This is a genomic window from Methanohalophilus portucalensis, from assembly GCF_002761295.1.
Lineage (GTDB): Archaea > Halobacteriota > Methanosarcinia > Methanosarcinales > Methanosarcinaceae > Methanohalophilus > Methanohalophilus portucalensis.
The window spans coordinates 2019778-2077448 of record NZ_CP017881.1; the positions used below are offsets into that span (position 1 = coordinate 2019778).

Below are 57671 nucleotides of genomic sequence, written 5' to 3' on the forward strand. Positions count from 1 at the left end.
TCCCATTTAGGACCCTGACATTCAGGGCTATGCCACTTCTGTCAATATATTCATTGATCCTTTTCATCGAATGAGGGATCATACCCCCGCTTGTCAATATCATACACCTTTTGCCGCACAGAGCCATCAGGATAGTGCGATCGATAACCCCGGTTGATATATCGACACATAACGAGTTCTTCTCAGCCATAAGTTTGCTCTTTTTCCCCATGGCACCCACAATATCAATATTCTCTTTTTCCAGAAATTCGTCAAAACCAGCCGGATCGAACCTATCCATATCATAGATCAGGATTCCCCCGGCTTTTATACCATGCCTTGTAAGTTCCACAATCGCCCAGCCACCATCATGGATATGCAAAACACGGGCATTGACCGCTTCATAAGGACAGTGCAGCGCATATTCACCATGCAGTACACCCAGATTCAATATGTCGCCTTCCCGGGTTTCCGGAGGCACTTCCACCCACATCAATTCCGGTGGTTTGAGAGTATCCACGATTTCCGGCACGGTCCTGGGCTGCCTGTTGCCATGGGCAAGCCCTCGCCTTTCAATCTCCTTATATATATCAAAGGTCACCGGCCGTTTCAGGTGGGCCTGTCGCAGCAGTTCATCATCCTGGAATACTTCATCCGGGGTACCTTCCCCTATAACCTCCCCGTCCACCATGAAGAAAACATAATCCGCCCAGCTGTAGGCCAGATCAACATCATGGGTGGAAATGATCAGGCTGGTACCCATATGATTGAGTTCGTGCAGTACATCCAGAAGTTCATCCGCCCCTACAGGGTCCAGGCTTGCCAGTGGTTCATCCAGTATGATAGCCAGGGGATCCATTGCCACAATTCCCGCAATAGCAACCCTCTTTTTCTGGCCGCCACTCAAATGATGCGGAGGTTTATCCTTTAGTCCGCTCAGGCCGAAATATTCCAGGGTCCCGTTTACCTTCTTTTCAATCTCTGCCTTACTGTAGCCAAGATTGACCGGCCCAAAAGCCACGTCCTGATAGACTGTAGGTGCAAATACCTGATCATCGGAATTCTGGAAAACAATACCAATGTTTTTTCTTATTTCCCTTAAGGACGCCTGATCGTAAGCCAGTTCCTTACCATCATAAAATATCCTGCCTTCAGCAGGCTTGAGAGTACCGTTAAGTAACAAAAATAAAGTGGATTTACCCGATCCGTTTTTTCCTACAAAAGCAATTCTTTTGCCCTTTCTCAATTTGATGTCCACACCTTTGACAGCACTGGTCCCGTCAGGATAGGAATATTTCAGTCCGCGTGTTTCAAGTATTACCATAAACTAGCCTCCAGCATACCATTAGAAACGTACCATACCCCCACGATTGTAACCATGTAACCCAGACTCAATGCAACTTCTGAAAATTTCACCGGTCTTTTTTCCTCAAAGATCATCATTTTCCCGTCATAACAGCGGGCATTCATTGCCACAAAAGTTTTTTCTCCCTGCTCCCAGGACCTCAAAAAAAGTGTCGAACAGAGCATGGCCATGGAATTCAGGGATGTCCTCAGATCATGATAACCCAGCCTTACTGTCTGGGCATGCTTGATGCACCAGGCAACATCCAGAAACACAAAGATGTACCTGTACATCATCATTGACAGTTCAATGAAAGAATCAGGCAATCTCGTTTTTTTAAGTACCGAAAAAAGCTCCACCATGGGGGTTGTCAGCGCCAGGAAGAACAGACAGCACATTCCTCCCAGGGTCCTGGAAAATACCAAGAAAGCCATTGACAGCCCACCGGTATTCACACCCAGACGATAGTCCAGCACATTGAAACCAAAAAGTTCAGGTCCACCCCCAAAAAAGAAGGCAATAATGATTACACTAAACACAACGAAAACTGCAGGTCCCATCAGGAGCTTCAGGTAGAATTTCGGAGGTACTCTCCCAAAAATAAGCGTTGCCAGTGACATACAGATGGCTATAGAAAAAGGCACAAGCGGAGCTTGTGAAGATATACCCATAAGAATCCCAAAACCAACAACCCCAATTTTTAGCCAGTTATTGGTATAACGCAGGGGGCTGAGCAGTGCATAATCATCAAGCATCTTGGTCATAATGAAAATTTCCGTATGTGAATTGTAGTGCGCAAAATTGATTTTTAGGTATTAATATATGTCGTCAAAAAAAAGGAAAGGAGGTAAAAGGCAAATCAGTCAGAGCGACCTTTACCCTTATAGTAACCAAAGAAGTATCCTATCACAACTGCCCCAATGGCTGCCTGCAGTGCGAACAGGAGACTTTCTGTTTCCCCGCCCGGAGGCTCAAAACCCATGTTACCGACCCAGGGCTCATAACCACCTGTTACATCAGTGATCACTCCTTCGGCAGCACCGTCTGCACCCCCGAACTCGGAACCCGGGTTTGCAGCCATCCCGTAGAAGAAGGATGCCACAAAGAATATAGCGATCACCGCAAATATGATCTCACCTTTGCCGATCTTCATGCAGAAATCCCCCTGATCTTGTTAACAGTTTCCTGAGAGATTACTTTCAATTCCACAAGGGCATCGCTCTTGACCTGTATAATATACTTGAATATCAATGCAGTCAAAGCACCTTCCATGATCGCCAGTGGTACCTGAGTGGTGGCAAATATCGCCAAAAAGGCCTGAAGAGATCCCAAAAATCCGCCAGCCTGTGACGGGAACGCTAGGGCAAGCTGGGTGGACGTTACCACATAAGTAATCCAATCCGCAAAGGTGGCCGCAATGAAAACCACCACATAGAAATTGATATTGGCCTTCATACCTGCTTTATAGATCAAATATGCAAATAGCGGACCTATAATACCCATTGAAGCCACATTTGCACCCAGAGTTGTCAATCCGCCATGGGCCAGGAAAAGAGCCTGATACAACAGTACGATTACACCCATTACTGCTGTGACTGCCGGGCCAAACATTATGGCGGCCATTCCCGTTCCCGTGGGATGGGAGGAACTACCCGTTACAGATGGTAACTTCAGGGAGGACAGGACGAATATGAACGCCCCTGCTACTGCAAGTAAAGGCAGCAGATCACGTCTTTCAGAGACCAGTTTATTGAGGCGATACATACCAAACATTATAACCGGAATAGAGAATACAAACCATAATTGCCACCAGGGGGAGGGCAAAAATCCTTCGAATATGTGCATACTATATCACTCCTAATTGCAACATTTTACAAGTAAACTTAACTAAACAACATGATAGTTGATAGATTCCATAGAGAATTTATTGTATAAATATCTTGTCACTTAGTAAACCAAACTTGATTACAAGATAAAACAAATGCCTGCCAATTAGTTAATATTTTTGAACAATAAAAATAAAACAAAATTGCTGGATTCTTATCTGACAACCAGCAAACAGTGAAGAGCCGATTGAGCTAGCGGAGGATTGTCAACTGTGCCCTCAATTATACTTTCCTCAGGATAACCCAGTTTTTCACAGACGTATATCCTTGCCTGCACTTCCATTTCCTCTAGAATTTCGGCAACTTCCACTGACCCGAAAGTCTCGGCAGGAAGCAGGAGGACATTCTTCCCCAGTTTAATTTCGGTAACAAAAGCCTCTCTTGCAGGACGGGGATCCCTGCCATGAGCAGTAATCACCGCCAACCCGTTCATAGTCGTTTTCGTCCTGGCACAGGCAACATGCATCGAGGATATACCCGGAATTATACTGTCCCCTTCTCCGGCAAACTTGCCCAGGCCAGAAAACATGGGATCTCCGGTGGAAAGCACTACAGCATCTTCGCCCAGCAGGTGCAGGTTCTTATAATCCTTTATTTTCATTGACTCTCCCTTTATATAGGGACCGGCGAGCTCAAGAGATCGCGGAGAACCATACACCTCACCCGCATTTTCGATTGTCTCGATAGCCTGCTCTGTGAGCATTCCAGGCCCCACTCCTACACCCACAACTATCATTTCTTTTCCCCGCTATCCATAAGCACAGTACCGTCACGCTCAACGATCACAACACGGGCACCCTTTGCCTTTTCCACGGTTTTTTCAAAAGCCCTGCTCAGGTGCTGCCCTTCAGGTTCCATTTCCACCATTTCGGCAACCGTAGCAAAACCCGTACCCTCAAGTACATCCGGGTCACCCCATTTGATGATAAGCCCGGGCAGGCCACAGATTATGACATCGCCTGTGGCAGCCTCGAGTGCCTCTGAGATACGGCTGCCTGCAAGTACAACCGTGTAATCGGGAAACAGCATTGTAGAATAACGAATACCTATACGGCCGGTGGTAAGGACAACTTTATCGGAACAACGAATCAGGTCTCCTTTCATTTCCCCGAGATGGTCATTCCAGGGTTCTACAAACCCCGTGGTACCCAGAATAGAAATGCCTTCCTCCACACCGATAGTGGAATTAAGGGTCTGTCGTGCTATTTCTTCCCCTCTGGGGAGGGATATTTCCACTTCCGCACCCTTAAGACCCAGTTGTTCAACAGCTTCAAAAACGGCCATCTTAATCTGTTGCAGGGGTTTGGGATTGATTGCAGGATGACCTTTTTTAGCCTGCAGGCCTCCGCGTGTCACTGTGCCTATACCCTCACCGGCATTAATTATAATTGAATCTGCTTCACGGGCATCCCCTACAAACTCAAGCCCCCGGGTAATATCGGACTCGTGGTCATTATTGACCTTGGTCACCATCGCATAGCCAGTGTCCGTTTCCTTCACATCAATATAGGCACGCAGGCCCACAGGAGTTGGTATTGAAACAGTCCTAACCTTCTCTTGCAGGGAAAGCACAGCCGCTTTGGCAGCTGCAGCCGCGGTTGTCCCGGTGGTATAACCTCTCTTGAGAACTGAACCATCACTTAAAACTACGAGCCTTCCGTTCTTTATACCCTCCACGAGTTCCTCACGTGGCATGGCTGCCTTGTCAAGCCACTCTTCGGGAATTTTGGATTTATTCACAGGATCGATCATTGTCATTTACTCCATCTGAAAAGTTATAAAATTAGCGTCATACACCCGTGCGCTTGAACAGCTTATCCAGTTCTGCTTTGCCCAGGGTTATCATTGTGGGTCTGCCATGGGGACATGTATAGGGATTCTCGGTCTTTTCAAGCTGGTCCAGCAAATTTTGCATCTGTTCCATATTACAGGACGCCCCTGCCTTAATGGCACTCCTGCAGGCCATTGTCTTGCATAACATGTCTTCCATACCCTTCTTCTCCTTTACCCTGCCCTGGGCAAAGAGATCGGCCAGTAGGTCGTACACAACCGAAGGGTCCTCTATCTTTCCCATCACGGTGGGAACGGTGGTTATCACATAGGTCTGCGTACCAAATTCTGACAGGGAAAATCCTAAGTTTTCCAGATAGGGTATGTACTCTTCCAGTAACACTTTTTCCCTGGTGGTCAGATCAACTGTCACAGGAGAGATCAGTTCCTGCCAGTCGTGTTTTACTTTCCTGGATATCTGTTCATACATTATCCGTTCATGTGCAGCATGCTGGTCTATAAGCAAAATTCCCTCATCGGTCTCAGCCACTATATATAGGTCATTGACCTGCCCCAGGATACGTGCATCTGACACACCCGATCCCACCCTTTCAGGTTGAGCTTTTTCTTCTGCCATAGCCCTTTCTGAGCTTTTGAGCCGGCGCTGGGTATCTCTGGGAGGGGCAGTGTAATTCGAGGTATTTTCCCGGATAACAGGAGATTCAGAAGATACAGGTTCCTTTGAAGTTGGTTTCTCAGGAGATGCCAGGGATGACTGCATGGTCATTGTACGGGACGGTTTTACCTCGGGTACCAGTTTCTCCTGTTTGAGGGCCTGCTCAACAGCCGCCGTGATACCATCCATAATTTCATTTTCCCTGCTCAGCCTGACATAACGTTTTGCCGGATGGACATTGACATCCACCTCCTCCAGATTGATCTTCACATTAAGTACTGCGGCAGGATAGCGACCTTTGGCCAGCATGGTGTAATATCCCAGCCTCACGGCATTACTGATAGCAGGGGACGATATATTCCTTCCATTAATGAAAAAATAATTCATTTCCCGATTGCTGCGGTAATATCCCGGTTTTGAGATATAGCCCCAAAGGGATAACAGGCCATCCTCGTATTCCAGGGGTATCAACTGTCTTGCAACATCTGCTCCCAGCACCTGTACCATCCTGTCGAATAGTTCACCTTTGCCGCAACGCAGCACCACCTTTCCCTCATTTAACAAAGTAAAGGCAACCCCTGGGTTACCAAGTGCCTGACGGGTTACGGTATCAGTTATATGGGAAAGTTCGGTCCTTTTGCTCTTGAGATACTTACGCCTGGCAGGTGTATTATAGAATAGATCCCGTACCTCTACACGTGTACCCACCGAAGATCCGGTCTCTGTTGCCTCCCCAACCAGACCTCCTTCCACTCCGATTTTTACAGCCGAAAGGCAATCCGCGGTTCTGCTGATAAGTTCTACTCTGGAAACAGCCGCAATCGAGGAGAGTGCCTCCCCCCTGAAGCCCAGGGTAATTATCCTGTGGAGGTCATCCTTGCTTTCAATCTTGCTTGTGGAATGCTTGGTAAAGGCCAGCGGAACTTCATCCCGGCCTATTCCGCTGCCGTCATCTATCACAGTGATATTCTTTGATCCAGCCCCCTCTATTTCCACTCGAATATCCGATGCTCCTGAATCCAGAGAGTTATCTATCAACTCCTTGACAACAGAAGCAGGTCTTTCTATGACCTCTCCTGCAGCAATCTGGTTGATTGTGGCCTCATCAAGTAAATGGATATGCTCCGGCTTTTCCATAATCAACTCTCCTTCAGTTTTTTCTGTATATCATGCAGCCTGTTCAGGGCTTCCAGGGGGGTGAGGTTATTGATATCCAGGTCCCTTATTTCCTCTGCAACCGGATCAAAATCCTTCTCACCGTTATTTTCCGGATCTACCAGCAAAAGCTGGGTATATTTGGCACCACTCTTGCGTTTTCTGGAACCTTCACTTTCCCTGCTGATCACACTCTCACTTTCAATATCTTCCAGAATTGACTGCGCCCTTTTGGTTACCTTATGGGGAACACCGGCAAGCCTGGCTACATGAATACCATAACTTTTGTCAGTGGCACCGGGCACGATCTTGCGCAGGAAGACAAGATCGTCTCCGTCCTCCTTGACCGCTATATGATAATTCTTAACCCTCTTGAGCGATTCAGCGATCTCTGTCAGCTGGTGATAATGGGTCGCAAAAAGGGAGCGGACACCCTGGCGGCCCTTGTTATGGATATACTCCACAACCGCCTTGGCTATACTGTATCCGTCATAGGTACTGGTCCCCCTGCCGATCTCATCCAGCAGCACCAGGCTTTTCGGAGTGGAATTATTCAGGATATTGGCAAGTTCCACCATTTCCACCATGAAGGTACTCTGTCCGCTTGCCAGGTCATCAAAAGCCCCCACACGGGTGAATATCCTGTCCACGATACCCACCGATGCATGGGTAGCAGGTACAAAGGATCCCGCCTGGGCCATTATGACAATCAGGGCAACCTGTCTCATGTAGGTGGATTTACCCGCCATATTGGGGCCCGTTATAAGGAGGAACTGCTCATCAGAACAATCCATTTCCACATCATTGGGCACAAATCCTCCCTCAACTGAGTTTTCCACAACAGGATGCCTGCCTTCCCGTATCAGTATCCTGCAGTCATCGGTAATGGAAGGACGCACATAATTATTGTTCACCGCAACCTCTGCCAGAGAGGCCAAAACGTCCAGCTCTCCAAGCAAGACTGCCATCTCCTGCAACTGTTTCGAATGACTTGCTACCACCGAAATTACTTCATTGAATAGTTCATATTCCAATGCCACCCTTTTCTCATCAGCAGACAGGATTTTGCCTTCCCAGTCCTTAAGCTGGGGGGTGTAAAATCGCTCGGCATTGGTCATGGTCTGTTTGCGGATGTAATCATCAGGCACCTGGGAAATATTGGGCTTGGTAACCTCCAGATAATAACCTATCACCTTGTTGTAGCCTACTTTAAGGGATTTGATCCCGGTCCTGTCCCTCTCCTTCTGCTGGAATGAGGCAATCCAGGATTTGGCATTACTGGAAATTTCCTTCAGTTCATCCAGTTCCTCACTGTAGCCGGGTTTGATCAGCCCGCCTTCCCGTACAGAAAGAGGTGGCTCTTCCACGATAGCCCGCTCGATCAGATTAGTGAGAGTATCGATTTCCCTGAAATCTTCCATTCCCTGCACTATCCGGGCAAGCATTGCCTTATGTTCCCCTTCCAAGGTTTCCAGGAGAGAGGGCACCGACTGCAGGGATTTTTTGAGAGCAACAAGGTCTCTGGCATTGGAATTACCATAAACCACCCTGCCCACAAGTCTCTCCACATCCTTTACATAGGAGAGATGGGAGCGCACATCAAATCTCAACAGGGTGTTATCAGACAATTCTTCCACGGCATCCAGCCGTTTATTTATATGGAAGACATCAAGGAGGGGTTTGAGGATCCATTTTTGAAGCAGACGGCTGCCCATAGGTGTTTTGGTATCATCCAGTACCTGGAGAATCGTAGTATCCTTTCCCTCTCCCCGCACATTTCTCACAACTTCCAGATTACGCAGTGTAATGGAATCCAGTATCATGAATTCGGATGATGAATAGGTATGGAGGGATTGGACATGATTTAATTCACGCATCTGGGTTTCCAGGGCATATTCCAGGGCACAGCTGGCCGCCATTTTTGCAAAGGCAAGCCCGGCACAACCCATGCCTTCCAGGGTGGAGACACCCAGATGTTCACATAGATGCCTGTCCGCAGATTCCGGGTCTGTGGAAGCAGCATCAAATTCATTGGTGGAAAGCTTCAACTCTGCCAACCTGCTTTGTAATTCCTCATTTTCACTTAACTGGGGAAGGATAATACATTCGGCAGGTCGCATTCGTGCCACCTCTCCCGCAATTCCGTCAAAAGGAGGTTGATCGTTGATCTGGGTAGTCAGGAATTCTCCTGTGGATACATCCAAAAAGGCCACACCAAAATCCTGACCCCTGCCGGCAATTGCCATCAGGTAATTGTTCGAGGGATCAGAAAGCATGGAAGGATCGATAACAGTACCGGGGGTTACCACCCTTACCACTCCCCGTTTGACAACTCCTTTAGCCTTTTTGGGATCTTCCAGCTGCTCACATACTGCTACCTTGTAGCCTTTCCTGACCAGTCTGGGAAGATAATTATCCACCGCATGATAGGGAATTCCTGCCAGGGGCATTTTTTCCCCCTCTTTTCCCTTCCCGCGGGTGGTGAGAGTTATGTCAAGTTCCTGTGCGATGGTCTTTGCATCTTCCCCGAAGGATTCATAGAAATCCCCCATACGGAAAAATATCAGCGAATCGGGATGTTGCTCCTTGGCAGCATAATACTGTTGCATCGCAGGTGTAATCTTGCTCATTGGTAATCTATCCGGCAAACGTGTAATTCTTGGTCTATCACACTATAAGCCTCTTTTTCATAAGGTTTATTGACAGCAGGAAAACCAGCAGGGTTGCCCCAAGCATCCAGGCAATGTTCAGTAGCAGGGAAGCCTCTATAATTCCACCCATCAGTGACCTGACAACGATCACTATATGTGCCAGGGGCAGGATTGCCAGGGCTATGTACTGTACAGTTTCCGGTAGCAGGGATAGCGGGAAAAAGGTACCGCTGAACAGGAACATGGGGGTTATCAGCAGGATGGAAGGGTAGGTCAGGGAATTGATATTGGGAGTGATTGCCGTAAAACACATGGCAATACAGGAAAACATCAATCCTGCCAGAAAGGCAAAGGGGATTACCAGCAGGGAATGCGGATAGACAGCCAGGCCAAAAATTGACAGGATCGGCAGGATAATACTGGCATTGATCACACCCCGCGTCGCTCCCCATAGTAATTCTCCTGCTATGACTTCATCTATGTTCAGGGGAGTTGCAATAATGGCATCAAAGGTTTTCTGGTAATACATTCGCACATAGGAGCCGAAGGTACATTCATAAAAACCGGCAAACATCATTGAAACCGATATCAGAGCAGGGGCAATGAACTTTGTATAGGGTACACCTTCGATTTCATTGATGTAGTTACCCAATCCAAATCCCAGGGCAAACAGGTACAGGATAGGTTCCACCAGGGGTGGGAGGAAGTTCACCGTCAAAGTGGTCATGAACACATCCCGGTTGCGCATCCAGACTTTCAGGACACGCGGGGTAATATCCGGCAGGGCAAAATACGACATCATTCCCGCAACTTCCTCCCTGTAAGTTTAAGGAACACGTCCTCCAGTGTTGCAGCCCTTGCGGTAATCTTACCCAGCCTGCATTCACTAAAAAGATGTTCAGTAATGTCATGAGGGTCATTGGTATAAATCTGGACCATATCCCCTGCCTGTTCATACCTTGCCTTGCTGTTTTCAAGACAGGCTATTACTTCAGGGGTATTTTCAGCTTCTACTATATCCGTACCGATATACTCCTTTATTATCGATGACGGGCTACCTTCCACAAGAATATTGCCATAATCCATTATAACCAGCCTGTCACACAGCTGGGCGGCCTCTTCCAGGTAATGGGTGGTCATTACAATGGTAACTCCCTCTTTTTTGAGACTGCGCAGTTTATCCCACATTACATGCCTGGACTGTGGATCCAGGCCCACTGTGGGTTCATCCAGGATCAGTAACCGGGGTTCATTCACAAGCGCCCTGGCAAGAATAAGGCGCCGTTTCATACCACCGGAAAGAAGATCGGTCATTGTATCCTTCTTTTCATTGAGCTGCACAAAATCCAGTAATTCATTAATCCTTTTTTCGGCTTTTCTTTTGGGGATATCAAAGTAACGTGAATATACATAGAGATTCTTGTAAACGGAAAAATCGATATCGAGATTGTTTTCCTGAGGTACAACTCCCATTAAGTTTTTAATTTTGCGCTGGTCACGTGTTACATCCATATCGAAGACTTTGAGACTGCCTCCGCTGGGAGGAGATACACATTGTATAATCCGCATTGCAGTAGTCTTGCCGGCTCCGTTGGGTCCCAGAAAACCGAACAGCTCACCTTTATTTACCTCAAAACTGACATCATCAACAGCCACAAAAGTTCCAAAATTCTTGTGTAAATTTTTCGCAACGATTACAGGTTCAATAGGCCATCACCACATCATCCATTATCAACTGAAATAGGGTTTATTAATATTTCATTTTTTCCAGAAAGCAGAAGTAAGCATTACCATCACTGTAAATACTTCCAATCTGCCAATCCACATATTCAACACAAGCAATAATTTACCCATAAACGGCAACAGGTTATAATTTGCCATCGGTCCAAAAAGATTGAAAGCCGGTCCAATGTTACCCAGTGTTGCTATGGATGCACTCAATGAACTAAAAACATCCATTCCCATCATCGTAAGCAAACCAGAGCTTATGAAAAAAAGGATGAAATAAATTATAACAAACGATACAATGGAATGCATTACATCATCAGATACTGCTTTTCCATTGAAACGAATAATACGCACAGCTTTAGGGTGAACAGCTTTGAATAGCTCCCTGTTTGCATACCTTAAAAGAAGCAGGATACGCACAATCTTAATCCCACCGCCGGTTGAGCCGGCACATCCCCCAAAAAACATCACTATAAATAGAAGCATCCTGCCTGAATCTGCCCATTGATTAAAATCAACAGTTGCGTACCCGGTAGTTGTTAAAATAGATAATACCTGAAATACAGAATACCTGAAAGAAGTACCCAGATCATAGACATGATCTTTGAAAAGAAGAAGGGTAAGACTTAGAGTTGCAATTGCAATAATTAAAGTATAGAATTTGAATTCGTCATCTTTTAAAAGACTACCTTTATCCACATAGAACATTCTGTAATGCAATGCAAAATTTGCACCTGCAAGGAACATAAAGAAACATATTATACCTTCCACAACAGGACTGTTAAAAGCAGCTATGCTATCTGCATAAGGGGAAAAACCCCCACATGCCATGGTGGTAAAAGTGTGAGTGATAGCATCATACAGGTTTAGTCCGGCAAGATAGAGTGCTACACATTCTACAACGGAAATAGCCACATATACCATCCATAGGATCTTTGCGGTCTCTCTAATGCGAGGACGCAATTTGTCCTCCTGGGGACCAGGTACTTCAGCTCTGAACATCTGCCGACCGGCAATACCCAATTTGGGCAGAATGGCTATAAACAGCATAATTATACCCATTCCACCAAGCCACTGGGTCATGGATCTCCAGAATAAAAGGCCTCTGCTATGACTCTCAATATCCACCATCACCGTAGCTCCGGTCGTAGTAAACCCGGACATGGATTCAAAAAAAGCATTTATTGGAGTCATTCCTTCAAGAACAAAGGGTATTGCACCGAAAATTGCTGCTGCAAGCCATCCAAAAGCAACAATCATGAAACCTTCCTTAAGATCCCAATCTTCTTTTGCAGGCTCTATCCTGAAAGCAAATATCGTGCCTGCTACCATTGTTATCGTAAAAGCTATAGCGAATGTCTGGGGAGATTCACTATAATACATACTTACAAAAAGGGGTATGAGCATCAGTAATCCAAGAAGCCATAGTAAAGTACCCAGAACACCCATCACAACTTTGAATTTCATGCAAACACCTTATTTGAACAGTTTTTCTACATCTGGAAGTACAGAAGGTATAGAAAATACAAGAATATGATCACCTTCTTTTACCTTGTAATTTCCACGGGGAACAATAGTTGAGTCGTCATTGATAACCATACTTGCAATTGAACCCTCCGGGAAGTTCACATTTTTGAGAAACTTGCCATTTATTTTTGATTTTTTAGAAACTGTGTACTCCACAATTTCAGCCTTATCTCCTTCAATGGTTGTCAGGGCCTCTATTCCTGTACCCATCGTGAGTTTGAGCACTTCATTAATCGTTGCTTCCCTGGGACTTACAGCACGATCTACACCAACCATTTCAAATAAAGGTACATAATCAAAATGGTCCGCTCTTACTATCACCTTTTTTGCACCCATTTGTTTGGCCAAAAGAGAGCAGAGCAGATTTTTTTCATCACTGTTTGTAACAGATATTACCACATCCATTTCCCCTACACCCTCCTCCTTGAGGAGATTAAGATCAGAACCATCGCCCCACAATACAAGCGTTTTTTTGAGGTTATCAGCTACCATTTCAGATCGGTATCTGTCTTTTTCTATAATCTTTATTTTCATATCAGTCGTTTCAAGCAACTGTGCCAGATAAAGTCCAACGATTCCGCCACCAATAATCATAGCAGTATTTTTTTTGATCTTTCCAAAAAAGGAAGATATATCTTTCATTGCGGATTTTTCACCGATAATGACAATGTGGTCTTCTGCGCGGATAAGATCGTCACCATGGGGAATAATAATTTGTGAGCCCCTGAAAAGGGCGCTCACAATACAGCAGCCAAATAAGCCTATATCACGGATGTGTTTATCCACAAGATGGCTGTCTTCTTTGACAACAAATTCCATCATTTTTATTTTTCCATCGGCAAATGACTCCGAATCAATCGCAGAAGGTATAGAAAGAATATCAGCAATCTCCGATGCAAGTGCAAGTTCAGGACATATCATTACATCGATACCAACCTGGGTACGTTTGGCTACCGGCCTGTCTATATAATCAGGATTACTGACCCGGGCCATGGTTTTAAAGGTCTTACTGGATTGCTTTATCAATTTAGTTGCCATACAGGCGACAATATTTACCTCATCATCACCTGTTAAAGCCAGAAGAAGATCGGCATCGATCAAAACTTTTTCAAGAATTGTAGCGTTTGCACCATTTCCCATGATTACCTGAACGTCAAGCTCATCCACTCTCTGACAGGCATCTTCATCCTCATCGATGACAACAATATCATTTTCCAGATACAATGATTTTGCTATATGATAGCCAACTTCACCTGCACCTATGATGACTATTTTCATCCATATTCCTCATAAAATTACACTATACAAAGCAAATTCATATCCCTACTATTAAGATCACTCATATTAATCTTTGTTAGCTTACCATTCTTCCTGTGTGGATTTGGAATTCTGTAAGGATTAATATAGGGAAAATGGACAAAGCCACAGAAATATCATTTAATATTTAAAAAAGGAGTTGATGTATGGTGGGACCGCGGAGATTTGAACTCCAGTCGCAAGACCCCCAGCCTTGCAGGATGGACCAGGCTACCCTACGGTCCCACGAGGATTGGTTCTAATAGGAACTTTCCCTATATCACTTTTTCTGCCGGGTTACCCATTCTTTATAGACCTTTGTGATCTGGGCACCTTCCAGAAAAACACATCCATGCAACTGGGCATAGGTTCTGGCATCCTCTTTTGAAAGGGCTTTGCCGTTGGTATCATCCAGCATTTCACAGACTACCATTACAGGGGTTATACCGGCCATCTGTGCAAGAGCAACCGACAGCTCGGTCTGGCCCCGACGGTTTTCTACAAGCCCTTCAGCTGCCCGTAGCAATGCAACATGGCCCGGCGCACGGAACTCTTCTCCAAAAACAACGGTTTCCCCGTTTCTACCCTTTTCAGAAATCTCAGCCAGCTTGTTGATTGTCAGGGCACGATCATTATCAGGAATGCCGGTACGTGTGTCCCTGTGATTGACCCAGATGGAAAAGGAAGAACGACTATCATATGCCAGATCACCGGCCTGCTCCACAGTATTACCAATTGCAGGCCATCTGCCTGCCCCCTCTGCCAGCAAATCCGCCATGAAAGGCAGACCCAGCGTCGTACAGACCTCATCGGCCAAGGCAGTGCATATCAACCCTCCACCATCGCGACGCATCCAGCGTACATCATCAGGAGTAATAGCCGAAGCCGCAATCACAAAATCCGTCTCCCCTTCCCGGCTGTCCGAATCAAATATAAATACCATTTCTCCCCGCTCAACCGCCTCAACGCCCTTTTTCACTTCGGGATCTGAAAATTTAAAATTGTCCATACTAAATTACCTCCAATCAATAATCAACAGTAACCTCTACCTCATCTCCGTCCTTCAAATCAAGCTCATCACGCAATTTCACGGGGGAGATTATCTCCAGCAGATCAGCCGGATAATGGGTCCTGTCTGGAACCACAACTGCTGCCTCAAAACCCTCAACTTTCACACAAAAACAATGACATGCACCGAAAGTACGCTCCCCGCTTGTGAAACCGGAGATAGGAATCACAGCACTTTCTGCAAGTTTATCCCTGAACTTCAGGCTAAGGTCATCCAGATGCACATTGAGAGTCCCAGGGTAAGGAGCAAAACCGAGTTTGTCCCCGAACTGGCGCTGGTAGCCTTCCTGGCCAATATAGTAGTGACCTTCACCAAGCCCGCTTACAATATGTCCCCGCAGATAAATCGGGTTTTTCTCAACGATTTCGGTGAATATATGCCTGTAATCTTCGTATTCCTTTTTCAACAATTGCCGGCCAGTTTTCGAGAGCAGTACTTCCTGTCCACCAGGCACAATACGCCTCTCAATATAGCCTTCATCTTCCAGGGATTTGAGAATCCTGGCTGAAGTCTTGGAACTGGTCGCCATGTATTCGGCAAACTCAGCTGAGGATAGTTTAACCGGATGATTCAATCCGCCTAGGAGGCCCAGTTCTTTCAGTGCTGGAATTAGATGCATGTGAAATACTCCATCTCAAAATTGAGACGTATCTCATATCTGGCTGATCGTTAATAAATGTTCGGCTGGCAACAGAGTAAATTATAACCATCGGGAAGACCATGAGAATTTAGGGAGAAGAATGTCCAGAGGATAGCCATGAAAAAATACAACCCATATGAGAACAGGCCCTCTCATACAGGCTGGAGAAGAGACCTGTATGATATAATCTTCGAGGCTGATACACCTCTTGGAAAGGCCTTCGATATAGCACTTATAGTTGCCATCCTGGGAAGTGTTGCAATTGTAATGTTGGACAGTGTGCAATCCATAAGCACCGTCCATCACCATAGCCTTTACATGCTGGAATGGAATTTCACCATTCTGTTCACCATAGAATATATCCTGCGGCTTATTTGTGTCAGAGACAAAAAAAAGTATGCTACCAGTTTTTTTGGTATAATAGATCTGCTGGCAATACTGCCTACTTACCTTATAGTGATCCTGCCCGGCGGACAATACCTTCTTGTGGTACGTATCCTGAGACTGTTGCGGATATTCAGGATACTTAAGCTCGTGCAATATCTCTCGGAAACCGAACTTTTGCTCAGGGCCCTTAAGGAGAGTCAGCGCAAGATTACGATATTTTTGTTTACAATCCTGAATCTTGTCGTGATACTGGGTTCTGTGATGTATGTTGTTGAAAGCTCCAATCCACAATTTTCCAGTATACCCGAGAGTATTTTCTGGGGCATCGTCACCATAACAACGGTAGGTTACGGGGATATTATACCCACCACATTCCTGGGAAAGACCATCGCTTCACTGGTAATGATCATCGGTTATTCTATCATCGCTGTACCTACAGGGATAATCACACAATCTATAATACGAGTTTCCAACGAGGAAGATAAAGCAAAAATCGTAGAACAGACAAAAGGAAATATGTTTTCAAAAAAATGTCCGGGTTGTGCTTTTCAGGGACATGATCTGGATGCTGCCTACTGTAAACGTTGTGGGGAGAGACTTGAGGAGGAATGAAAATGGAGCATGGAGATAATAATGGACATTCGCATCATGCAATGATGCTGGAAGATTTCAGGAAACGCTTTTTCGTATCTGTAGTTCTTACATTACCGGTTTTATTTCTTTCACCTATAATTCGCCAGGGGTTGGAAAGTGCAGGAGTGAGCCTACCGGCAATTGAAGGTGCCTCTTATCTGCTTTTTGCCTTTTCCACACTGATCTTCTTCTACGGTGGCAAACCCTTCCTTACCGGCCTGCTGGATGAACTCAAATCCCGCCAACCCGGCATGATGACATTGATTGCCGTTGCCATCAGTGTGGCCTACATATACAGCAGCCTGGTGGTTTTCGGTCTGGCAGGCAAATTCTTTTTCTGGGAACTTGCAACCCTTATCGACATCATGCTCCTGGGCCACTGGATCGAGATGAGATCTGTAATGGGAGCTTCCATGGCTCTTGAGGAACTGGCAAAACTCATGCCTTCAAAAGCCCACCGCATAGGAAAAGATGGTGAGACCGAGGATGTAGCACTGAACGAGTTACAGAATGGAGACAGGTTGCTGGTCAAACCCGGGGAAAAAATTCCTGCAGATGGCAGTATCCTAAAGGGACAATCTTCGGTCAATGAAGCAATGTTGTCCGGAGAAACCACACCGATATCCAAAGAAAAAGACGATGAAGTGATTGGTGGTTCCATCAACGGGGAAGGGTCCCTGGAGATCATTATCGAAAAGACCGGTTCCGATTCATTCCTTTCGCAGGTAATTGAACTTGTAAAACAGGCACAAGAAAGCCGCTCCCGTGCACAGGACCTGGCCAACAGGGCCGCCCTGTGGCTGACTATAATAGCCTTAAGTGCAGGTGCTATAACCCTGTTTGCCTGGTTTAATCTGGCAGACTATGATTTCGCTTTTTCCCTGGAAAGAGCTGTTACCGTAATGGTAATCACATGTCCCCATGCCCTTGGTCTAGCAATTCCCCTTGTGATTGCAGTATCCTCTGCACTGGCCGCCAACAACGGGCTGCTGATCAAGGACAGGGCTGCCTTTGAGAAGGCACATGAGGTCGATGCGGTGGTTTTTGACAAGACCGGAACACTTACTGAAGGAAAATTCGGGGTCACCGACATAATTCCCTTTGAGAATGTATCAGAAGAAGAAATCTTGAAACTGGCTGCTTCAGTAGAAGCCGAATCGGAACATTCCATAGCCCGGGGTATTGTGGAATCTACAGAGGAAAAATATCCTATTGAGGATTTCAACAGTATCCCCGGCAAGGGAGCGTATGCAACAGTTGAGGACAGGCAAATCACAGTTGCAAGTGGCTCCTATATAGCTGACCAGGGGTTCGAACCTGACGCAGCTGAAACAGAGGGGTTAACAGCTCAGGGTAAGACTGTTGTTTTCGTGGTTGAGGAGGATAGATTAATTGGTGCCATTGCCCTCGCAGATATTATACGTCCCGAATCAAAACAGGCTATTGCAACCCTTAAAGAGCGGGGCATACGCTGCATGATGCTTACGGGAGATAATGATAATGTAGCCCGGTGGGTAGCTGAAAGCATAGGCCTTGACGAATATTTTGCCGAAGTACTCCCAAAGGAAAAAGAAGGGAAGGTCAAGGAAATCCAGGATCGCGGACTGCGTGTAGCAATGACTGGTGATGGTGTGAATGATGCACCTGCCCTGGCCCGTGCTGACCTCGGTGTGGCAATCGGGGCCGGAACTGATGTGGCAGTGGAAACGGCAGATATTGTGCTGGTACGCAGCAATCCCCTTGATATGATAACTGTCCTGGATCTTTCGGCAAAGACCTACAGCAAGATGAAGCAGAACCTGTTCTGGGCCACAGGTTACAATGCCATTGCCATCCCACTTGCAGCAGGGGTGCTGGTGGGACAGGGAATCCTGCTGTCCCCGGCTGTAGGGGCGGTGCTTATGTCGCTGAGTACGGTTATAGTTGCAGTCAATGCAAAATTCCTCTCCCTTAAATGAGACAAAAAGCAATGTCGAAGATTATTTGTACTGCAAACAGTATCTCCCTTGTACCCTTAATTAAAGAGCAGGTGTCATAATGGAAATTAACGGAGTAGAAATCGAAGATACTTTTGCAGAAGCATTCCCGATAAAGATCGGAAGAGTACTGATCACAGCCGTGAACGAAAAATGGGCAAGGGTAGCTGCACAGGAAGCCACAGGTTTTGGTACCTCTGTCATCATGTGTCCCGCAGAAGGCGGTATCGAAAGGGTTGCCAGTCCTGATGAAACCCCTGATGGAAGACCTGGTGTTTACATCCAGCTCTGCACCTTCGGCTACAAGTCCCTGGAAGAACAGCTCCTGGAAAGACTGGGCCAGTGCGTATTGACCGCTCCCACAACAGCCATGTTCAACGGTCTCCCGGATGCTGAAAAACAGTTTGACACCGGTTTCAAGCTCAAATTCTTCGCAGACGGTACAGAATCCGAAACCGAAGTCGGTGGCAGGAAGGCCTATAAGATTCCAATGATGGAAGGTGACTTTATTACCGAACACTCCATGGGTGGAGTAAAAGGTATAGCAGGAGGGAACTTCTTCATCTTCGGAGACTGCCAGATGAGTGCTCTCAATGCCGCAGAAGCAGCAGTTGAAGCTATAGAGAAGGTAGAAGGCTCCATTACTCCATTCCCCGGTGGTATAGTGGCCAGCGGCTCCAAACCAGGTGCCAACAAGTACACTTTCCTCAAGGCAACAGCAAACGAAAAGTTCTGCCCCTCCATCAGAGACCAGATAGAGGATACCCAGATCCCCGAAGGTGTGGGAGCAGTTTACGAGATCGTTATCAACGGTGTCAGCGAAGAAGCAATTTCCAGCGCAATGTCAGCCGGTATAAAGACAGCCGTAAAGGTTCCGGGTGTCAAAAAGATCTCCGCAGGCAATTACGGCGGAAACCTTGGCCCCTACAAATTCAATCTCCATGACCTCGTATGAGCCGGGGTCCTCTTTTTTCTTTTTCGGATTCGGTAATGATGCTTGAAAGTGAACCCTCTGAGCGTATCGATTCACGTGCATTGAAATCCTGGTTTGTAAGCGGACTCTTGCTAGGTATTGCCACCTTTTCAATTCCATTAGCATACATCGTTCTAATAGGTCCTGCATGGGATTTGCCACGGTATTGGGGCTGGATAGGTATAGCACTGGTGACAGTATTCACATTATGGTCGGCAATAATTGCACCACAACTCAGGATACGTTTCTGGCGCTATGAAATAAGAGAAAATGAAGTAGATATCCAGAACGGTATTTTCATTATCAGAAGAACTCTTATCCCTATGGTCAGGATACAGCATGTTGATACTGAACACGGCCCCGTGATGAGATTCTTCGGGCTGGCAACATTAAGGATATCCACAGCTGCTACAGACCATTATATTCCCGCTTTATCAAGGGAAAAAGCTGCAGAGCTCATGGGAGAAATAGCAGCTCTTGCAAGAGTAAGTGATGAAGATGTCTGAATTTAAGCGCCAGCATCCCGTCATGATAATCCTAGAGACAGTCAAAAGCATAATATATGCAATACCACCGGTGTTCTTCTTTGCATTATCCCTAAGGGATGAATTGAGCAGTGTGGACATTCCTCTTCTGCTTGTTATTGCTTTGATCGCCACCCTTACGTATTCTACAGCAAAATGGTATCTTTTCACCTATCAGTATGAAAACGGCTACTTGCACATAAGAAAGGGATTGCTATTTAAAAAGGAAAGATCAATCAAGAGAGAAAGAGTCCAGACGGTCAATGTAATCACAAATTTTATACAAAAACTTCTGGGTGTCACGAGTTTACATGTAAAAACAGCCGGCAGTACAGAAGCAGAACTATCACTCACCGCTGTAACCCTGCAGGAAAGCCAGAATATAAAGACCTATTTAGAAAACCATACAACAAACGAATCCGCCAAAAATCATACAGAAGAATCAGAAACCGGGAATTCAAAAGTAGATACTGTAAATACTTACAATATCCCCCTACGTAATCTGCTTCTGGCAGGAGCCACTTCAGGAAGGTTCATGTTACTTTTTTCCCTTATAGCGGCTGGATTATCCCAGCTTTATCCATATATTCCTGAAAATTATCTGGGACTCGTTCTTGAGCGGGTAATTCCTCAGAACAATATCAATATCAGTCTACTCCTGATACTAATATTTGGATTATTGCTGCTTTCATGGATTATATCAACCCTGGTCTTTGCAGTCCAATACGCCAATTTTACCCTGCAACGCCAGGAAGATGATATCCGGATATCCTACGGCCTTATCGAACAGAAGGAATACAACCTGAATATGAAACGAATCCAGGCGCTGTCTGTAAAGGATAGTTTGCTGCGACAGCCCCTTAACCTGTGTTCGATCTATGCAGAAGTTGCCGGGGGCAGCTCTGAAAAACAGGATTATGTGACTACATTATATCCTCTGCTGAATTTAAGGGAACTGTCAAAATTCATGGACAACATGTTTCCCGAATACACTATTCCTGAAAATATGCATCCCCTGCCATTGAGGTCAAGGAAACGTTATATTATACGTTTACTGGTTCCAGCTATTGTGATTGTTTTATTGCTCCAGCTGGTTCCCTACGGATGGGTCTCCCTGTTGGTCCTGCCTCCTGTCTTCTTATTGGGACTTTCCCGCTACAATACAGGAGGAACTGCTATCCTGGAAAAACAATTAACACTCAGATTCCGCAATATCCACCGCTATCATGTATTCGTATTGAGAGACCATATCCAGACTATGCAGATAAGTTCCAACCCTTTCCAGCGCATGAGTGATCTGGATACAATCGGGATTTCCGTATTATCATCAAGAGGCGGAAACCGGTTTGCACTCGCTGATGTTGACAGGGAAGAAAGTGGGAAAATCTGGAACTGGTTTTCCCGCAACTAAAAACGGTTCACATTAATTTAATGATGGAAGTTATATTGAACCAACAATTTTGTCAATTGTTGCAATATCAAAAGATGAGTTAATGACATCATAGTAAACTTCATCAACTTCCATAATTTTAGAATCTACAATAACTATTTTTGAGATTTTACTGGAACCACTGTAAAATTTTATTGAATAACGATACCCGAACATAGGCTCTTGATTATCTTTTTCTTCCAATGTATACCTATCAAGTTGACTGATCAATTTTTCTATTTTTACTCTATCATTTGTTGTACTCAAATCTCCACTTAGTCCATTCCTGACGGAAACTTTTGTGATTATATGCTGATCGATATCTGTCAGTTCAATGACTTTTTTTTCTTCAGTTTGGTTTGACACAAAATCTTCTTCAGTTTCATTTGATATACAACCAGAATAAAGTAAGGTACTGCACAAGATTAAACATAAAATTACGCTGTTAATTATTTTGCTCATTTTAAACCCAATAACACAAATAGGAAACTTCTTCTTATAAAAATAATAATGTATTAATGGAATTTAAAGGAAAGTTTTCTACAGTGCCAGATACCATCTATTCTCATCAAGAGACAGAAACCGGTTTACAATCACTGATTTTGACAGGAAAGAAAGTGGGAAAATCTGGAATTGGTTTTCCCGCAACTAACATTACCGATAATTCATTTAAAGACCCAGCATGGCCAACCCAGACGAAAGGGAACTGCGTATCAATTCCAGCGGGTCCACTCCTGTAACTTGTATCATAACCCAGGCTCCCAGGAATGTCCCTACCACACTTCCGATATTTGCTAGGGCTGCCACCAGAACTACTTTGAAAAATCTGTTTTGACGTGCCTCTGCAAAAGATTCTGTATCCATCATGGCTTTGAAATCAGCAGTCGTGGGATGGCGCTGTTTTGCTTCCACAAGACCTGCAAACCAGCCTGCAGCCATCATGGGATTCAAGGAAGTCAGCCAGGCTACACCAAAGGATGTCGCTATAGAATAGGGATGTCCCCCCGCAATGATTGTCCCTAAAGCACTCAGGGTGCCGTTTATGATAAACCACCATCCAAAGGCGATCAACAGGAGTTCAATGGAAGTCCCTGATAGGATAATCAACAGGAATGTTGCAAGTGCCAGAGCCACTATAGCGATACCAAAGACCTTCATCAAACTAAAACGTTTTTTGGGCAGGGTTACCAGAGACGATAACGGGGGTATGGTCCTGGGGTTGGAGAGATATTTCTCGATACCATTCCTGTGACCCGCACCTACAACAGCGACTATGTTTTTACCGCCACCTGCAGCCGTTCTTGCCAGACTGCCTGCAATGTAGGCATCCCTCTCATCGATAAGTACTTCTGCAGCATTGGGGGAGGTATGACGTAATTCCTCGATCAGGACTGTAACTGTATCCTGTTCGGTGATATTATCGATATCGATATCATCGCCGCCTCCAATTCCAAGAGCTGCGGCTATCAGGGTTCCTATCATTTTTGTTTTTTCGATCAAACCCATTTTTCCCCAGAAACGCTGAAGAGTTACCTGGATATCACGATCTACAAGGGCAACGTCCGCCCCAATTTCTTCTGCTGCTTCAATCGCAGCTAACATTTCAGCACCGGGCTGTACTCCCATATCCTTGCCTATCCTTTTCTGGACATGGGCAAGCAGCATATGGACCAGGAAAAAATAGATCTTACCCTCTGCAAGCAGTTCCTTAACAGATATATCCGAGGTTTGGGTCTTACCCTTAAGGGCATCATAGCGGCCCTTGCACAATTCAACAGCAACGACATCAGGTTGCTGGTTGTGAATAGTCTCCTTTACTTCACGGATACTTTTTTCCGAAACATGGGCCGTTCCCACCAAGCTTATCCTGGAAGGAGCAGGACCCACATTTTCAGAAGTGGAATCTGTTGAGAAATCGTGTTCCTGAACTTCTGAAGAGCTGGTGGTGCTTTCATAGTTATAGCTCATGGTGTCCTGTCGGGAATCGGTAATATACGGGTCATTAGCCATTAAAATCCCTGTTTTACTCACTTAAAAGTGTCATTGTATGCATAAGGTCTGTTCTTGAAAGGATGCCGATAATCTCTCCATCTTCCATTACCACAAGACGGCCTACGTTATTATTGTTCAGGACCTTGAAGGCTTCAGATGCATTATCGGCAGGTGAGATAGTAACCACATCCCTTGTCATCACATCGGAAACGAGGGTACTTATCCTATCCACTTGCGCTACCTTATGTACATCCGTAAACGTAACAATGCCTTTTAAAACATTGTGCTGGATCACCGGATAACCCATATGTTTGTGTTCAAACATGAATTGTACGAGTTCTTCCAGGTTCATCTCAGGAGATACTGAAATAATATCACTGCTCATCACATCTTTTACCATGACATTCTCAAGGGTACGGGTAACAGCAGTGGAACGTTCCTCTCCTGAAGCTCCCATGTAAATAAATACCGCAATCAACAAAAGCCAGGGATTCCAGGGATTGGAAAGAATACCCAAAAGTGCCAGCATGAAAGCAAAAAATTTCCCGACAGTCGCTGCGTTACGGGTTGCCTGTATATAATTCATACGGCGAGCAAAAAATGCACGCAAAATCCTACCCCCATCCATGGGGAAAGCAGGAATCAAGTTGAATGCCCCCAATACAATATTGATGGAAGCAAGGATATAGACAAGACGATAGGGTATGGTAGTAGAATAACCTGCAACCATCATATCTACAATCAAATTCAATCCAAACAGGATACCACCAATCAAAAAACTTACAAATGGTCCCGCAAAAGCCATTTTTGCTTCCTGTCCAGGATCACGGGGCATCTCTTCCATTGAAGATACACCACCAATCAAAAAAAGGGTGATGTTATCTATCTTAACCCCATACTTTTTTGCAAAATAGGAATGACCCAGCTCGTGCAAGAGTACACAGGTAAAAAGGAGGATGGTTGTCAAAAGGGACAGGCCGTAACCTAATAGAGCAGGCTGGACATCTGCAAATCCAACGGGTTCGGGTACACTTGAAAAAACAAATGCAAAGAGAAACAGTACAATAAGAAAAGTGATATGGATCAATATAGGGATACCCATTACACTACCGATTTTGAAAGAAGTTTTCATAACTGAACCTTTTTAAGTTCCTATTATTTAGTTATTTAGTTTTAGTGATGTGAATGAGTACCTGACGAATAATACTTTCACACCACTTGGTTTCAAAATATATACCCCTGAAGACCTATTAGGAAATAGTCACGGATTCGATGGGCACACGCCTTTACAAGTTTCAAGGCTAGGTGCCATCGATCATCCCCTCAACCGTGATACCAAGCACCCTTTTATTTTTTATTTTGAGATTGATTTACAACAGTATCCAGATCCGCAAGAAACATATCTATGATCTCATTATCCAGATGGGGCATGATAACCAATCTTAATGCCTGTGGATTTCTCGTAAGAGAAACACGCCATCCAAAATCCTCGTAAAGTCTGTTTTGAATATCACCTGGTGACTCTACATCCAGCGCCACGATATTCATAACAGGTTCTATCACCGGCCGGATTCCTATATTCCTGGCTCCTGCAACAAGCCTTTCAGTCATATCCATACATCGTTGTACGATGGCACCATAACCTTTTCTTCCAAGATGGCGCATAACTGCGTAAGTGGATACTACAGCTGCTCCACTACGGGTACCTGTCAGGGAATACTGACTGCTTATAGTAAGATAAGGTGTCTTTACCGCCAGATTGTCAAGATCAAGACTGTGGCGGAAAAGTAATCCTCCTGAAGGAATAGTACTTAGACCCATTTTGTGGGGATCTATTGTTACAGAAGATACACCGGGAATTTCAAAATCAAATTTATATTTAGGTTTAAGGAAAGGCAGTACAAAACCCCCGAAAGCCGCATCTACGTGGAAAGGTAAACCATTTTCAATAGCTATGCCAGAAAGGGTTTCAAGAGGGTCTACCTGCCCAAACTCAGTAGTACCGGCTATACCCACCAATCCTATGGTATTACTATCTATCAGGGAGTTAACTGCATCCGTATCCACCTGCAAATTATCAGAAAGAGCTGCTCTGCGTATATCTATACCTGAAAGATCACCAACTTTATCAAAAGAAAAATGAGCTGAATCAGGAACAACAATGTTAGGATTTACAATTGATCTATTACGATTACGCATAGCTCTTACGGCCTGGATATTTGATTCAGTGCCTCCTGTACTGATATAACCACAGGCATCCGGAAGATGCAACATGGCACCCAGCATTTCCATGACCTGTTCTTCCAGTTCAGATGTTCCCTGAAAAAGACCTGGGTCTCCCATATTAGCTTCGATGAAATTGCAATGGGCATGCTATGCTATTTCATGAGGATAGGTACACATGGAACTCAGAACTTTCCTGTAATCACTATCCCTGTTTTTTTTTTGAGATAATTCCTTTAGAACTGAATCTCTTGTGATGCCATTGCTATACATGAGAATCCTTTTCCTAGAAGAGCTTTTTAATTATAATCGTTTTGAGTTATATTTGATTTTCAGATTTTTAAATTTCAGGAATTGCTAGAGGGGGACCCCATAGTTTCTATTGGAAACATAGTTCAATTTGAAAAAAGGGATTTTTGTAAAACAAAGTTTTATATATTAAAACCTCTCTACTTACACTGCTATATTTTTTCAACATATTAAAAATATGTATTTCATATTTTTTCCTTATCTCCAGTTGAAACCATAGGGTCTCTCCCCTTTATAAATGTTCCAAACGAAACAAAGGGGTCTACCTTTTTTGTCGTTTTTTACATCTATAATTTTAATTGTATCTTTTAAACTTACTTTATAAGTGCACTTGAAACAAAGGGGTCTTTACCATAACTGTTAAGAATAGATACCTATATTTCCATTAGAGTACTAACAGAGGAAAATTACGTCCTTTTGCATATACCAAATATTGCTAAGAGGAGGTACCCGCTTTGGTTTCAATCTACTAAAAAAACGATTATACGGTATTGTCATATTACAAATAGAAGGTGTTTGGATGGATAATGGTTCACTTGATGGGTTATTTGAAGAGTTATTGGAGACAGAATCCCTTTTTAAGAATAAGGAAGTGTTGAGACCTGCGTATACACCGGAAAATCTTCCTCATCGTAGTAACCAGATAAATAATATTGCTACGGTACTGGTATCAGCTTTGAGGGGTCATACACCTTCTAATGTTCTCATTTATGGAAAAACAGGTACAGGTAAAACTGCTGTTGCTAGATATGTGGGTATTGAACTTGAAAGGAAAAGTGATCATCTCAATGTACAATGTAATGTGCTGTACATAAATTGCGAAGTAATAGATACACAGTATAGGTTATTGGCCAATCTTGCAAAACAATTCGGTGAAGATGTCCCTATGACAGGATGGCCTACAGATCAGGTCTTTTTCCGATTTAAAGAGGCAGTGGATTCCCGCAAACAGGTAATCATAATAATTCTTGATGAAATTGATAAATTGATAAAAAAAGGGGATGATGTCCTCTATAATCTTTCCCGGATGAATACGGATCTTAAAAATGCCCGGGTAAGCATGATAGGTATTTCCAATGATCTGAAGTTCACTGAATTTCTGGATCCACGTGTGAAAAGTTCTCTGGGAGAGGAGGAAATTATCTTTCCACCCTATGATGCCGAACAGATAAGTGATATTCTCAGGCAGCGTGCTGCTATTGCTTATAAGGAAAACAGTATGGATGACATGGTAATTCCTCTATGTTCTGCTTTTGCGGCACAGGAACACGGGGATGCACGGCGTGCTCTTGATCTTATGAGGGTTGCCGGGGAAATAGCCGAACGTGAGAAGAAGAATATTATCGAGGAAGAACACGTCAGGCAAGCCCAGGAAAAAATCGAAGTGGATCGTATAGTGGAAGTTATACGCACTCTTCCTACCCAATCCAAGCTCGCTCTCTATAGTGTGATGCTGCTGCGCAATAATGGCCACCGTAATGTGACAACGGGTGAGGTGTATAACGTTTACAGACAGTTATGCCGCAATGTTGATACCGATATCCTGACCCAGAGAAGGGTCACCGATCTCATATCAGAGCTTGATATGCTGGGTATCCTCAATGCTATAGTCGTGAGCAAGGGCAGATATGGCCGTACCAAGGAAATCGTATTGAGTGTACCTGTGGAAAGTACCAAGAAAGTCTTGCTTGAAGATTATCGCCTCAATATGCTGGCCGATTTCAAACCGGTTCTGACAGCCCAGATGCATCTTTGAACTGGAATTGTTAGATTAAGCAGGTTTAACCTGTCTTTCTTTTTTAAAGTTAGATCAGGACAATAGTAACCTGATATGTCCAATATATGGAATCTTGTAACGGGCAATACCGATAATCCATTCTTCTTTTACAGGAGAAAGATAACTGATCTGGCCCTGCTGGTCATAGTAGCTATTTGTTTTCGTATTATCTCCTTTGGTTATGTAACCTTCATGTGGAGCTTCAGGTCCCCCTTCCCACATTGGCTGACCTTCTTCAACAAAATACATGGCCCTGTGGATTACCGGGGTAACCCCTTTCTGCCCGTAGGGTCGGTATAAGATAACATCTCCCTTTTTTTCAAATGAGATATAATCCGCAGGTGCATTCCGGAGTGTTTCTATCTGCGTCCTGTCAAAATCTTCAATAAAGATTATGTCTCCCCTGTACATGTGGGGTTCCATACTTCCCGACTCCACTGCAACCATTGGAGTCCACATTCCAAAGAATAGTTGGGACAGGATGCCGATAACTGCAAGAATAGCCAGTACCGATAACCCGTCACGTGCGATTCCTACCCAAAAATTATCGCTGTTTTTAAAAGTATGAATTATTTCCCCGATTTCCATGAATATTTCTCCGGATTGGCAAACCAAATTTGTCTGTATTGAGTTTAAACTTATTGGTTTATTTCTGGTAGAATAATGTTTACCAAAGTATTGTTATACAGGAAAATTCTTGTAACTACATTATCAATATAGAGGTCTGTAATGCAAGAAATGTCTCTTCTTTCCGATTTGCTTGAAGCAGGCTACCAGGTAAGTCCTCAGGCAGCCGAGCTTATAACTTCTCACAACAATCCCAGTGCCCTTATCAATCACATACTGGGAAGTGTGGATGATTCGGTATTTGTTATAGACGTTGAGGATATTGATTTTACGGGATTTGAAGAAGTAAGAGAGGCAGAGATTCCATGCAAACAGGAACCTGTTGTAAATACCACTTCTGCAAATCCTATTTCCGTGCTATGTGATATAACCGATTGCTCCACCTGTGTGGGGGAATACATGGAATTTGTACAGTATTTCCGCAACCGTTACAGCCGGTTAAGTGAGATGATCCGCGGCAGGGTCAATGCCAGACCCATGGAAAGCCTGAAAGGCAAAAGACGTGTGCCCGGGGATGAGATTTCCATAATTGGTATGGTATCTGAGATTAAAAATACATCCAATGGTCATCGTCTGGTACGTTTTGAAGACCCTACGGGTTCCTTCCAGGTCCTTTTCAGTATGAATGATAAGGATATTTATGAGGAATCTAACAAACTTGTCCTGGATGATGTGGTGGGAGTAAGTGGCAATCTCACCAATGACGGCAAACTCCTGATAGCCAAAAAACTTGTTTTTCCGGATCTGCCCAATATGGGTTTATCTAAAAACGGTATTCAGGGGAAAGCTCTTTTCATTTCAGATGTGCATATAGGCAGTAATACCTTCCTGCAGGAGCAATGGGACGATTTCATGACTTTTGTCACAAGGCAATCGGAAAACCCGGAGCTTAACAAAATAGCACAGCAATTACGCTATATTGTGGTTGCCGGTGATATTGTAGATGGGGTGGGTATTTACCCAGGACAGGAAAATGAGCTTACCATACCGGATATTTATGATCAGTATGAAGAAGTTGCTCACTATTTTAACCAGATACCTTCTGATATCACAGTAGTTATTGGACCCGGTAACCACGATGCTGTGCGCCAGGCCGAACCCCAGCCCACATTCCCGGAGCGTATCAGGAAAATGTTTGATCCGAGGATAAAATTCGTGGGCAATCCTGCTCTGGTGGATCTGGATGGTGTGCTTGTGCTGATGTACCACGGCCGTTCTATAGATGATTTTGTGGCGAGTATACAGGGAATTTCCTACAGTGAACCTGAAAAAGCAATGCTGGAAATGGTAAAGCGTCGCCATCTATCCCCGACCTATGGCAGCAGGGTTTCTATAGCACCGGAGAAGACTGACCATTTTGTTATCGATCACATCCCCGATATACTGCATTGTGGACATGTCCATACCGTAGGGGTGAAGCAGTACAGGGGCACCCTGCTCATTAATTCAGGAACCTGGCAGGACCAGACCGAATTCCAGAAGCGGGTGAATGTGGTCCCCGAACCTGCAAGGGTTCCGGTGGTTGATCTTGCCACTTTCCAGCCGACCATGCTGCAGTTTTGAACGTGCATTTTATATAATGCCAGTTAAGAGTTAGTCCGGATGGCTTCAGATTTATTACCTGATATTGATACATTAATAAAAAAACAGGGATACAGACTTGCAGGATCCCATTCAGCTGTCAAAACATGTCTGTGGATGAGAAGGGCTGTGCGTGAGGAAGGAGAATGTTATAAAGCCCGTTTTTATGGGATAGCTTCCCACAGATGTTTGCAGATGACTCCTACCCTGTGCTGCAACCAGCGTTGCCTGCACTGCTGGAGGCCGGTTGAGCTTGATGTCCCAGCTCCCTCAAAATGGGATTCTCCAGTGGAAATAGTGGGGTCTTCAATAGAAGGTCAGCGCAACCTCATTTCGGGTTTTGGAGGTTCCGCCTCAAGAGAATTGTGGCAACAGGCCAATGAACCCGCACATGTGGCTATCTCCCTATCCGGTGAACCCACCCTTTATCCTTATCTGGATGAACTGATCGAAGAATTTCGCAGCAGGGGTGTGAGTACCTTTGTGGTGACCAACGGCACTGTTGTTGAAATGGTAAAACGCATTGAACCTTCCCAGCTCTACATGAGCCTGGATGCTCCTGACAGGCAGACCTATCTGGAGGTTTGTTCTCCAAAGGACCCATGTTTATGGGATAACATAAATGAATCTCTCAGTGTCCTTAAGGATAAAGAATGCAGGACTGCTATTCGTATTACTCTAATCAAGGGTGTGAATATGTTTGATGTGAAAGGTTATGCGGACCTTATCAGAAAGGCACAGCCTGATATTATTGAGGTCAAAGCCTATATGCACCTGGGTTTTTCCAGAAACCGGCTTGAAAGGGATGCCATGCCAGGTCATGAAGAAGTCCTTGATTTTGCAAATCAGCTTGGCTGTGAATTGGGTTATGAAGTTGCCGATCAGGTTGAAATAAGTCGTGTTGTCATGCTTTGTCGTGATGGAAAATTTATCGCTTCTAAATTACCCGTTTGACGCACTGTCATAACTTATATTTATAATAATGGCTTATATGGTAAGCCTAGAGCATAGCGAATATCCCGAAATTTTGATTAATTTTTGATTATGGAGTATCCTTACAATGGCCGAACAATCTGCTCATGAAAAATATGAATTCAAGAAAAAACTTGAATCCCTCCGAAATAAAAAGGGAAGGGGTACTGAACTAATATCCCTTTACATACCGCCTGACAAACAGCTGTCCGATGTGACCTCGCAGCTTAAGACTGAACACAGCCAGGCTTCTAATATAAAATCCAAGGTCACAAAGACAAATGTGCAGTCTGCAATTGATTCTCTGCTTTCCCGTCTTAAATATCTCGAGATTCCGGAAAACGGTATCGTTTATTTTACCGGAGCTGTGGATGTAGGTGCGGACAAAACGAATATGGAAACCACTATCATAAAGCCTCCACAACCTCTTACCATCTACAAGTATCACTGTGATTCTGCCTTTTTCCTCGAACCACTGGAGGGTATGCTCAAGGAGGCCAAGACCTACGGTTTGCTTGTGCTTGACAGAAGGGAAGCCACAATTGGTTTACTTACTGGTAAACATATAGAATCCTACCGAAATCTCACCTCAACAGTGCCTGGTAAACAGAGAAAAGGTGGTCAGAGTGCTCAGCGTTTCCAGCAGCTGAGGCTCATAGCTATACATGATTTCTACAAGCGTATAGGAGATGCAGCCAGTGAGATCTTCATGACGGTTGACATGAAAGATTTCGAGGGAATATTGCTGGGTGGGCCTTCCCCGACCAAGGAAGAATTCCAATCAGGAGAATTCCTGCATCATGAGCTGCAAAAGAAAATACTGGGCCTCTTTGATGTGGCCTACACCGATGAATCAGGATTGCAGGAACTTGTCAATGCCGCAAGTGATCGGCTGCAGGACCTGGACCTGATGGTGGAAAAGAACCTGATGCAAAAGTTTTTCAAGGAACTGGTATCTGATTCCGGAAAGGCTGCCTATGGTGAAGAAGTAGTGCGTCAGAACCTGATGATAGGGGCCGTGGAGAAACTGTTGATATCCGAAGACCTGAGGTCGGAAAGAATTAAGGTCAGGTGTACCACCGGGGATTATGAAAATAATATAACCCGGGAAAACCAACCTGATCAGGAAAATGTAGATGACTTTGGCAACTGTCCCAAATGTGGCTCTTCCCTGGAAGTAGTTGAAAGAGTAGATATTGTGGATGAACTCTCGGAACTGAGTGATCAGATGGGAAGTGAGGTAGCTTTCATATCAACTGATTTTGAGGAAGGCGGCCAGCTTCTCAATGCTTTTGGCGGCATTGTTGCGATTTTGCGGTATAATACAGGTATGTAAGGTGATCATTTGTATCTTGAATTTATTAACCAGGTAGTATCAGTACTTGAAAATGCCGTACAAAGAGCGGGTTTTGAACCGGTGGAGATAGCCCCCGAGCCTTCCCAGCACGCAGACCTCTCTTCCAGGGTTGCTTTCAAGCTGGCCGCAGTTGCCAGGAAAAGTCCGGTGGAAGTAGCAAACCAGATCGTGGAAAATGTCCAGCTTCGGGAAAATAGTCTGATCGAAAGTATTGGGACTACCGGCCCCTACATCAATATCAAGGCCAGTAGAACCTATATTGACTGTACCTTTGAGACAGTCAGGAGCAAAAAGGAAGATTTTGGCGGGAATTTTTATTCAGGAAAAATATTGCTGGAACACACCTCGGCCAATCCCAATGGTCCTTTGCATGTGGGCCACATACGCAATTCCATAATAGGTGACACCCTGACCAGGATTCTGAGAAAAACCGGGTATGAGGTGGATGCCCAGTATTACGTCAATGATATGGGCAGGCAGATTGCCATAGTTTCCTGGGCCCTGGAACATTTCGAAATGGATCCCGATCTCAAATCGGATCATGCTATTGCCAATGTATATATCAAGGCCAATGCCCGGCTTGAGGATGATCCCCAGAAGGTTGAACACATCGATAATTTGATGCAGCTGGTGGAATCCGGGGATGCGGAGGTCATAAAACGGTTTGATGATGCCGTGGACCTTGCTGTAAAAGGAATTCGCAGTACTTTACTTCGTATGAATGTCCATCATGATTCTTTTGTTAATGAATCCGGTTTTGTCCGCTCCGGGGAAGTGTCGGATATCGTGGATAAAATTCGAAAAACCGGCCGCACCGATGTGGATGATGGTGCCCTTGTGGTGGATCTTTCCGATTACGGATTTGAAAAAACCCTTGTTGTGCAGCGCAGTGATGGTACCTCCCTTTATACTACAAGGGATATTGCCTATCATGAATGGAAAGCCATGCAGGCAGATCGGATAATTGATATTCTGGGAGCGGATCACAAACTGATCTCCGGCCAGCTCAAAGCCACCCTCAATGCTGTCGGCTTAAAGGAACCTGAGATTGTAATCTTTGAATTTGTATCCCTGCCAGAGGGTTCCATGAGTACCCGAAGGGGCCAGTTCATCACCGCTGATGAATTGCTGGACAAGGTTCAAGCAAGAGCCTTCGAGGAAGTTGAAAAACGCCGCCCGGAAATGTCACCTGAATTTATGAAAGAGGTGGCCGGTATGGTTGGTATCGGTGCTGTCAGGTATGATATAATCAAGGTTTCTCCGGAAAAATCCACGGTGTTTGACTGGAAAGCGGCCCTTGATTTTGAAAAACAGGGTGGCCCCTTTATACAATATTCCCATGCCCGTGCAAGCAGTATCCTCAAAAAGGCTGGTGAGGAAGGAATCTGGGATCCCGCGTCAAAACCCAATGCTTCAGTACTGACCGATGAATCCGAGATCACCCTGATAAAACAAATTGCTTTGTTTGATAAAGTATTAAAACAGGCTGCAGACGATCTCAAACCTCACATAATCGCTATTTATGGCAGGGATCTGGCCGATGCTTTCAACCAGTTCTACCGGTTCTCCCCTGTGCTGGGTGCCGAAACTGAAGAACTCAGGAATGCCAGATTGGGTCTTGTGGACTGTGCCCGGATAGCGCTGGCCAATGTACTGGATACCCTGGGAATGGGCGCTCCAGAATCAATGTGACACCCATGTTTGTCCTCGAACAGCTGGTACTTGCCTATATTGGCCTTGCCAGTCTTTTTTCATTTGGGATAATGGGAATTGATAAGAGAAAAGCTGTAAAGGGAGCCTACCGCATATCGGAGAAATTCCTTTTCACCTGCGCTTTTGCAGGGGGCAGCGCGGGTATCCTGGCAGGCATGTACATCTTCAGGCATAAGGTTCGCCGCTGGAAGTTCAAACTGGGTATTCCTGTAATCCTTATTCTGGAACTTTATCTTTACCTGAAATTCTTTTAAAATTAAAATCTAGAGGGTCCTTTTGTCAGCTTTCTTAATCTGACATCTCCGCAATATTTTTTGGATAGTAGCATCCAGATCCGGAGAATCACATTATTATGTGTTAGCTCAATGGGTAACACATGTATACATAATACCAGAGTATATATAGGAGTTAGATTATTTTACAATGTGAGGTTCAACTCAACCCACCAGAGAATAGTTGAACCCCTGTATCGCCCGAAGGCATGGTAATATTGGTTTTGAGGGTACTTAAAACTTGCTTGCTTCTGCCTCTTGGGCAAACTAAGAGGTGAATAAAATGCAAAAGAACAACAAACTTGGATTTGGACTGCTGGTCGCAATGTTGCTGGTGAGCATGGCATTTGTGCCGGCTGTGAGTGCTCAAAGTACTGATGAAGCACTAGATGATAAGATAGTACATTCACATCAAGACAAAAAATTTGTGTGTATGGTGCAAAATTTCTCAAACCCAATTTCAATAAAAGAATTAAATGGGACAAGAGAATCAGTAATCAATAATTACAGAAAAGAGAAGGGAACTGCAAACAATTCAATAATATACTCAGTACCCCAAGTTCCGGAAGGAGGGCGCATTGTAGCATACTGTTTTAGAATTAATGATGATGGAACAACAAGTCAATATGTAGGAATTGCTGGTGATGAGAAGTCCGTGTCTAAGATTCGGGAAAGGGCAAAAACGTGGTACAATACTGAAGTCTTGGAATTTGAAAAAGCAGAAACAAATATTGATTCAGAACTCATTTCCAATAACTTAAGCCCAACTTCATCCGAAAGTGGAGCGCAATGGAGTGATCCATGCAGATTCTATGATGATTATTATTTATCTCCCTATGGAGGAGTAACAAATAATTATGAATTATATTGTCTTTACAATGACGGTAGCAGTACAGTAGATTGGTTTGCTATTGTTCAAGAATTTGGACTTGAACCGGGCTATCGTGCATTTGCTCCATCTTCATGGAAAAACGATGTAGGTTATGCTAAACAAGAATGGTGCGATGGTAATTTAGGAAATCCACAATTGTACAGTTATAGGCCAAACGGACCATACACAGGACAAACATCACAAAGTGTAACTATAACCGGAGGATCTGGGGGAGTTTCGGCAGGACTTACTTGGACATATACTCAACCAGATGTATCGACAGAATGCTATAGCAGTACAAATACAGACATTGCTGAATGGAAGATTACGTGTAATAGTGATACTGCTAAGACTTCTACTGTAGGTATGAACCCGGGGAGTACATGTAGTGCAAATCAACATAGTAGTGGAAACTACAAAATACTGGATGTCAAAGGTGTAGGCATATTTAGAGAAAGTTTTCTAAGTTCTAAAATTTTGTCCACTACGTCTTCACCATACATCAGCTATAATTAAGAAAATATTGCTGCCAAAAGGTAGTAATATTTCAATTTTTAGAAATTTGGTGGCACATGGAAAAATTGAATAGGATACTATTATTAATGCTCACAATAGCTTTCCTGTTGTTCTTTTATTATGTGATTCCTGTTGAGGTGGAAGGCGTGGTTGAAACCAAAGCGATTAACGGAAGGATGAGTGGAAATACCGGAGCTACTATTTTGTTGAACAGACAAGTTCCGGGCGAACCCTGGATACTTGTAGAGGATAAAGACTTTGAGCAGTTTTTCTCTCCAGAGGACAGGAATGTCTTCATCAACGATTCATTGCACGAACAGATGGATATGAAATATGTCAGCATTGACTATATTGTTTCCATACAAGTGAGTTCTGATGATCCTGTCAATGATGTAAGAAAAGGGCAAACTTATGCTTACTATGCCAGCAGAGAAGATTTCAATATGGCAGAAATAGGAGATACTGTAAGATACAGGGTTTCAAGGTTTGAAGACTATAGAATTGAAGAAATACTGGAATCGTCCAATCGAAGAGGGATAGTTCGATGATATGGACACAAAATGCTTATAATGCGGATCCTATGGAAGAAGATGTAGATATCAAAAAATATTGGATTTATTTAAATGAAACTTTCAGAGTAGATTTGAACTCCGTATCCCCAAAGGTATGGTAATATTGGCTTTGAGAATACTTAAAGCTTGTCTGATTGTGCCTCTGGAGTAAATTGAGTGGGGATAAAGAAAGAATGAAAACATATGCAGTTAATTTTTTACATATTATTAATATATTTTAAGAAAGATTTGCATATTGGGTTTGAATAAAGATCAAAAGGACTGGTTGATATGGAAAAGACATATAAAATTGTTATAGGCTTTATATTATTACTTCTTGTAGTTTATACTTTCTTTTTGATATTAAATTATAGATAATGCGTATGGTGACAATAATTTATTATATCTTTGAAATGCGCATTCTCTAATTAGCACTGCTAAAAACAAAACCGTCTTTTTATATATCAAAAAATTTTCTATGACACAGATTGTAAATCTTGAAATTATAATTTATTCAAAATCATTCAGATATTTGTCCCTAGCCTGTTCCATTGCCCTGATGTTCACAACCGGGGTTTCAGGTGCAAGACCGCAACCCGGAGCTAGTATATCCACTCCCTCCTCCAAGCATTTGAATGCTTCCTCCTCAACTTCTTCTGGTGTACTGTAAAGCAGGGTATTTGTCGTTGATATGTTCCCTATAAGAATGGTTCTTGAGCCGATCTGAGATTTTGCTTCAGCTACACTGACACTTTCCTCAATACTAATTCCTTCAAAACCACAATTTGCCAGTGAGGAGAGAATGGATGTCGTATTACCACACATATGCATAACAACCGGTCCTTCAATGGAATGAGTAAAATGCTGATATGATGGTTTGATGAGGGTCTCGAATAACAGACAATCGAGTGTTTCCGGTCCGGCAACCGTATCATTCAGGCAGATCACATCGGCTCCGGCTTCAAAAAGTAATTCTGCATACCCTTCACAAATGCAGGTTGCTTCCCTGATATACATCTTGAAGGTTTCAGGTTTGAAAAGAGCCCATTTCAGGTAATTCTGTGCTCCTATAAGATGGTATACCAATGTAGCCGGGCCTTCCATTCCTGCAATCAGCGGTACATCCGGTGCAAGATTTTTCAATCTGCGTGTGGCTTCCAGTACCACCGGTATCCTTGCTCTGTCATAAAGGTCGGCAGGAATATTGGGTTTTTCCACTTTTTCGGCAAAGGGATGGGATATCACTTCAGGAGGCTTATTTATGGTTCCCAGGTCAACTTCACATCCGGCCGCTTCGGCAAGTACCGTCAGGCAAAAGGGGTAGCGTATTGCTTCCAGTCCCCCGACATTATGTGCTGCCAGCGAGAGTTCTGCCATCTGAAAGGCGCTGGAGTGAGCCTGTGGCCAGAATGCTCCGGTAGTTTCCATCAGACCGTTTGTGGCTGTCTGGGTCACTGATAGTACAGGTATTAGTCCTTCTTCCTTTCCGGCTAGAACATTGAGTAAATTTTCTCTGAGTCCAGATTGCATTTTGCTTCCCATTCTCCTACATTGAATATTGCGCAATTGTTATTAATGAAGCTTGCTCATTGGAAAGCATGACAGAACTGATTTTCGATGATATCGGCAGTTTCCCTCTTCAAGGAGGAATAAGTGCAGAGTGGTTAAGAGAAGCAATACCCGCACATGAACCTGCGGCTTTTGATGTCATCAAATCCACATTCCGGCAAAAACTGGATGCCGGTGTGGACGTTGCAACCTATCCTCAGTTTCAGGATATGAATAAGCAATTCCTTTCCATCCTCAATGATCCTGAATGCATAGAGGGACCCTTTGATGTAAAACTAAGTTGTGCGAAGATAATTGAACTTGAAGCGATTGAAAAAGCTGCAGAAGAGTATCGGATGGAAACCGGTATAAAACCCAATGTCCGTGTGTGTGTGACAGGTCCACTGGAATTATACTTGCAGGAATTCGGTGGAACTTCCTATGATGATATACTGGAACTCTTTGGACAAAGCATTGACAAATTTGTAACCAATGCCATTGATAATGCATCCAATTTCAATGTACATACCGTATCCATTGATGAGCCCAGTATCGGTATCAACCCGCAGGTTATGTTTGATGATGATGAGATTATAAATGCACTGGAAAAAGCCTCTGCAACTGCTTCCCGCAAGGGAGTGGACGTAGAGATCCATCTGCATTCCCCGCTGTACTATGAGCTTGCCTGTCGTACATCAGGTATCAATGTAATTGGTGTGGAATCAGCAGCCAGTCCCACCTATCTGGAACTTATTGATAAAAAAGTCCTCGAGGAAACAGATTCTTTCCTCAGGGCCGGTGTGGCGCGAACGGATATTTTCAATCTTGTAGCCATTCTCAATGAAAAATATTCAACCAATGCCTGGCAGAAACCTGAAATGCTTCAGGAACTGGTAACTGACATGGAAACTCCCTCTACCATCCTCAAACGTCTGGAACATGCTTATGGAATATTCGGGGACCGGGTCAAATATGTCGGGCCGGATTGTGGTCTGGGCTCCTGGCCGACCCCGGAAATAGCTTCTACCCTGCTTGGTAATGTAGCAGAGGCCCTTGATACTTTCAGGAATTGAGTAGTGAGGATACAAACGGTTCTACTATTGAAAGGGCCCGGGTAATTATGCTGGGTGTAACCTCTGTCTCTATGAAAGCGGTTATCAGAAGCAACAGTACGAATAATACGTAAATTTTCCAGAATAAGGGAGAAAACAGGATTGTACCTGTATTCCTTTCTTCTGTTACTATATCTGCCTCCAGGTCCTCTATATTGTCGGAGACGAAAAGATTTTTGTCCCTTACAAGCCGGCAGTTGGAGTCTGCAATTACATACCCGATGGAAGTACTGACAAGGATGACCGGAATTTCGATTATCCCGTGGGGCAGGATTGCGGATATGAAAAAAATAACATTATAGACAACTCCACCCACAATTCCATTGATTCCGGCCATCTGGTAACCCGAAAAAGCTCCGTTGAATAGGTAAAAAGCAAAAAGCATTCCCAGAATGGCCCCATTGGCGGCTGCTACTAGCAGAGGAACTGAAAAGGGGACTATTGCTGTAAGTAGCTGGAAATGATACCTGCTGTAGCCTGTATAATTCCATACTGAATTTTCTTCTGTTTGGGTATTGATGGACCGGAATCCAAAAAAGCGCTCAGCAGGCCACTCAAGTACCCTGTAGATCGGATAGAGGTCTTTTTCCATTGCAATAGAGATTTTTGCATAATTGTGATGCTGCCTGCGGGATGTGATATCTTTCAACAGGAAGCGATTTAAATAGACAAAAATTGCTGTCCCTGCCGAAGCGGTAAGAGCAGCGAGGCTATTAAAAAGGAATATCGACCAGGTAATTCCCACATATCCTGCGCCCCGATGGACTTTTGAAGTTGCTGCGGATGTGGCTTTTTCAATGGTCTCATTTATAGTTACAGGTTCTGCCATGGCCGTCATAATTGCATAAGTTGCCAGTGCCAGTAAAGCTGTCAATGCGGCTGAATAGGTAAATATTTTCAGACACCACAGAAAAGCAGGCCATTTTATCAGGGAATTTGGTTTGGATGACATGTTGCGACCATTTTTGGGAATGTTAACTATAACTTTAATATACTTCTAAAGTATAATATTCATTTAGTTTAATATAACCTGATGTATGCATTGGATACCTAGAAGTTTTTTCCATATATTATTTGAGGGTAGTGATGAAGGCAGAGACTGGAATTGAAGGGCTTGATGAATTGATAGGAGGAGGCTTGCCACAGGGGAGGGTCTATCTATTGAATGGCTCGCCGGGAAGTGGTAAAAGTACCTTTGGTATGCAGTACCTGACACATGGGGCGTCTTTCGGAGCTGCAGGTCTCTATGTCACATTGATGCAGAATTCCGAGCATCTTGTAGCCGATATTTCCACTTACTCCCTCAATCTGCCTGCCCTGCTGAAAATGAAAAAAATATTCTTTGCAGATCTGGGCCCGGAGATGGAATATGGGTACATGGATGAATTAAAGGAAGTCATAACTCCTAAATCCGATATGAATCCCTATCCTGTAGAAGGAGAGCCTCCATCTGCTTCAATTGTTTTTAAGGAAATATCTGCACATGTTGCGGCCAATGATATCAAAAGGGTTGTAGTGGACCCTCTCTCATCCATACGTTTTTCCAATCAGGACGAATGCCTGGAAAAAATGGAAATGGCGCGATTTGTGCGCAATCTACAGGCATTGGGTTGCACGACTCTTCTTATAGACGATCATCCCACTCCTCTAAGTGTATCTTCGGAGCATTTCGCTGCCGATGGTGTGATATTATTCCATAATCCGGCTTCAGATGATGAAGATCGCTCTCTCCAGATCATAAAAATGAGAGGGGTGCCTCATCCCATATCCAGACAGGCCTTTCGGTTCGGGGAAAAAGGCATTGAGGTACTCGGCAGAAGATAATTATTCTTTTACGAACCCGTAACCTGTAAACCTCTGTTTTGCATCCAGATTTGTGATTATGAATCTGTCCTGCTGCCTGTAGGCTATTTCATGGGAGCCGTTTAAATGAAGTGTGCATTGCTGGCTGGAATTTACCTGCTCGGCTTCCTTTCCATCAATCTCGATTTTCTCAATACGCATAGGTGATGACTGCAGGCCTGTGAAGATATGGGGTACATCGGATATCTTGAGAGGAGAAGCAAAGGAGGAAAGGGTACATTCCAGTACGAGGGATTCAGCAACCTCTTCCTTTTCAGAAATAATGAAACCCCTTTCAATATCCTTTGACTGGACACCCTTAAGGGCAAGGCCGACCCTGGCGCCCGCAGGAGCGCTTTTTACATCTTCGTCATGCATCTGGATAGATCTTACTTCCAGAGGCTTGTCTGCAGGGTAGGCTGTCAGTTTTTCCTTTGCATTCACCGTCCCCTGTTCCACAATTCCCAGTACCACACAGCCAATCCCCGTGACATTGAAGGATTGATCAACGGTTATGCGGACGGGTTTATCGTTTAGTTCTTCATATTGAGAATTGACCTGCTTGTCAAGTTCAAAGATCTTTTCTTTGATCTCCTCCAGACCTTCGAAGGACTCGGTGGACAGGTTTACAAATTCCCAGTTTGCCAGGGCGGTTGGGGACAGGATTTTCTGCAAGTTTTTCTGTAGTTCTTCCTGTGCGTAAGGGTATGAGGTATCCGCTTTGGTGAGTACGACAATCCCGTGCTTGTACTGCATGAGGTCCAGGGCCATGATACATTCCCCGGCAAAGGCATCAGGGCCTTGCGGTGGAATACAGAGCAGGGCTATGTCGGAAAGTTGAAGGGCAGTAACAAGGGGTTTGACGGATTTGGGGTAACCATTGGCATCAATTGTTGTCATCACCACATCGTTCTTGGCATAATCATACATGGTGATATCTGCAGATGTGCTCTTTTTACCCAGTTTTGCCGCCAGAGAAGTCCTGCCGCTTCCCTCACTTCCGATAATTGCGATTTTAGTCATTGTTACACCTATGCACTAACAGGTGCTTGGTGCATAAATGTGTTACTTTACCAGAGGTTGCCTTCCCACATCGCTTCTGTCTTGTCGGTGGTACTCTGGTTGAGTTTTTGCAGGTTAACCATAAGTTCTCCTCCTGAATACCCCACCCGGTCAAAAATAGCATCAATACCAAGCCGGCGGAAATATTCCTCAAATTCCTGCAGGGTTTGTGGACTTTGAAACCGCAAGGTAACCTCATCATAGAGTTTTTCACCGTTGCCAACCCTTCGGACAGAATCGGCCATAGGAGAGATGATGCTTCTGCCAAGCCTTAAGCATCGTTGATCCATTGTCTCTTCGTCTTCATCCCATTCCACGGTCTGGAAACCTTCCCTGACTACCCTGGAATACAGGTAATCCCGCCCCACCTCATTATAGAACTTGAAAGCATGTTCAAGATCGGCACAATTACTCTGAGAACATGTATATTTGATAGGTGCCAGGTCCATATCCAAATCCTTGATGACCACCCCTTCGTGTCCCATCTCACCCAGTTCTTTTATAATTTGCATGATCTTTTCAGCAGCCTCTTTCCTTGCAAACTCTCCCAGGAAAGGAACCTGCTTAAAACCAAATGAGGCGGCCAATTCTCTTCTTTGTCTGACCTGCAGGGGTTGTCCAGTCTTTTTATGGCGTATATCGAAAACAAAAAAATCCAGTGTCTGCGTATCGTAGATATTTTTGGAGACATAAGGATTCTCAGGGCCTGCCATTTCCCCGTGAACTACCAGGTCAGGATATTGTCTGAAAAAAGAGGGGTCTAAAAGATAATTGACCTTTTCTGTGGAATAGGGACAGATATGCCCGCTGCGGGTGAAAGCGATAAGTTTTCCTGCGTTTTCAATTACACGGACATTATATCCGTTCATCTTTTCTTCGACTATGAGTTTATCAATTTCTGAAAAATGGTTATTTATAGAAGGCTCAAGCAGCATCGCACGCTGTATTTTTGGGAAACCCAGGATTAAATCCAGTTTCCCATTGTGTTTTTGCAGGAGCACACTTCCTCTTTCTATACCTGAGACGGAAGTTTCGAACCTGAAAAAATTCGTGTACTTTCCCCAGTTTCTTGATAGTAGTCTTTTTTCAAGCAGTCTTTCCAGTCTGGAGACTGACAGCCCTAAAAACAGGGCTGTCTTTTCCATATCAAGTTCTGGTTTCTCCGAACCTTTCATCCTTTGCCTTCATTTTGCCAGGGTATCTACAAGGGTACGCCGGGTGATAAAGCCCGCGAAATCCTCCTCCAGATTGAGTACCGGTACTCCACCGATATTGTTCTTGAGCATCATATCAACCACCTCGGCAACCGGTGTGTTGGTGTATGCGGTCTTGGTACCCATTTTCATTATATCTTCGACAATCAGGTTCTTGATCCTGGAATCCTGCTGGTTTCCGGATACAAGTTCCCGGAAGGATTTCATCGCTTTGGCAATATCATGTTCGGTAATTATACCAAGCAGTTCACCGCTATCCATTACAGGGAACCTGCCCATATTGTTCTCGAGTATTATGTGCCTTACATGACTTACCCTGTCGGCCGGATTGACGACTACAGGTTCCTTTATCATCATTTCACCGGCAAAACCATCGAAATACAGGTTTTGAAGGATTTCCTGGGGAGTAACCCAGCCCATTATATCCTCGTTATCGGTGACTATCAGAACCCCGCCTTTCTTTTTCATCAAAGTAATGGCATCATCAAGATCGGTATCTGGCAGAACTTTAATGAAATTATCCGATACAGCAGTGGCCACATGAAGGGAAGAGGCAGGTTTGGCCCCCTTCTTGCGGGTTCCCAGTTCCTTGGTAAGATTTCTCATGGTCAGGACACCTACAAGCTGACCGTTGTGAGTAACCAGCAGTCTTCTTGTATCGTTCTTTTCCATTATGTCCAGTGCATGAGAAATAGTGTCTGCTTTATCTACGCTTATTGGTTGTACCATTATGTCCTTTACCTGCATAATAAACATCTCCTGGGAATTTACCTGCTTAAGCAGCCCTTATTATATCGATTCTGCTCAAGATTCCTACTATCTTTCCTTCCTTTTCTACAGGAAGGCCTGTACGATTGTTTTCTACCATTACTTTGGCCGCATCTGAGAGGTTATCTTCGATATTTACAATCCCGTCAAGTTCGACCATTATATCCTCTGCTACCAGAGGTACATCTTTTACATACCTGTATGTTTTTTCGCCTCCCTGGGTGGGTTTACGTGCCATTTTGATATTCTTTGACTGCATCTTACCTTCATTATCCTCCATGGCACTAAGAGCAATATCCCTGGTGGAGATCATACCGACGGTATCCCCAACATCGTTTATCACTATTACTTTACTGACTCTGTGCTTTTCCATTTCATCTATTACATGGTTGATTGTATGATGGCGGTGCACCTCCACAGCGTCATCGGTAAGCACTTCGGAAATTTTAGTTGTTATGGCTTTATCTGCTACATAACGGACTACATCCCCGATTGTTACGATTCCCTGTAGCTTGTTCTTGAACACCGGCAGGTTGTTGATCTGATTTTCCAGCATCAGGTTAATGGCCTGGGATACGGATGCATCGGGATAAATAGTGATAACCGGTTCAGCAGTCATCACCATTTTTGCCGGGATCTTGTCAATGGGGCGCCGTCTCCACATTGGTTCTGCCTGTGCAAGGCGGCTGCTGATATCACTTTTTGTGATAATTCCCTTTATTTCATCCTCTTCAACAACTATCAAAGTACTGATCTTGTGACGAAACATCAGGTTCCTTGCGTGTGATACAGGTTCCTCTGTTCCAATCACATAGACCGGAGTACTCATTATATCCGATACATTCATTTTCCTATCCTCCGTAAGAAATTTTATTGTTTGTCTGCCAGTGCAAGCAGGATATCCCTTTCTGTCAGGATTCCCTCTAGATTACCATCTTTTATTACAGGAAGGCATCCGATTCCTTTTTCAAGCATGATTTCTGCTGCTTCGCCGAGATCAGCATCCGGTATTGTCCAGATAAGCTCATTATGCAAGAGGGAGCTAATCGGGCTGTCGAAAGCCTCGTGGATGTTACCTGTTGTGAGTTTTTCAAAAGCTTCCCCGGTTCCCAGATAACCGAGGATGTCGGAAGATGTAACGACTCCGACAAGTATATTGTCCCTGACAATAGGAACTCTTTTGAACTCATTTTCAACCATTGTCCTGGCAACATCCCAGATCGAGGTAGCTGCATCCGCAGTTTTGACATTTCTGGTCTGCCATTTTTCGACCTTTTTCCCGGTCAGCACTCCTTCTATAAAGGTAAGGAAATCCCTTTCTGTACAGATTGCTTCCAGATGACCCTCATTGTCCACTATGGGCACGCATCCAATATGTTTGTCTATCATCAACTCAAAGGCCTTTTCAATATGTGCATCGTTCCTCAAACTGTGGACATTATGCTCCATTACGTAGCGCACCTGTGCATTTATAGCTGAAAGCAGGTTCCCCTTGAATTTTTTCTCCACGAAAAGGCTTCTTTCTCCTCCACCCAATAGGTCCATTATATCCACTGAAGTGATTATACCTTCAAGTTTTGATGTCCCTGCATTGACAATAGGCATATGCTTGAAATGCATCTTGCTCATTTTTTTAATGATATCTATTATGGAAGTAGTGGGATTTGAGGAAATTACATCTTTTGTTGCAACGGCCAGCATACTTCCCTCATGCTGGGCTATATGGGCCTTGAAGTTGACATTTCCCCTGTCCATTGTACTCTCCATACTGTAGGCCTTTGGATCCTTGCTGATATCTGTCCCTCCTGGATTACCGGTACTTTTTTGTCTGGAACTCATTTTATCCTCTTTTTGAATACGTGTTTTATCCTTTGAATTCACCTATACCACCCGGTATAATGTGTTATATCATCTCTACAAAGCCTACTTATTCGGTATAGGCCCTGAGCAGGTCGCTTCTGTCTACAATGCCTACGGGTTTGTCTTCAACAGCCACTGTTAATCTGCCGATATCATAATGCAGGATTTTTTCTGTACATTCTTTCACGGATGTATCCTGTTTGATGCTGTAGGCAGGTGTTGACATTACTTTCTCAACTGGCTGGTTGTGTATGCTGCCGTCTTTTTCCCTGACTCCTATACGTGCAAACCCCGATTTTATCAGGTCTCTCCTGGTAACCATGCCCATCAGTTTATTTTTCTTTGAGACCACCGGAAGGCCTGTATAATCATTTTCAAGCATAGCAGACCAGATTTCCCCGATGTTATCTGTCGGTGTGCATGTGGTGACAGGAGAGGTCACGATCTCGCTGATTGATTTTGATAAATCCCGCTTCACCATTTTGCCAAGAAGATCGGTATTGCTTACAATTCCTGCCAGGTTTTGTTCAATGGTACTTTTAACCACGGGACATCTTTCAAGTTTTGCTTCCAGTAGCAAGGAAGCGGCCCTGTAAATATCAGTCTCAGGTGTTATCTGTGGGACCGGGTTCACAAAACCGGCAACAGTCACATTTGATTTTGTGGATGCCACTTTCAAAATATCCTGATCAGTGATCATTCCCGAAACCTTCCCTTTGTCTTTCACAACAGGAATTCCCCTTAGAAAATGATCTCTCATCAACTGGCGAGCATGGGTCACAGTGTCACTTTCGTGCAGATACACTGCGTCCCCTGACATAGTTTCATTTATCTGCGTGCAAAAATCCCCCTTATTTGCGGCGTTGGTTTGATGGTTTTTAGTCGTAGTATCCTTCTTCTTCCTTGCAGTCTTCACAGAGGGCCAACCCGTTTACGCTTGTGAGTTCATCCACATACGAACCGCAACGCTGGCAAATTCCTCTTTCCAGATAGCTCTCTTCAGGAATCCCTGTTTCCCGGTTCATTTCAATGAGGTTCTCTAAAATAGTGTTGAGGCCCGGAGAAATTGTAAGAATATCCCTATCTGTAATAATACCAACAATATCTTCCCCCTTATTGACTGCAAGTCTACGTATATTCGACTTTACCATCAGCCTGGATGCTTCTATAACGTTAGTAGAAGCCTCTACCATTATAATCGGAGATGACATGATCTCTGTTGCCGGGACAGAGCTGGGTGTTAGGTCCTGTTTTACCACCTTGCCAACAATGTCACGCTCTGTGATTATGCCAATAGGTTTACTTTCCCTGCTTATTATGACGCTGCCGGTACCTTTAGCCATCATTTCCCTGGCAACCTCAAAAACGTTGCAGGTAGCATCTAAGCTCACAACATTGCGGGACATAAGGTCCCCAACAGGTATTTGACTCTCGATTCCCCCATAAGACGAGTCTTCGCTGTTATGCTCCTGCACGACCATTGCATCACACTCCTATATAGAATATTTCTGTTTATGCCTTATATAGATGTTCATTTTGCATTGAAAAGAAATTTTCTGGGAATATGATGGAGTACCAGTTATGAAAAATAAGCATGCCTGAGGGTGAATATCACCAAATATTATTTATAGTAGGTTTGTTGAGGAAAAAAATCATTTTGTAGAGGGTATATCAAGGATGAATTTTGCTCCATTTGGTGTGTTATCCTTTACTGCAATATGGCCTCCATATCTTTCTATAACCTTTTTTGAAATATACAGACCCAGTCCAGAATTGCTATCTCCGCCTTCAGTAAACCCTTCCTTGAAGATTTTGGTCTTTATTTCATCGGGGATTCCTGTGCCGTTATCCTCTATGGAAATGTGACAATACTTCCCGGAAGGTGCCATTGTAATCCTCATTTTATTGGCTTTACCATGAGCAATTGCATTTTTTATTATATTTTCAAAAACAGAGGACAATGCATTATCTGCCAGAACTTTGCAATGGCCATCAATGGAAATATCCATTTCAATATCTGTACCTGCAATTTTTTCTATAATTTCCTTCACTTCATAACAGTTAAGGTCTTTCCCGGTGCCTATAAGATTTTCAAGTCCTTTCATGTCATTGATTTTTTCAAAACTGCGGTCAACAGCTTTTTTGGAAATCTGGATGTATTTTGGATTAGGCCTGGTTTCATTCATCTCCAGGGACATTTTAATAGCGCCCAGGTTATTAGCCAGGTCATGACGCAAGATCTTGTTAATTACTTTCAGCATATCGTTTGCATCGGCAAGTAAATTATGTGACTTTACCAGTTCATTCTGCCTGGCAATATTCTCCAGTACCAGTGAAAGCACGCTGCGAATGCTCAAAGTTAAATTCAGGAATTCATGTAAACGACTCGGATAGGCTATATTTTCAAGAACAAATATTCCTTCATCCCTATCCTGCAAAGCTAGCCTGAAACAGAAACTCTTTTTCGATGGGGCTATTTTATAATATTCATTGCTCTTAAGAAAAGCTACAATTTCCTTTTTCTGGAAATCAGTAAGATGTATGTCACTTTGTGCTTTTGTGTTATGTGCCTCAAAATAACACAGGTTTTCGGGCAGGCACATCATTGCAAAGAATTCTTTTGTATGATTTATAATGTCCTCTTTGCGATCATATGAGGAGAGAGTATAGATTGAATCCATTGCTATTAAGTAAGAGGACATTTGCTCGCTGAGTTTGCGATTTTTTGCTTGCTTTTGTTCAAGCATTAATTCCATAAGTTTTGCATTGAGGATATAAGGATAAGCAGATTTGTCAGCGTCCTGACATTCTTCAGCCTTTATGTGGTATTTTTCATTATCAAATATATCCAGTAGCCGGGGTAAAGGTCTTTCATTTGCAGATGTAATTATATACACAGTACCATGGCTTTCTAGCAGTTCTTGCTGTGATTCAGGGGTTAAGTACCTGAAATCCTGCATATTAAGTATGGATGCGTCTTTTAACATCTTTTTATTGGAAGTGAGCCCCTCACCATGGACACAGAGGTCATTTGAAAGCAATAGTAGAGGGTTTTTCGATTCCATAATGATCTGTTATTTTTCCAGTGGGTAACTACCATATTTTTTCACAGCATTTGCGATGTTGAGAAGTGTCTCATGAGAGACATCCCATACCATTTCCCCGTGGTTATCTGAAAGAATATATCCGCCACCATCACCTGCTTTCTGTATGGCTTCCCTCACTTTATTTTCTGTTTGTTCAGCTGTCCAGTGCCTCATTTCAATAGCATTGAGGTTGCCCAGCAGGGAGATTTTCCCTTTGCACCTGTCTTTTAGCTCGGTCAGGTCTTCCATGGCACTTACACCCAGTGCAGCAGCCCCTGTATCCTGAAGGTCTTCAAGGATTGGCATACTGCGCCCGGAACCCAGATGTGTGGCCACGGCACCATTGATATTGTCGATTGTATCTTTTGCAACCTTATATCCTGTCTCGAGGAATGTTTCCTTGGGCACTATGGTAGGGGATGATACAGGGTCAAAGTAACCAATTGCCGTAGCACCGGCTTCAAGCTGTGAGTTGGCCCATTCTGTGCAGAACTTTTTGTTCACATCCATTAATTTCCAGAACTTCTCCCTGTCCTCGTACATCAGGTCAAAATACCTGTCAAATCCCATTTGCATCACAGGTAACGAAAATGGGGACATAACAGTTCCGATAATAGGGATCTCTTCGCCTTTTTCCCTGTAAAGAATACTGATAGCCTTACGTACCTCATCAAATCCTTTGTGTCCCATTACATCAGGAGCTTCCAGCTCATCGATTTGTTCGAATGATTCGATTATGGGTTTGCCTGCATTGGGTGGACCATCATCATAGAATACGGTTGAACCGCCCTAGGCCTGGGTTTCAAGGGAGGCATAAAAGAAAGGATAGAAACAATCATGCCCATATGTTTCCTGCATTTTAAGCTGTGCCCGGGCAACGTTTTCCCCACTTGAAAAGTATTTCTCCGGGTGCATATTCAATAACTGTGCACCATGACCTGTAAGCAGAAGGAAATAAGGAACCCTGTCAGGTTCTTCGTGACCAAGGGTTGTAAGTACACGTTCCATAGGTGTCATTGCGTCTTTCATTGGTGTACCTCCTCTTTATACTGGTCAATCATTTTGTATACATCAGAGGAAGTCCTTGCCATGTGATCAGCCCCGACTTCCCTGTACAACATATCATCAAACAAAAAAGGGGCACCTCCGGCAATTACCTTCGTTTTCAACCCCCTTTTATCCATACGTTTTTTTAGTTCCCTGATCTTCAGAGCAATATTCAGCATCAGGGTTGATGTGAGGAGTAGATCGATATCATCTTCATTCAGTTTCTCAACGAGCTGATCTAGATCCATATTACCGTATTCAATAATTGAATATCCTGTTGATCGCAGCATTGAAGTAACAACCTTTTTACCCAGCATGTGATAATCGCCAAGTGTAGTTATTGCTATTTTGGGGTAATCAATTCTTTCAGTACTTGCAGCAGGCAAAATCTCGTCCATAAGTTGTTCTGCAATCCTAGCTGCCATATAATTCTGGGAAAGGGCAATTTCTCCTGTATCCCAGGCGGTTCCGATTCTTGTAAGGGCAGGAGACACAATTTCATCGATCACCTGAAAAGTATCATTTTCCGAAAGGGCGCCTTCAAGTATCTGTCCAGCATAAACACGATCAAATTTAAGTAATGCACTTTCAAAATCAAGAGATTTATCTTTGTTTAAACGATTCATTATAAATGTCCTGATATATTATAAGTGGTATTTTAAAATGGATGTATTAATAGCTATCGTATAACAGTGTATATGAATAAAAGAAGCCCACGGCCTTAAGCCGTGGAAAAATTGAAGACAAAATTCAAGTTTTCAGGAAACGATCACTTTACTTCGTCCTCCGGCATTGAGCTCCACTTCCTCATTGAAACCGGATTTAGCAAAAGCATCGATGATCTTAATAGGTGTATCTATATCGACTTTGTCCACAAGCTCGGCCTTTTCATCCCAGAGTGCAATCCTGATCCTGCCCGTCTCATCGGAGACATATATATTGGAAACCTTCCCTTCACTGCCATTGCTGCGGCTAAATTCCTTGAGGTCTCCCATACCGGAAACTGCTCCTTTGATTGAGTAGGGCTGGCCGGGGATTATGTCGGCAATCGGGGTATAATCTTCTTCAAACTCCACTTCTCTGTCGGTTTTGCGCAGACTGCTGTGGTTGCCTACCTGTATCTCTACTTCCTGGCTGTAGTTGTTAAGCCGGGCATAACCATTGATTATTTCCACACTATCCCCGGTTTCCAGTTTATCTGCAAGTTCGGTACGTCCATCCCACAGGGTAATCCGGATCTTGCCGGTTTCATCCCCTATTGTAATGTTGCGTACCCGTCCTTCAGAACCATCACGTTTCTGGAAAGTACGCACATCCGATACATCCAGCACCATTCCAACGACATTTACATCAGAATCCCCGTCCTTTATCTCCGAGATACCGGAGAGGTTAATATTTGCTTTGACATTTTCCTCACTTTCAGAAATGCCTCCCCCTCTGCCGATATTCACTTCAATTCCTGAATAACCTTCTTTGGCGTAGCCACTGATATTGTAACTCTTACCGGCACTGATATCCCCGGTTTTCAAAAGGTCTGCAAGATCATCCCAGAGGGTTACCCTGATCGAACCTGTTTCATCCGCCACTATAATATTTCCAACCCTGCCTGTGGTGCCATCATCACGGCTGAATTCCTTTGGTTCAAAAACAGAAACGGCCTTTCCTGTGAAATTCACGTTGGATGATGCCTCATTTATGTCTGCAATCTTGATCGTCTCAACGCCCGCCTCCGTAGCACCGAGGTTATGTGCTACCAGCAGGGCGGCTGTCTGGACATCACAGAGGTTATGCATCTCCTCTATTTTTTCCTCTACCTTTGCTTCAAATTCTTCCCTGGAAATTATGCCTTCCAGTTTTTCATATACTGTATCGATATCGTCCATCAGCACACCTGCAATCTTTGATAATAATGAATAGTTAGTCTTCATTGCAGGACGAATGTGATAAACCTAACGAAACCGGTCATTCCGATAATATAATTAACCATAAGTTCCATCCCTCTCCTGATATCATGATCCGAAAGTGTGGAGAACACGGCTATTTCCGTGGTGAGGAATGCCCCCAATGCGGGGAAAGAGGTAAATTTATGCTCGATGATGAGCATGAGATGAGACTGGGACGTTTCGTTTCCGGTGTCCTCAGGCATTTTCCGGATGATGTAGGGCTGGATATGGACGCTCAGGGCTGGATCGAGCTTGATGCTTTTTGTGAGGCAATGAAAAAACGGTATAAGTGGGCAGGCAAGACGCGTCTGGTGTCCCTTGTGGAATCTGATCCCAAACAGAGATATGAAATTGATGACTCTTTTATACGTGCCCGCTATGGTCATTCTATAGATGTGGATCTTGATTATCCCCTGTATGATTCTGATGTACTCTATTATGGGGTAAGTCAGGAAGAGGTTGATATGCTTCTGGAAAATGGTATCAAACCTTACAGGCAGACCTATATTCATCTGAGTAATACCAGCCAGCGAGCAAGACAGGCGGCATCGGTGCATACCGATAATCCGGTTATACTTGAGATAGATGCAGCCAGTGCTGCAAAAGATGGATACGAGTTCCTCTGTGCCAACGACGAGATAGTACTCAGCAAAGAAGTTCTACCTGAATATATAGAAGTTGCAGATGAATAAATAATCTCCCGTTAAATGGGGAAAGACCAACAGCAGACCCCCATATTTCCACTGGAGACACATCTACATTTTTATTTTAGTCTGATCTTTTTGTTCTTTGGTAAGTACCATAAAGTTCTTAAAGGACAAAATCCAACTAGAATTGGTCATTAAAATTATATGATCATTATTAACATTATCAAATTTCATTAGGTGTTATGATCTAATGAATAATCAGCCAATGCAGATAAATTTGGATCATTACGATTGGCTGCCAACATGGGCGGCCAATGATCAATAAAACGGAAGCATTATCAGATTTCATCACTCATAGAAGCATATATTTCCGATAGGGTCGGTTATATAACATTGGATAATTTATATAAGATCCAATCACACAAGCAAAATTGAACTTAAACAAGTTAGTTCACAGTCTTATGTGTTCATTCGGACTGTTGGTACAACATTTGTCCGTGGGGGACAAAAGCATAGAGCCGGCATTATCCGGGCTTGATGTGGTGACTTCTGGAAATATATTCTGTTTTTCTTTGTTCTGATCGCGATTTTAATGCATTCTCTAAGAATAAGGAGTGAATCAACAATGCAAAGTACTGATACAACAAAGTATATCATTCATTCAAAAATCAATGCTGACGGGGTGATAGAACGCCCTGATATTGTAGGAGCTATCTTCGGACAGACCGAAGGTTTGCTGGGGTCTGATCTTGATCTGCGTGATCTCCAGAAGACCGGCAGGATCGGCAGGATCGAGGTCGTTGTAAGCACCAAGGGTGGAAAGACCAAGGGCAACATACACATTCCTTCCAGTCTGGACAGGATCGAGACATCAATCCTCGCAGCATCACTGGAAACCATTGACAGGGTAGGTCCCTGTTCTGCGAACATCGAAGTTAGCAATATAGAGGATGTGCGTGCGACCAAACGCAAACACATAGTCGAAAGGGCCAAATTCATTCTCACAGGTATGTTCGATGCCAACTTGCCTGAATCCCAGGAAATCGCTGACGAAGTACGTCAATCCGTACGCGTCGAAGAAATGCAGTTCTTTGGCAAGAATAAGAATATCCCCTGCGGTCCCAATGTACTTGATTCCGATGCCATTGTAGTGGTAGAAGGACGTGCCGATGTCCTGAACCTGCTGCGTTATGGTATCAAGAATGCCATCTGTGTGGGTGGTACGAATGTGCCTCCTGAGGTTGCAGAACTTACCCGGAAAAAGACCGTAACCGCATTTACCGATGGTGACAGGGGAGGCAAGCTCATTATCAAGGAACTGCTGCAGGTAGCAGATATCGATTATGTGGCACGTGCTCCTGATGGTAAAACGGTTGAGGATCTTGTACAGAGGGAAATAATACGTTCCCTTCGCCAGAAAGTACCGGTAGAACAGGCAATGGAAGCCTATTCTATCGATAAACCTGCTGAAAAAGCCAAACCATCCACCCCTTCAGGTCCTAAAAAAGGTGGCCGTATCGCCCGGGTTCCAAAACGTGAAAAAAGGGTCAAACCCGATCGTCCCAGGAATCCCGCTGCCAAAATTAAAAAGATCGCCGAGCCACCCATCAAAAAAGAAAAGCCAAAACCTTCCAGGTCAAAACCTACAACCTCGCAACATCCCGTTCTGAAACGTTTAAGTCCTCATTCGGAATCGCTTGCAGGTACCCTTGGAGCACGCCTGCTTGACCAGGATGATAAGGTTGTCAATGAAACACCTGTACGTGATCTTGTGAATACCTTGAAGAATTCAGAGAATAATGTAAAAAGTGTGGTATTTGATGGTGTTGTTACCCAGCGTATACTGGACATAGCATCCAACAAAGGGATCGATACCCTGATCGGCGTGAAAAAAGGCAATATCACAAAAAGTCCTGCAAACGTAAAGGTTTATACGTCTGCCTGATCCATATCCCATAAATTATATCAATATTTCACACCTCTCCTTTGCATGAGGAAATTCTTGCAGAGGAGAGGCCTGCTTTTTTTGTTATTGGTTTTAATGCTGTTTACGTCGGGCTGTTCTGACATAGGGGACACGGTGAATGATGTTAATGAAACCGTGGCTCAGGGCAAGGAAGATGTTGAGTACCTGAAATGGATGAAGGGTTCACTCGATGTCATTCATTCCGATTATGCAGATATCAAACAGTCTCTTGAAGCCCGGGATGTGGTAATACTGGAAAGAGCTGCTGGCAACCTTACTACTCACTGCAGGGAATCCAAAGAAACAATGCAATCTTTCAGTCCATCTCCCAGCCTGCAACCTGTGACTGAGAGGTACAGTCAAATTCTCAATCAATCCTGCAGTCTGGGTACTTTTCTGGAAGAAAATGCAGCCACTCTTAATGTCACAAATGAAACAACCCTGAAGAGAGTTGAGAAAAATATGGCTTTTGTAAATTATTCGTTAATTCTCAACAATTGAAAGTCAAACCTGATTGTAATATGGATTAGTTGCCATCTTTGGACATTTAAAAACATAACGAAAAATAAGAAACTATATATATTATAGATTATTTGAGGGGAATAGTTGAGGAATACTGCGAAAATCCCCCCAAACTCCCCCAATTGAGTATTGCAGTACTGATCCTCCAAAACTCATCCCCCATCATCGAGTATTCCTCAACAACCCCCTCTTTTTGGTCTTCTTTTTTCAAACCTTAGCCCGGCTATTGGTACATAATTAATTAAAAAGATTTAAAGAAAAAAGAGAGACTGGATTATTGCTTACCTGAGTTTTTCAGGAAAGGATTACTTCCAGCTTTTCCTGCTCTGCTGCAAGTTTGACTTCCTGGGAAATACGTTTGCCTGTGGATAATCCTTCTTCTATGAAATCAGAGTATGGCGAACCATTGGTGTATATATTGGTACCTGCTACTATCCTGGCTGAAATCTCGAATACCTTGATCTCAAGCTGGTCTGTAAAAACCGTTTCCAGACAGAAGGATCCGATCATGCCGCCAAACAATTTGAGGGATTCTTCCACAACCTGTTCTCCGAGAGAAAATATCTTGGGCATCAGTGATTCCCTGGCTACCAGGGGGATATTGCCGGTAACAACATAGGTCGGTTGCACACTTGCTTTTTCCAGTTCTTTAGGAGAACCCAGACGGAATATCTCATCGGCATTGGATTCGACACGTCTGTCCATACTCAGCATTTCAAGTGTTCCGTTACTGAGTTTGTATCCTTCTTGCCTGAGTGGTGAATAGAAGAAGTGCAGATAATAGCGTGTGCCTACAATAAATTCCTGGACGGTGTACTTCTCACTTTCATCGATATTTTCCAGGAATTCCTCATAGTTCTTGGCAATGAAGAAACCGCGTCCTCCTTTGGCACCATGATATTTGACCATTACAGGACCGTGGATGTCTTCGGGTTCTACAAGCCGGGGCATGTGAATTCCTGCTCCCTCCAGCCATTCCCGCTCTTTTGTGCGGTCTGATTCCCAATTGAGTACAGCACGGTTACCAAAGGTGGGTACTTCAAGATCAAGGAATTTATCGGCACCCATGTATTCCACAAAGGAACCATGAGGTATTATTATGGCGTTTTTCTGTCTTAAAAGGGGGGCGATATCGGGTATATTCTTGTAACTGTCAACGGAAATGAACTCATCGGGTTTGGCCAGGGGATAGGCATTATAAAAGCGCGGAGGTTCACCTATGCAAATTCCGATTGTTTTTAACCCCTCTTTCCTGGCTCCATGGAATATCTGGAGGCTGGAATGAGAACATACCGTTGCAATCGCCAGGTCCTCGGTATTGTAGTCTTTCAGGATGTCGGAGATCTGCTTTTTCGTGATCATGATATCGCCTTAAAAGTTACATTACATTGTCGGAAGTGATATTTAAATTTAAGGATTGTTACGAAGCAGCCCGCACATTACACTAAGTTTATTAGTTTATTGATTGATACTCCTCTATATGGAAAACGATGACAATACGGAAAAAGTATTGGTTTTACCTTTAAATGAAGATTCACGTAAAATTACCCAGACCCTTTCCAATGAGAAATCCCTGAAGATACTGGAATTACTCGCAAGACAGCCCATGTCTGCAACTTCGATAGCCGAAGAGCTTGATATGCCCCTTACCACTATCAAGTACAATCTGGATGGCTTGCTGGAAAGCGAACTCATAGAGGTAAAGGAGACCAAATGGAGCCGCAAGGGCAGGGAGATCAAGATATATGAACCCATGCAAAAAATGATCGTGGTAGTCCCGGGTAGCAGCAAAACCGATCGCTCCAGTATCCTCGGTATGCTACGTAAATATGTGGCAATGGCAGGAGCAGCTCTATTTGCAGCATTGGGTATTGAATACCTCAGGGATTTTGAACCTCTGGGCCAGACCACGCCACCGGTCGCCCCTGCGGTGATGTCTGAGATGCCGGCTGGCAATACCAGCAATGATACAGCCCTTTTTGCTGGGCAAGCCCCCGCAAACGCAACCACAGAAGCTGCCAGGGCAGCCGGTGAAACTGCAGCTGCAGCAGATGCCAGCAGTCTGATATCTGCGGATTTCCTCTCCCATATAGGTGTATGGTTCCTCTTTGGATGCCTGTTTATAATAGCAGTACTTGCATTGTGGGAAATTTATAATAGGAAAAAGGTGTAATTGGACACAAGTGATCCTGTATGAGAGTTGCTCTCAAAATCGCTTATATTGGCTCTTCATATCGTGGTTCTCAGGTGCAGCCCGGAGTATCCACTGTGGAAGGGAAACTTTTTGAAGCCCTGCAGTCCCTTGAGATTATCGAGGATCCTTCCTCTGCTAGGTTTGTAAGTGCCGGGCGTACGGATACCGGAGTGCATGCCATGGGACAGGTGGTGGCTTTTGATACCGATAAACCCAAGCTGGCTATTCCCAGGGTGATTAATTCCAAATTACCAGGGGATATATGGGCGTGGTCCCGTGCTGAAGTTGACAGTGATTTTCATCCCAGAAGGTATGCCAGAAATCGTACCTATCGCTATATAACACCTTCAATGGATGCCGATATTTCAAAAATAAGAGCCGCTTGCAGTATCCTTGAAGGCAGTCATGATTTTGCTAATTTTTGTTTCAGGGATACCGGACGCAGTACCATTCGC

The 57671-nt window shown here is 44.0% G+C and carries 52 protein-coding genes, 1 tRNA gene and 2 pseudogenes (2 of these 55 only partly in view); 20 read left to right on the forward strand and 35 right to left on the reverse strand.

The features are described from left to right. The 15 genes from BKM01_RS10390 to BKM01_RS10460 form a co-directional block, all read right to left on the reverse strand. Positions 1–1303, reverse strand: the 5' portion of a protein-coding gene (locus BKM01_RS10390) for an energy-coupling factor ABC transporter ATP-binding protein (protein WP_072361860.1). Its footprint begins 5 nt before the window's first position; 1303 of the gene's 1308 nt are visible here — the first part of the coding sequence; it begins with the start codon at positions 1301–1303; the stop codon falls past the left edge of the window. Continuing rightward, positions 1297–2088: a cobalt ECF transporter T component CbiQ gene (gene cbiQ, locus BKM01_RS10395; RefSeq protein ID WP_072361862.1), complete on the reverse strand. Its 792-nt coding sequence runs from the start codon at positions 2086–2088 to the stop codon at positions 1297–1299. The genes BKM01_RS10390 and cbiQ overlap by 7 nt, the downstream gene beginning before the upstream one ends. A 95-nt stretch (positions 2089–2183) precedes the next feature. Then, positions 2184–2477, reverse strand: a complete 294-nt coding sequence (locus BKM01_RS10400) for an energy-coupling factor ABC transporter substrate-binding protein (protein ID WP_072361865.1) — start codon at positions 2475–2477, stop codon at positions 2184–2186. Further along, the gene (locus BKM01_RS10405) at positions 2474–3169 is read right to left on the reverse strand and encodes an energy-coupling factor ABC transporter permease (RefSeq protein WP_072361868.1); all 696 of its coding nucleotides are present in this window, start codon (positions 3167–3169) and stop codon (positions 2474–2476) included. The genes BKM01_RS10400 and BKM01_RS10405 overlap by 4 nt, the downstream gene beginning before the upstream one ends. 195 nt (positions 3170–3364) lie before the next feature. Beyond that, positions 3365–3946, reverse strand: coding sequence for a cobalt-precorrin-7 (C(5))-methyltransferase (locus BKM01_RS10410; RefSeq protein WP_072361871.1), 582 nt, complete (start codon positions 3944–3946; stop codon positions 3365–3367). Further along, positions 3943–4962 carry a cobalt-precorrin-5B (C(1))-methyltransferase gene (locus BKM01_RS10415; RefSeq protein WP_072361874.1) on the reverse strand — a complete coding sequence of 340 codons (1020 nt, stop codon included), beginning with the start codon at positions 4960–4962 and terminating at the stop codon, positions 3943–3945. The genes BKM01_RS10410 and BKM01_RS10415 overlap by 4 nt, the downstream gene beginning before the upstream one ends. A gap of 37 nt (positions 4963–4999) precedes the next feature. Then, complete coding sequence (gene mutL, locus BKM01_RS10420; RefSeq protein ID WP_072361877.1) at positions 5000–6793, reverse strand: DNA mismatch repair endonuclease MutL; 1794 nt, start codon at positions 6791–6793, stop codon at positions 5000–5002. Between the two features lie 2 nt (positions 6794–6795). Continuing rightward, on the reverse strand, positions 6796–9441 hold the full coding sequence (mutS, locus tag BKM01_RS10425) for a DNA mismatch repair protein MutS (protein ID WP_072361880.1): 2646 nt from the start codon (positions 9439–9441) through the stop codon (positions 6796–6798). A gap of 37 nt (positions 9442–9478) precedes the next feature. Then, complete coding sequence (locus BKM01_RS10430; protein ID WP_072361882.1) at positions 9479–10264, reverse strand: ABC transporter permease; 786 nt, start codon at positions 10262–10264, stop codon at positions 9479–9481. Further along, positions 10261–11118, reverse strand: coding sequence for an ABC transporter ATP-binding protein (locus BKM01_RS10435; RefSeq protein ID WP_072361885.1), 858 nt, complete (start codon positions 11116–11118; stop codon positions 10261–10263). The genes BKM01_RS10430 and BKM01_RS10435 overlap by 4 nt, the downstream gene beginning before the upstream one ends. A gap of 102 nt (positions 11119–11220) precedes the next feature. After that, positions 11221–12657, reverse strand: a complete 1437-nt coding sequence (locus tag BKM01_RS10440; protein ID WP_072361888.1) for a TrkH family potassium uptake protein — start codon at positions 12655–12657, stop codon at positions 11221–11223. Between the two features lie 9 nt (positions 12658–12666). After that, positions 12667–13995 carry a Trk system potassium transporter TrkA gene (gene trkA, locus BKM01_RS10445; protein ID WP_072361891.1) on the reverse strand — a complete coding sequence of 443 codons (1329 nt, stop codon included), beginning with the start codon at positions 13993–13995 and terminating at the stop codon, positions 12667–12669. A 186-nt stretch (positions 13996–14181) separates the two neighbouring features. Beyond that, a tRNA-Pro gene (locus tag BKM01_RS10450) sits at positions 14182–14259 on the reverse strand. Positions 14260–14293: 34 nt separating this feature from the next. Then, positions 14294–15022: a 3,4-dihydroxy-2-butanone-4-phosphate synthase gene (gene ribB / locus BKM01_RS10455; RefSeq protein ID WP_072361895.1), complete on the reverse strand. Its 729-nt coding sequence runs from the start codon at positions 15020–15022 to the stop codon at positions 14294–14296. Between the two features lie 16 nt (positions 15023–15038). Then, the gene (locus tag BKM01_RS10460) at positions 15039–15701 is read right to left on the reverse strand and encodes a winged helix-turn-helix domain-containing protein/riboflavin kinase (protein WP_072361898.1); all 663 of its coding nucleotides are present in this window, start codon (positions 15699–15701) and stop codon (positions 15039–15041) included. A 138-nt stretch (positions 15702–15839) separates the two neighbouring features. Here BKM01_RS10460 and BKM01_RS10465 point away from each other — a divergent pair, with 138 nt between their 5' ends. The 5 genes from BKM01_RS10465 (at position 15840) to BKM01_RS10485 (ending at position 21626) form a co-directional block, all read left to right on the forward strand. Next, positions 15840–16721: an ion transporter gene (locus BKM01_RS10465; RefSeq protein WP_072361901.1), complete on the forward strand. Its 882-nt coding sequence runs from the start codon at positions 15840–15842 to the stop codon at positions 16719–16721. A gap of 2 nt (positions 16722–16723) precedes the next feature. Beyond that, positions 16724–18700 (forward strand): copper-translocating P-type ATPase, encoded by a 1977-nt coding sequence (locus BKM01_RS10470; RefSeq protein WP_072361904.1) that lies wholly within the window; start codon positions 16724–16726, stop codon positions 18698–18700. A 79-nt stretch (positions 18701–18779) separates the two neighbouring features. Then, on the forward strand, positions 18780–19673 hold the full coding sequence (gene fhcD / locus BKM01_RS10475; protein WP_072361907.1) for a formylmethanofuran--tetrahydromethanopterin N-formyltransferase: 894 nt from the start codon (positions 18780–18782) through the stop codon (positions 19671–19673). After that, positions 19670–20197, forward strand: coding sequence for a PH domain-containing protein (locus BKM01_RS10480; protein ID WP_233125732.1), 528 nt, complete (start codon positions 19670–19672; stop codon positions 20195–20197). Before fhcD ends, BKM01_RS10480 begins: the two co-directional genes overlap by 4 nt. Beyond that, complete coding sequence (locus tag BKM01_RS10485) at positions 20190–21626, forward strand: PH domain-containing protein (RefSeq protein ID WP_233125733.1); 1437 nt, start codon at positions 20190–20192, stop codon at positions 21624–21626. The genes BKM01_RS10480 and BKM01_RS10485 overlap by 8 nt, the downstream gene beginning before the upstream one ends. A 30-nt stretch (positions 21627–21656) precedes the next feature. Here the strand turns inward: BKM01_RS10485 and BKM01_RS10490 are convergent, their stop codons facing one another. The 4 genes and pseudogenes from BKM01_RS10490 to mfnA all read right to left on the reverse strand — a co-directional run. Next, complete coding sequence (locus BKM01_RS10490) at positions 21657–22106, reverse strand: hypothetical protein (RefSeq protein ID WP_072361913.1); 450 nt, start codon at positions 22104–22106, stop codon at positions 21657–21659. A 207-nt stretch (positions 22107–22313) separates the two neighbouring features. Continuing rightward, positions 22314–23654 carry a TraB/GumN family protein gene (locus tag BKM01_RS10495; RefSeq protein ID WP_072361916.1) on the reverse strand — a complete coding sequence of 447 codons (1341 nt, stop codon included), beginning with the start codon at positions 23652–23654 and terminating at the stop codon, positions 22314–22316. 13 nt (positions 23655–23667) lie between these two features. Continuing rightward, complete coding sequence (locus tag BKM01_RS10500; protein WP_072361919.1) at positions 23668–24768, reverse strand: CBS domain-containing protein; 1101 nt, start codon at positions 24766–24768, stop codon at positions 23668–23670. Between the two features lie 215 nt (positions 24769–24983). Then, positions 24984–25994: pseudogene (mfnA, locus tag BKM01_RS10505) on the reverse strand (tyrosine decarboxylase MfnA); the annotation flags it as partial. Positions 25995–26688: 694 nt separating this feature from the next. Between mfnA and BKM01_RS10510 the strand changes: the two are divergent. After that, positions 26689–27924 (forward strand): ORC1-type DNA replication protein, encoded by a 1236-nt coding sequence (locus tag BKM01_RS10510; protein ID WP_072361922.1) that lies wholly within the window; start codon positions 26689–26691, stop codon positions 27922–27924. 54 nt (positions 27925–27978) lie between these two features. Here BKM01_RS10510 and BKM01_RS10515 read toward each other — a convergent pair whose 3' ends face one another. Beyond that, the gene (locus BKM01_RS10515) at positions 27979–28533 is read right to left on the reverse strand and encodes a signal peptidase I (protein ID WP_072361925.1); all 555 of its coding nucleotides are present in this window, start codon (positions 28531–28533) and stop codon (positions 27979–27981) included. 141 nt (positions 28534–28674) lie between these two features. Between BKM01_RS10515 and BKM01_RS10520 the strand changes: the two genes are divergently transcribed. The 7 genes from BKM01_RS10520 to BKM01_RS10550 all read left to right on the forward strand — a co-directional run bounded on the left by BKM01_RS10520 (position 28675) and on the right by BKM01_RS10550 (position 36402). Beyond that, a complete protein-coding gene (locus BKM01_RS10520; protein ID WP_072361927.1) occupies positions 28675–30135 on the forward strand; it encodes a DNA-directed DNA polymerase II small subunit in 1461 nt (486 codons plus the stop codon). A gap of 39 nt (positions 30136–30174) precedes the next feature. Next, entirely contained in the window at positions 30175–31107 is a 933-nt protein-coding gene (twy1, locus tag BKM01_RS10525) for a 4-demethylwyosine synthase TYW1 (protein WP_072361929.1), read from the forward strand. Positions 31108–31213: 106 nt separating this feature from the next. Beyond that, a complete protein-coding gene (prf1, locus tag BKM01_RS10530; RefSeq protein ID WP_072361931.1) occupies positions 31214–32461 on the forward strand; it encodes a peptide chain release factor aRF-1 in 1248 nt (415 codons plus the stop codon). A 9-nt stretch (positions 32462–32470) separates the two neighbouring features. Then, positions 32471–34174 carry an arginine--tRNA ligase gene (gene argS, locus BKM01_RS10535; protein ID WP_072361933.1) on the forward strand — a complete coding sequence of 568 codons (1704 nt, stop codon included), beginning with the start codon at positions 32471–32473 and terminating at the stop codon, positions 34172–34174. A gap of 5 nt (positions 34175–34179) precedes the next feature. Next, the gene (locus tag BKM01_RS10540) at positions 34180–34449 is read left to right on the forward strand and encodes a DUF1294 domain-containing protein (RefSeq protein ID WP_072361935.1); all 270 of its coding nucleotides are present in this window, start codon (positions 34180–34182) and stop codon (positions 34447–34449) included. A gap of 301 nt (positions 34450–34750) precedes the next feature. Then, a complete protein-coding gene (locus BKM01_RS10545; RefSeq protein WP_072361937.1) occupies positions 34751–35854 on the forward strand; it encodes a hypothetical protein in 1104 nt (367 codons plus the stop codon). Between the two features lie 56 nt (positions 35855–35910). Then, positions 35911–36402, forward strand: a complete 492-nt coding sequence (locus BKM01_RS10550) for a hypothetical protein (protein WP_128754327.1) — start codon at positions 35911–35913, stop codon at positions 36400–36402. A 513-nt stretch (positions 36403–36915) separates the two neighbouring features. On the opposite strand, the gene mtaA is transcribed toward BKM01_RS10550, so the two are convergent. Continuing rightward, positions 36916–37935 carry a methylcobamide:CoM methyltransferase MtaA gene (gene mtaA / locus BKM01_RS10555; protein ID WP_072362017.1) on the reverse strand — a complete coding sequence of 340 codons (1020 nt, stop codon included), beginning with the start codon at positions 37933–37935 and terminating at the stop codon, positions 36916–36918. Positions 37936–38003: 68 nt separating this feature from the next. Between mtaA and BKM01_RS10560 the strand changes: the two genes are divergently transcribed. Continuing rightward, complete coding sequence (locus BKM01_RS10560; RefSeq protein ID WP_072362022.1) at positions 38004–39026, forward strand: methionine synthase; 1023 nt, start codon at positions 38004–38006, stop codon at positions 39024–39026. Here the strand turns inward: BKM01_RS10560 and BKM01_RS10565 are convergent. Beyond that, complete coding sequence (locus tag BKM01_RS10565; protein ID WP_072361943.1) at positions 39016–40017, reverse strand: stage II sporulation protein M; 1002 nt, start codon at positions 40015–40017, stop codon at positions 39016–39018. The two genes, BKM01_RS10560 and BKM01_RS10565, sit on opposite strands and share 11 nt — an antisense overlap. A gap of 134 nt (positions 40018–40151) precedes the next feature. On the opposite strand from BKM01_RS10565, the gene BKM01_RS10570 reads away from it, so the two are divergent. Next, positions 40152–40889 carry an RAD55 family ATPase gene (locus BKM01_RS10570; RefSeq protein ID WP_072361946.1) on the forward strand — a complete coding sequence of 246 codons (738 nt, stop codon included), beginning with the start codon at positions 40152–40154 and terminating at the stop codon, positions 40887–40889. Here BKM01_RS10570 and BKM01_RS10575 read toward each other — a convergent pair whose 3' ends face one another. From BKM01_RS10575 to BKM01_RS10625, 11 genes and pseudogenes are all read right to left on the reverse strand, one after another. Continuing rightward, positions 40890–41930, reverse strand: coding sequence for an EF-Tu/IF-2/RF-3 family GTPase (locus tag BKM01_RS10575; protein WP_072361949.1), 1041 nt, complete (start codon positions 41928–41930; stop codon positions 40890–40892). A gap of 47 nt (positions 41931–41977) precedes the next feature. Continuing rightward, positions 41978–43144, reverse strand: a complete 1167-nt coding sequence (locus BKM01_RS10580; RefSeq protein ID WP_072361952.1) for an RNA ligase — start codon at positions 43142–43144, stop codon at positions 41978–41980. Between the two features lie 9 nt (positions 43145–43153). Then, positions 43154–43930, reverse strand: a complete 777-nt coding sequence (locus BKM01_RS10585) for a CBS domain-containing protein (RefSeq protein WP_198926198.1) — start codon at positions 43928–43930, stop codon at positions 43154–43156. Positions 43931–43958: 28 nt separating this feature from the next. Next, positions 43959–44798, reverse strand: coding sequence for a CBS domain-containing protein (locus tag BKM01_RS10590; protein WP_072361958.1), 840 nt, complete (start codon positions 44796–44798; stop codon positions 43959–43961). Between the two features lie 23 nt (positions 44799–44821). Beyond that, positions 44822–45832: a CBS domain-containing protein gene (locus tag BKM01_RS10595; RefSeq protein ID WP_233125734.1), complete on the reverse strand. Its 1011-nt coding sequence runs from the start codon at positions 45830–45832 to the stop codon at positions 44822–44824. A gap of 46 nt (positions 45833–45878) precedes the next feature. Beyond that, positions 45879–46727 carry a CBS domain-containing protein gene (locus BKM01_RS10600; protein ID WP_327078540.1) on the reverse strand — a complete coding sequence of 283 codons (849 nt, stop codon included), beginning with the start codon at positions 46725–46727 and terminating at the stop codon, positions 45879–45881. Then, the gene (locus tag BKM01_RS10605) at positions 46690–47292 is read right to left on the reverse strand and encodes a CBS domain-containing protein (RefSeq protein WP_072361965.1); all 603 of its coding nucleotides are present in this window, start codon (positions 47290–47292) and stop codon (positions 46690–46692) included. Before BKM01_RS10605 ends, BKM01_RS10600 begins: the two co-directional genes overlap by 38 nt. A 171-nt stretch (positions 47293–47463) precedes the next feature. Next, a complete protein-coding gene (locus tag BKM01_RS10610) occupies positions 47464–48876 on the reverse strand; it encodes a sensor histidine kinase (protein ID WP_072361968.1) in 1413 nt (470 codons plus the stop codon). Positions 48877–48885: 9 nt separating this feature from the next. Beyond that, positions 48886–49926 (reverse strand): annotated as a pseudogene (locus BKM01_RS10615) (uroporphyrinogen decarboxylase family protein). Further along, a complete protein-coding gene (locus BKM01_RS10620; RefSeq protein WP_072361971.1) occupies positions 49923–50570 on the reverse strand; it encodes a cobalamin B12-binding domain-containing protein in 648 nt (215 codons plus the stop codon). Before BKM01_RS10620 ends, BKM01_RS10615 begins: the two are co-directional and overlap by 4 nt. Positions 50571–50702: 132 nt before the next feature. After that, on the reverse strand, positions 50703–51827 hold the full coding sequence (locus BKM01_RS10625; RefSeq protein WP_072361974.1) for an OB-fold nucleic acid binding domain-containing protein: 1125 nt from the start codon (positions 51825–51827) through the stop codon (positions 50703–50705). 128 nt (positions 51828–51955) lie between these two features. Here BKM01_RS10625 and BKM01_RS10630 point away from each other — a divergent pair, with 128 nt between their 5' ends. The 3 genes from BKM01_RS10630 to BKM01_RS10640 all read left to right on the forward strand — a co-directional run bounded on the left by BKM01_RS10630 (position 51956) and on the right by BKM01_RS10640 (position 55001). Then, a complete protein-coding gene (locus BKM01_RS10630; RefSeq protein ID WP_072362025.1) occupies positions 51956–52579 on the forward strand; it encodes an RNA 2'-phosphotransferase in 624 nt (207 codons plus the stop codon). 580 nt (positions 52580–53159) lie between these two features. Then, entirely contained in the window at positions 53160–54479 is a 1320-nt protein-coding gene (gene dnaG / locus BKM01_RS10635; protein WP_072361977.1) for a DNA primase DnaG, read from the forward strand. A gap of 135 nt (positions 54480–54614) precedes the next feature. After that, complete coding sequence (locus BKM01_RS10640) at positions 54615–55001, forward strand: hypothetical protein (protein WP_143744183.1); 387 nt, start codon at positions 54615–54617, stop codon at positions 54999–55001. Positions 55002–55089: 88 nt separating this feature from the next. Here BKM01_RS10640 and BKM01_RS10860 read toward each other — a convergent pair whose 3' ends face one another. Beyond that, positions 55090–55233: a hypothetical protein gene (locus tag BKM01_RS10860; protein WP_157769644.1), complete on the reverse strand. Its 144-nt coding sequence runs from the start codon at positions 55231–55233 to the stop codon at positions 55090–55092. Positions 55234–55316: 83 nt separating this feature from the next. After that, the gene (locus tag BKM01_RS10645; protein WP_072361981.1) at positions 55317–56384 is read right to left on the reverse strand and encodes a formate--phosphoribosylaminoimidazolecarboxamide ligase; all 1068 of its coding nucleotides are present in this window, start codon (positions 56382–56384) and stop codon (positions 55317–55319) included. Between the two features lie 118 nt (positions 56385–56502). Here BKM01_RS10645 and BKM01_RS10650 point away from each other — a divergent pair, with 118 nt between their 5' ends. Next, positions 56503–57195, forward strand: coding sequence for an ArsR/SmtB family transcription factor (locus BKM01_RS10650; protein ID WP_072361984.1), 693 nt, complete (start codon positions 56503–56505; stop codon positions 57193–57195). Positions 57196–57215: 20 nt separating this feature from the next. Then, positions 57216–57671 carry the 5' portion of a tRNA pseudouridine(38-40) synthase TruA gene (gene truA / locus BKM01_RS10655; RefSeq protein WP_072361986.1) on the forward strand. Its footprint extends 366 nt past the window's final position, so the window shows 456 of its 822 coding nt (coding positions 1–456); the start codon lies at positions 57216–57218; the stop codon falls past the right edge of the window.

Bases quoted from the DNA above. Each gene is read 5' to 3' on its own strand.
- cbiQ (WP_072361862.1), bottom strand. From the start codon at position 2,088: ATGACCAAGATGCTTGATGATTATGCACTGCTCAGCCCCCTGCGTTAT.
- BKM01_RS10400 (WP_072361865.1), bottom strand. From the start codon at position 2,477: ATGAAGATCGGCAAAGGTGAGATCATATTTGCGGTGATCGCTATATTC.
- BKM01_RS10405 (WP_072361868.1), bottom strand. From the start codon at position 3,169: ATGCACATATTCGAAGGATTTTTGCCCTCCCCCTGGTGGCAATTATGG.
- BKM01_RS10410 (WP_072361871.1), bottom strand. From the start codon at position 3,946: ATGATAGTTGTGGGTGTAGGAGTGGGGCCTGGAATGCTCACAGAGCAG.
- BKM01_RS10415 (WP_072361874.1), bottom strand. From the start codon at position 4,962: ATGATCGATCCTGTGAATAAATCCAAAATTCCCGAAGAGTGGCTTGAC.
- mutL (WP_072361877.1), bottom strand. From the start codon at position 6,793: ATGGAAAAGCCGGAGCATATCCATTTACTTGATGAGGCCACAATCAAC.
- mutS (WP_072361880.1), bottom strand. From the start codon at position 9,441: ATGAGCAAGATTACACCTGCGATGCAACAGTATTATGCTGCCAAGGAG.
- BKM01_RS10430 (WP_072361882.1), bottom strand. From the start codon at position 10,264: ATGATGTCGTATTTTGCCCTGCCGGATATTACCCCGCGTGTCCTGAAA.
- BKM01_RS10440 (WP_072361888.1), bottom strand. From the start codon at position 12,657: ATGAAATTCAAAGTTGTGATGGGTGTTCTGGGTACTTTACTATGGCTT.
- trkA (WP_072361891.1), bottom strand. From the start codon at position 13,995: ATGAAAATAGTCATCATAGGTGCAGGTGAAGTTGGCTATCATATAGCA.
- ribB (WP_072361895.1), bottom strand. From the start codon at position 15,022: ATGGACAATTTTAAATTTTCAGATCCCGAAGTGAAAAAGGGCGTTGAG.
- BKM01_RS10460 (WP_072361898.1), bottom strand. From the start codon at position 15,701: ATGCATCTAATTCCAGCACTGAAAGAACTGGGCCTCCTAGGCGGATTG.
- BKM01_RS10465 (WP_072361901.1), top strand. From the start codon at position 15,840: ATGAAAAAATACAACCCATATGAGAACAGGCCCTCTCATACAGGCTGG.
- BKM01_RS10470 (WP_072361904.1), top strand. From the start codon at position 16,724: ATGGAGCATGGAGATAATAATGGACATTCGCATCATGCAATGATGCTG.
- fhcD (WP_072361907.1), top strand. From the start codon at position 18,780: ATGGAAATTAACGGAGTAGAAATCGAAGATACTTTTGCAGAAGCATTC.
- BKM01_RS10480 (WP_233125732.1), top strand. From the start codon at position 19,670: ATGAGCCGGGGTCCTCTTTTTTCTTTTTCGGATTCGGTAATGATGCTT.
- BKM01_RS10485 (WP_233125733.1), top strand. From the start codon at position 20,190: ATGTCTGAATTTAAGCGCCAGCATCCCGTCATGATAATCCTAGAGACA.
- BKM01_RS10490 (WP_072361913.1), bottom strand. From the start codon at position 22,106: ATGAGCAAAATAATTAACAGCGTAATTTTATGTTTAATCTTGTGCAGT.
- BKM01_RS10495 (WP_072361916.1), bottom strand. From the start codon at position 23,654: ATGGCTAATGACCCGTATATTACCGATTCCCGACAGGACACCATGAGC.
- BKM01_RS10500 (WP_072361919.1), bottom strand. From the start codon at position 24,768: ATGAAAACTTCTTTCAAAATCGGTAGTGTAATGGGTATCCCTATATTG.
- BKM01_RS10510 (WP_072361922.1), top strand. From the start codon at position 26,689: ATGGATAATGGTTCACTTGATGGGTTATTTGAAGAGTTATTGGAGACA.
- BKM01_RS10515 (WP_072361925.1), bottom strand. From the start codon at position 28,533: ATGGAAATCGGGGAAATAATTCATACTTTTAAAAACAGCGATAATTTT.
- BKM01_RS10520 (WP_072361927.1), top strand. From the start codon at position 28,675: ATGCAAGAAATGTCTCTTCTTTCCGATTTGCTTGAAGCAGGCTACCAG.
- twy1 (WP_072361929.1), top strand. From the start codon at position 30,175: ATGGCTTCAGATTTATTACCTGATATTGATACATTAATAAAAAAACAG.
- prf1 (WP_072361931.1), top strand. From the start codon at position 31,214: ATGGCCGAACAATCTGCTCATGAAAAATATGAATTCAAGAAAAAACTT.
- BKM01_RS10540 (WP_072361935.1), top strand. From the start codon at position 34,180: ATGTTTGTCCTCGAACAGCTGGTACTTGCCTATATTGGCCTTGCCAGT.
- BKM01_RS10545 (WP_072361937.1), top strand. From the start codon at position 34,751: ATGCAAAAGAACAACAAACTTGGATTTGGACTGCTGGTCGCAATGTTG.
- BKM01_RS10550 (WP_128754327.1), top strand. From the start codon at position 35,911: ATGGAAAAATTGAATAGGATACTATTATTAATGCTCACAATAGCTTTC.
- mtaA (WP_072362017.1), bottom strand. From the start codon at position 37,935: ATGCAATCTGGACTCAGAGAAAATTTACTCAATGTTCTAGCCGGAAAG.
- BKM01_RS10560 (WP_072362022.1), top strand. From the start codon at position 38,004: ATGACAGAACTGATTTTCGATGATATCGGCAGTTTCCCTCTTCAAGGA.
- BKM01_RS10565 (WP_072361943.1), bottom strand. From the start codon at position 40,017: ATGTCATCCAAACCAAATTCCCTGATAAAATGGCCTGCTTTTCTGTGG.
- BKM01_RS10570 (WP_072361946.1), top strand. From the start codon at position 40,152: ATGAAGGCAGAGACTGGAATTGAAGGGCTTGATGAATTGATAGGAGGA.
- BKM01_RS10575 (WP_072361949.1), bottom strand. From the start codon at position 41,930: ATGACTAAAATCGCAATTATCGGAAGTGAGGGAAGCGGCAGGACTTCT.
- BKM01_RS10580 (WP_072361952.1), bottom strand. From the start codon at position 43,144: ATGAAAGGTTCGGAGAAACCAGAACTTGATATGGAAAAGACAGCCCTG.
- BKM01_RS10585 (WP_198926198.1), bottom strand. From the start codon at position 43,930: ATGCAGGTAAAGGACATAATGGTACAACCAATAAGCGTAGATAAAGCA.
- BKM01_RS10590 (WP_072361958.1), bottom strand. From the start codon at position 44,798: ATGAATGTATCGGATATAATGAGTACTCCGGTCTATGTGATTGGAACA.
- BKM01_RS10605 (WP_072361965.1), bottom strand. From the start codon at position 47,292: ATGGTCGTGCAGGAGCATAACAGCGAAGACTCGTCTTATGGGGGAATC.
- BKM01_RS10610 (WP_072361968.1), bottom strand. From the start codon at position 48,876: ATGGAATCGAAAAACCCTCTACTATTGCTTTCAAATGACCTCTGTGTC.
- BKM01_RS10620 (WP_072361971.1), bottom strand. From the start codon at position 50,570: ATGAATCGTTTAAACAAAGATAAATCTCTTGATTTTGAAAGTGCATTA.
- BKM01_RS10625 (WP_072361974.1), bottom strand. From the start codon at position 51,827: ATGGACGATATCGATACAGTATATGAAAAACTGGAAGGCATAATTTCC.
- BKM01_RS10630 (WP_072362025.1), top strand. From the start codon at position 51,956: ATGATCCGAAAGTGTGGAGAACACGGCTATTTCCGTGGTGAGGAATGC.
- dnaG (WP_072361977.1), top strand. From the start codon at position 53,160: ATGCAAAGTACTGATACAACAAAGTATATCATTCATTCAAAAATCAAT.
- BKM01_RS10645 (WP_072361981.1), bottom strand. From the start codon at position 56,384: ATGATCACGAAAAAGCAGATCTCCGACATCCTGAAAGACTACAATACC.
- BKM01_RS10650 (WP_072361984.1), top strand. From the start codon at position 56,503: ATGGAAAACGATGACAATACGGAAAAAGTATTGGTTTTACCTTTAAAT.